The sequence below is a fragment of the Streptomyces sp. NPDC041784 genome (assembly GCF_055591025.1).
The window spans coordinates 114543-171480 of record NZ_JBVJAB010000012.1 but is presented as its reverse complement, the minus strand read 5'-3'; the positions used below and the strand labels follow the sequence as shown (position 1 = coordinate 171480).

Below are 56938 nucleotides of genomic sequence, written 5' to 3'. Positions count from 1 at the left end.
GCCGCGCGGGAACGTCCGCGGCGGCGTTGGCATGGACCGTCCCGCAGCCGCCTTCGTGGCCCGTGTTGAGTGCCGCCAGCAGGTCCACGACCTCGCGCCCGCGCACCTCGCCCACGACCAGCCGGTCTGGCCGCATCCGCAGGGCCTGCCGCACCAGGTCCTCGAGCGTGACGAGCCCGGCGCCCTCCTGGTTGGCCGGTCTGGTCTCCAGGCGGACCACGTGCGGGTGATCCGGCCGCAGTTCCGCCGAGTCCTCCGCGAGCACGATCCGCTCTCCCGGCCCGACCAGCCCGAGCAGCGCGCTCAGCAGAGTGGTCTTGCCGCTGCCGGTGCCGCCGCTGATCAGGAAGGACAGCCGCGCCCGCAGCAGAGCCCGCAGGATGCGGTCCCCGCCGGGCGGGACCGTGCCCGCGGCCAGCAGTTCGTCGAGGGTGAACGCGCGCGGCCGTACCACCCGCAGCGACAGGCAGGTACAGCCGACGGAGACCGGCGGCAGCACCGCGTGCAGCCGGGTCCCGTCGGGCAGCCGGGCGTCGGCCCACGGCCGAGCGTCGTCCAGGCGCCGCCCGGCCACCGCGGCCAGCCGCTGCGCGAGCCGTCGTACGGCCGCCGCGTCCGGGAAGGCGACGGCGGTCAGCTCCAGGCCGCCGCCCCGGTCGACCCAGACCCGGTCCGGGGCCGAGACCAGTACGTCGGTCACCGACGGGTCGGCGAGCAGCGGCTCCAGGGGGCCGCTGCCGATCAGTTCGCGGCGCAGTTGCTCCGCCGCGCCGAGGACCTCGGCGTCCCCGAGGACACGGCCCTGTTCGCGCAGGGCCTGCGCCACGCGCGCGGGCGTGGGTTCGGCTCCGCTGTCGGCGAGCCACTGCCGTACGCCGTCCAGCAGTTGCCGTTCGAGGCCGGGTGCCGTACTCATGCGCCGCCCGCCTCGGTCAGGGCCCGCTCCCAGAATGCGTTGCAGAAGCGGGCGAGCGGCCCGCGCGCGGTGGCGCCCGGTGGCGCCTTGCCGCCGTCCGGCCGGAGCAGCCCCGACTCGACGGGCACCTCGCCGGCCAGGGGCAGTCCGAGCAGCCTGGCCACCTCACGGTCGTCCAGTCCGGGGGCGTACGGGCCGCGTACGGCCACCCTGAGATCGCGCAGGACCATCCCGGCGGCGGAGGCCACCCGTCCGGCGGCCGCGACGGCGCGCAGTTCGGCGGGGACCACGAGGATCCCGAGGTCGAGCTGGGCCAGGGCCTCGGCGACCCCGTCGTCGACCCGGCGGGGCAGGTCGACGACGACCGTGCCGCCCCGGCGCCGGGCCGCGGCGAGCACCGCGCGGACGGCCTGGGCCGGGATGGCGACGCAGTCGCCCCGGTCCCAGCTGAGCACGCGCAGGGAGTGCAGCTCGGGCAGCGACTCCTCCAGGGCCCCGCCGCCGACCCGTCCGCGCGAGGCGGCGAACGCGGGCCAGCGCAGCCCTTCGGCGGTCTCTCCGCCGAGGAGTACGTCGAGTCCGCCGCCCAGCGGATCGGCGTCCACGAGGAGGGTGCGCAGGCCCTCGCGCGCGGAGGTGACGGCGAGGGCGCACGCGAGCGTGGAGGCTCCGGCGCCGCCGCGGCCGCCGATGACGCCGACGGTGAGCGCCGGCCGGCCGACGCCCTCGGCGACGTCGGCGATCCGGTCGACCAGCCACTGTTCGCCGTCGGGCAGCATCAGCACGTGGTCGGCGCCGATCTCGACGGCGCGCCGCCAGACGCCGGAGTCGTCCTGGTCGCGTCCGACGAGGACCACTCCTCGTCTGCGGGCGGCCCCGCGCACCCGGTGTGCGGCGTCGTCGCCGACCAGGACGAGCGGCGCGGACTCCCAGCGGCCCCGGCGCTCCGGCACCGAGTGGTGCACCTCGGGTGTGGCGCCCGCCGCGGCGCACAGGCGCAGCAGGTCGTCGAGGAGCGCCGCGTCCTCGGTGACGATCAACGGCTTGCCCTGCCGGCCTCCGGCGGTGGGCGGCGGGTCGTGTGTGACGGCTCCGGCCACGGCTTCCATCCCCCTTCGCTGCGGATCGCGCGGCCTCTGCGGCCCCGCGATTCCCAAACGTGTGGAGAACCGGGCAACCGGTCTCCATATGAACGGCCGGGCAGAAACCGGCCGTACGCGTCGGGCAAACGGAACCGGCCATGAACTCGGCCCGAGCGGACGCGTCGGAATCACGGTGCAACGAAGCCGGAAATCGTGTGGATCTTGGTGGAAAACTGTGGACAGGCAGGTGCTTGTGAATATCGCCGTCACCCATACCGGTGACGGCGACGCCACCCCTGTGCGACTTCCGCAGAGCAGTCCGACGGCTACGGAAGAGCAGCCCGACGGCTACGGAAGAGCAGCCTGACGGCTACGTACAGTGATGAGGCCTGGGCATGCAAAAGAGGCGGCCGCAGCCGCCTCGGCACGGCACCAGGGCCGTGTACAGAAGGGGAAAACGCATCCGGACATGCGACGACCCCCGCCGGGGGGGAGAGCGGGGGTCGTCTCCACGGCCGACTCGGGGGGGGAGGAGCCGGACCGCGTTAGCACGGTCGCGAACGATCCGTGACTTCCATGGTGTACCCGAGAGCCCTCTCAGGCAAACCCACGCGCCCACCTTACGCCGAATGGGCTGCCCCTATGCTCATGGTTGTGGAAAACCACTCCTTGCCCCGCACAGCGGCCTTCTTTGACCTGGACAAGACGGTCATTGCGAAGTCGAGCACGCTCACCTTCAGCAAGTCCTTCTACCAAGGCGGGCTGATCAACCGCAGGGCGGCCTTGCGGACCGCGTACGCCCAGTTCGTCTTCCTCGTCGGCGGTATGGACCACGACCAGATGGAGCGGACCCGCGAGTACCTGTCCCGGATGGTGCGCGGCTGGAACGTTCAACAGGTGAAGGAGATCGTGGCCGAGACCCTTCACGACCTGATCGACCCCCTCATCTACGACGAGGCGGCCTCGCTGATCGAGGAGCACCACACCGCCGGCCGTGACGTCGTCATCGTGTCGACGTCGGGCGCCGAGGTGGTCGAGCCGATCGGCGAACTGCTCGGCGCGGACCGCGTGGTGGCCACCCGCATGGTCGTGGGCGAGGACGGCTGCTTCACCGGCGAGGTCGAGTACTACGCGTACGGCCCCACCAAGGCGGAGGCGATCAAGCAGCTGGCCGAGTCCGAGGGGTACGACCTCTCGCGCTGTTACGCGTACAGCGACTCGGTGACGGATCTGCCGATGCTCCAGGAAGTGGGTCATCCGCACGCCGTGAACCCGGACCGGGCGCTGCGACGAGAGGCCGTCACGCGCGGGTGGCCGATTCTCGACTTCCATCGGCCGGTGCGGCTCAAGCAGCGGATCCCGTCGTTCTCCGTGCCGCCCCGCCCGGCGCTCGTCGCGGCGGCCGCCATAGGGGCCGCGGCCGCCACCGCGGGCCTCGTCTGGTACGCCAGCAGGCGCCGTACGGCGACCGCCTGAGCACACAGAGCCAGACCTGCGGGCAGGCACGTCCCGCGCGAGCCCGTTTAGCTCCTGTTTGAGAGTAAAAGTAAAGAACTGGTGCCAGGACTTCCGCTTGACCAGGGCCAGGAGTACAAAGGAATCAACGGCCCGCGAGACCAAGGACATCCGAGAGGATCACCTTAACAACGCATTTGGCCCCACGGACCGCGCATGACCACTGGGCACCCACGCGACGTCGACCCGTCGATTACGGGCCAGCCGCACCAGGTGACGGGCAAAGTCCCCGGCCTGATGGGCAATATCTCGAGGACGCTTGGTAACCGGGTGAGCATGCCAGCGGCGGTACGAGGACTCGTACCGCCGCAACCCATGTGAGGCCCCGCGCGGGGCCTCATTTCTTTACGCCCCACCCTTTACAGCGCACCCTTTACGGGTCACTTTTCACGGCTCGCCATTCACGGCTCACCTGTCACGGCTCACCCTTTACGGCTCACCCTCACGCCGCCCCGCGCTGGAGCGCCTCGCACACCGCCGTCGACTCGCGGGCGCCCAGCTCGACCGCCCGGCCGCAGTGGGCGATCCAGGCCGCCATGCCGTCCGGGGTCCCGGAGACATAGCCCTCCAGGGCCGCCAGGTAGGCCGCGCGGCCCAGCTCGGCGTGGCCCACCTCGGCCGGGCAGACCGACTTGGGGTCGAGGCCGCTGCCGATCAGGACGATGCGCTCGGCCGCCCGCGCGACCAGGCCGTTGTGGGAGACGAAGGGGCGCAGGGCGAGCAGCTCGCCGTGCACGACGGCGGCCGTCACCAGCGCGGGCGCCGAGCCGCCCGCGATGATCAGCTGGGACAGCCCCTCCAGACGGCCGGCCAGCTCGGTGGCACCGGGCAGCGGCAGCTCGATCAGCGGCTCGTCGACCGTCTCACCGGCCTGCCGGGGCCGCCCGACCTCGTCCCCGCTGGTCGCCGCGGCCACCAGGTGCAGCCGTGCCAGGACGCGCAGCGGCGACTGACGCCAGATGGACAGCAGCTGGCCCGCCTCGGCGGTCAGCCGCAGGGCCGCGCCCACGACGCGTGCCTCGTCGTCGACGCCGAAGTCGCTGCGTCGGCGCACCTCCTCCAGGGCCCAGTCCGCACCGGACAGCGCGGCCGAGCCCCGGGAGCCGCGCAGGGCCGCCTCGGAGGTGATCTCGTTGCTGCGGCGCCGCATGACCCGGTGCCCGTAGACCCGGTCCACGGCCTTGCGCACGGACTCCACGGACTCGGCCACACCGGGCAGCGAGCCCAGGGCCGCAAGCGGATCGGCGGACGCGCCTGTCGTACTCATGAGTACGACATTACGCAACGAGGGCGCGCACCCCTCGAAGGAGTGGTCTTCTTCACGCACGGCTGCCACGTACAGCCACCTGGACACTACGCTTGGTGAACATGAAAATTGCTTTCGTTGGGAAGGGCGGCAGCGGGAAGACCACTCTGTCCTCCCTGTTCATCCGCCATCTCGCCGCCGTCGGCGCACCGGTGATCGCGATCGACGCGGACATCAACCAGCACCTCGGGCCCGCCCTCGGACTCGACGAGGCGGAGGCCGCGGAGCTGCCCGCGATGGGCGAACGGCTCCCGCTGATCAAGGACTACCTCCGCGGCTCCAACCCGCGCATCGCCTCCGTCGAGACGATGATCAAGACGACCCCGCCCGGCGAGGGCTCCCGGCTGCTGCGGGTCCGCGAGAACAATCCGGTGTACGACTCCTGCGCCCGACCGGTGGAACTCGACGGCGGCGCCGTCCGTTTGATGGTCACGGGCCCCTTCACGGACGCCGACCTGGGGGTCGCCTGCTACCACTCCAAGACGGGAGCGGTGGAACTGTGCCTGAACCACCTGGTGGACGGCCGTGACGAGTACGTCGTGGTCGACATGACGGCCGGTTCGGACTCCTTCGCCTCCGGCATGTTCACCCGCTTCGACGTCACGTACCTCGTCGCCGAACCGACCCGGAAGGGGGTCTCCGTCTATCGCCAGTACAAGGAGTACGCCCACGACTTCGGCGTCGAGCTGAAGGTCGTCGGCAACAAGGTGCAGGGCCAGGACGACATCGACTTCCTCCGCGCCGAGGTCGGGGACGACCTGCTCGTGACGGTGGGGCATTCGAACTGGGTGCGCGCCATGGAGAAGGGCCGGCCGCCCCGGTTCACGATCCTGGAGGACACCAACCGCGACGCCCTGCGCCTGTTGCAGGCGACCGTCGACACGGCGTACGAGCGGCGCGACTGGGAGCGCTACACGCGCCAGATGGTGCACTTCCACCTGAAGAACGCGCAGTCCTGGGGCAACGAGCGGACCGGGGCCGACCTGGCGGCGCAGGTCGACCCCCGTTTCGTCCTCGGCGAGAGCGTCGCGGCCGCCGTCTGACACCCGCGCGCGGGGCCGCCGTCCAGCGGCCGTCGCGCGGTTACCGGCCGGCCGCCGGTGCCCCGGGGACGCCCTTCGGGGCGGGGGCCGGGGGGCCGGACAGGAAGGACTCCCAGCCCTGCTTCGGGGCCTCGCCGACGCCCAGCGTCCGCAGCCTGGCCAGCGTCCGCGGGTCCTGGGTGTCGAGCCAGTCGGCCAGCTGCCGGAAGGACACACAGCGCACATCGGGCTTGTTGCAGACGGCCTCGACGACGTCCTCGACGGCACGCATGTACGTGCCGCCGTTCCAGGACTCGAAGTGGTTGCCGATGATCAGCGGGGCGCGGTTGCCGTCGTAGGCCCGGCTGAAGCCCTTGAGCAGGCCGTCACGCATCTCGGCGCCCCAGCGGTCGTACTTGCCGGGGTCGCCCTGGGTGGTGGTGCCGGACTGGTTGACCATGAAGTTGTAGTCCATGGTGAGCTGCTCGTAGGAGTGGCCGGGGAAGGGCACGAGCTGCATCGACAGGTCCCACAGGCCCTGGTTCTTGCGCGGCCAGACCTGGTTGTTGACGCCGCTGGTGTCGTAGCGGAAGCCCAGTTCGCCGGCGGCCCGCATGAAGTTCTTCTGGCCCTCCAGACACGGGGTGCGGGCGCCGACGAGTTCCTGGTCGTAGTCGAAGGGCAGCGGGGCCGCCTGCGTCATCCCGGTGTTGGTCTTCCAGGTCTTCACGAACTGTTTGGCCTGGGCGATCTCGTCCTTCCACTCGTCGACCGACCACTCGCCGACGCCGCCGTTCTTGCCGCAGAAGTGGCCGTTGAAGTGGGTGCCGATCTCGTTGCCCTCCAGCCACGCGAGGCGCAGCTGCTTCACGGTGTCGGCGATGCCCTGCTCGTCGTTGAAGCCGATGTCGGAGCGGCCCGGTGAGTGCTGCGGCGGCTTGTAGAGGTCGGCCTTCTCCTCGGGCAGCAGGTACACGCCGCTGAGGAAGTACGTCATCGTGGCGTTGTTGGCCTTGGAGACCTGGCGGAAGTGGGAGAACAGCTGCTGACTGTCCTCACCTGCGCCGTCCCAGGAGAAGACCACGAACTGCGGGGGCTTCTGACCGGGCTTCAGCCGTTCGGGCCGGAGCAGGTGCGGCTGGGCCCCGGTGTACGCGGTGGAGCCGTCGCCGATCAGCCGGACCGTGCTCTTGGGCGCCTGGGCCGGCGGGCCCTGGGCGCCTTCCTTAGAAGCGTGGGAAGCACCGGTTCCCGTAGCGCAACCGGCGAGCGACGCGGTGAAGGCCGCGGCGACGGCGGTCGCGGCGATCCTCTGGGTGGCGGCCATCTTCCGCCCACCTTCTTCCTTCTCTCGGCCAACGCCGGCGAGGGCGTTCTCTGACGGCGCCGCCGGGGCGAGCCGGCAGCGCCGTCAAGGTCGCACGGGGCCGAGAAGGAATTAGTACGACAAGCCGATGAAATGCCCACTTCACACTTCTGAGTGATCCGTTACCCCATTTGCCGCAAAAATCCATGCTTGCCCTTTACTCTGCATTACGATCTGTTTACTGAGCGTTGATTTTTCATCCCGCCGCTGTACGCCGTGACCCACGGCCGCGACCGCCCCCGTGCCCCATGGGGGACCACCTGTTCCGCGACCGCGCCGCCCGGAGGAGACGGGAACATGCCAGCCTGCGTCCCCACCCGCACATCCCACGCCACGCACACCCAGCGCATCCACCGCCCCCACAGCCCGCCCCCGGACCCGCCCCGCCGCTTCCGCATCGCGGGCGCCGATGTGTCCGCCTCGATCGCGGTCTTCCTGATCGCACTCCCGCTCTCCCTCGGTATCGCCCTGGCCACCGGCGCGCCGCTCCAGGCCGGACTCGTCGCAGCCGCCGTGGGCGGGATCGTCGTCGGCTGGATCGGCGGCTGCCCGCTCCAGGTCAGCGGCCCCGCCGCCGGGCTCACGGTCGTCACCGCCGACCTCATCCAGCGCTACGGCTGGCGGACGACCTGCGCCATCACCGTCCTCGCCGGCCTCGCCCAACTCGGCCTCGGCTGTCTGCGCGTGGCGCGCACCGCGCTCGCGGTCAGCCCCGCCATCGTGCACGGCATGCTCGCCGGCATCGGCGTCACCATCGCCGTCGCCCAGCTGCACATTGTCCTCGGCGGCACCCCGCAGAGTTCCGTCCTCGACAACCTCCGCGCCCTGCCCGCCCAGCTGGCGGGTCTGCACCCCGCCGCGGTGGCCGTGAGCGCGCTGACCCTGACCCTGCTGCTGCTCTGGCCACGCATCCCGGGCCGGGTGGGCCGACTGCTGCGCACGGTGCCCGCCGCCCTGGTCGCCGTCGCCGGGGCCACCGCCGGCGCGGCGCTCGCCGGTCTCACCCTGCCCAAGGTCGACCTGCCCTCCTGGCGCAGTCACGCCCTGGCCGGACTGCCCGAGGGCCCGGCGCTCGGGCTCGTCGCGGCCGTCCTCACCATCACGCTGGTGTGCAGTGTGCAGTCACTGCTCGGCGCGGTCGCCGTCGACAAGCTCATCGCCTCCCGCCCCGGCCTGCTCTCGGCCCGCCCCGGCCGCTCCACCCGGGTCGGACGCTCCGACCTGGACCGCGAACTGCTCGGGCAGGGCGCCGCCAACATCGCCTCCGGCGTGCTCGGCGGACTGCCCGTCGCGGGGGTGGCCGTACGAAGTTCGGCGAATGTCCACGCGGGTGCCGTGAGCCGGAACTCCACGATGCTGCACGGCGTTCTCGTAGTAGCCGCCGCACTGCTGATGGTCCCGATCCTGGAGCTGATCCCGCTCGCCTCGCTCGCCGCCCTGGTGATGGCCGTCGGCATCCAGATGGTGTCCCTGCACCACATCCGCACGGTGACCCGCCACCGAGAGGCGCTGGTGTACGCCGTCACCACCCTCGGCGTGGTGTTCCTCGGCGTCCTGGAGGGCGTGACGCTGGGGATCGCCGTGGCCGTCACCGTCGCCCTGCACCGCCTCACCCGCACCCGCATCACCCACGACGAACAAGAAGGAGTCCATTACGTACGCGTACGAGGCCAGTTGACGTTCCTCGCGGTACCCCGGCTCAGCCGGGCCCTGCACCACGTCCCCCAAGGCAGCCATGTCGTGGTCGAGCTGGACGGCTCCTTCATGGACCACGCTGCGTACGAGGCCCTCCAGGACTGGCAGAAGTCGCACACCGCACAGGACGGCATCGCCGAACTGACCGGCCGCCGCGTCGACACCGGGGTCCACACCGGAGCCGACGAGGGGACCGACGGCGAGACGGGCGCCGACACCAGCACCGGTACGGCCACCGGCGCCCACGCTCCGGCAGGTGAGTCGTCCGTTCCCTGGCACACCGGCTCCGCCCGGGCCGAGTGCCGCTGCCGTCCGTGGACGCCGTGGCGCAACCACCGCTGCGAGGTGCCCCACCCGGCGCCGCCGTCCGCCGCCGGGCCGACCGGGTCGGCGGGTTCGACCGGCCCTGCCGGCTCGACCGGCCCAACCGGCCCAACGAACTCAGCAAGGAGGACGGCACCCACCGCACCCGACACCCCCGGCACCCCGGGCGTCCGTGAACCAGGCGGTCGCCAACTGATGCGCGGTATCACCGCGTTCCAGCGCAACACCGCCCCGTTGGTCCGTGGGGAGCTGGCGCGGTTGGCCAGGGAGGGGCAGCGGCCGACCCAGCTGTTCCTGACCTGCGCCGACTCGCGGCTGGTCACCTCGATGATCACCTCCAGTGGTCCGGGCGACCTGTTCGTGGTGCGCAACGTGGGCAACCTCGTGCCGCCGCCCGGCGAGGAGAGCGGAGACGACTCGGTGGCCGCGGCGATCGAGTACGCGGTGGACGTGCTGCACGTGCGCTCCATCACGGTGTGCGGGCACTCCGGGTGCGGGGCCATGCAGGCGCTGCTCAACTCCGAGCCCGGCGGTGCCCAGACCCCGCTGAAGCGGTGGCTGCGGCTGGGGCTGCCGAGTCTGGAGCGGATGGCCGACGACGGCCGCCCCTGGCCCCGGCTGGCCGGGCGGGCACCCGCGGACGCGGTCGAGCAGCTCTGCCTGACCAATGTGGTCCAGCAGTTGGAGCATCTGCGGGCCCATGAGTCGGTGGCCCGTGCTGTGCGGGGCGGGGCACTGGAGCTGCACGGGCTGTACTTCCACGTGGGCGAGGCACAGGCCTACCTGCTCACCGAGAACGGCGCGGGCGCGCTGTTCGACCACGTCGGGGCGGCGGACCTGACGGTGTGACCCGGGTGCCCCCGACCTCGTCACGGCTCAGACAGGACAAGGAGTGTGAAAGGCGTTACACCGGCTGAACTTCGCCCGATCGCCGTCCGTGGGTACGGATGACCCGGTCATCCTGGTCACCCCCAGCCGCCCAGCCGCCCAGCCGCCAGCCACACCAACAGGTCTAAACCAATTTTCGGACCGCCCTTGTCATCGGCCCCCTGGGTCTGATGAGCTGTGGCCTGGGACACAACGGACACCCTTCGAAAGGGAGATGTCGTGAGCAACGAGAGCCTGGCCAACCTGCTCAAGGAAGAGCGCAGGTTCGCGCCGCCCGCCGACCTGGCCGCACACGCCAACGTCACGGCGGAGGCGTACGAACAGGCCAAGGCTGACAGGCTCGGCTTCTGGGCCGAGCAGGCCCGCCGGCTGACCTGGGCCAAGGAGCCGACGGAGACGCTGGACTGGTCGAACCCGCCGTTCGCCAAGTGGTTCAAGGACGGCGAGCTGAACGTCGCGTACAACTGCGTCGACCGCCACGTGGAGGCCGGGCACGGCGACCGGGTCGCGATCCACTTCGAGGGCGAACCCGGCGACAGCCGCGCCCTCACCTACGCCGAGCTGAAGGACGAGGTGTCGAAGGCCGCCAACGCGCTGCTGGAGCTGGGCGTCGAGAAGGGTGACCGGGTCGCCGTCTACATGCCGATGATCCCGGAGACGGCGATCGCGATGCTGGCGTGCGCCCGGATCGGCGCCGCGCACTCGGTCGTCTTCGGCGGTTTCTCGGCGGACGCGCTGGCCACGCGCATCCAGGACGCCGACGCCAAGGTCGTCATCACCTCGGACGGCGGGTACCGGCGCGGCAAGCCGTCCGCGCTGAAGCCGGCCGTCGACGAGGCGATCACCAAGGTCGACAACGTCGAGCACGTGCTCGTGGTCCGCCGTACCGGCCAGGACGTGGCCTGGGACGACAGCCGTGACGTGTGGTGGCACGAGATCGTCGAGCGGCAGTCCGCCGAGCACGCTCCGGAGCCCTTCGACGCCGAGCAGCCGCTGTTCATCCTCTACACGTCCGGGACGACGGGGAAGCCGAAGGGCATCCTGCACACCTCGGGCGGCTACCTCACGCAGGCCGCGTACACCCACCACGCCGTCTTCGACCTCAAGCCGGAGACGGACGTGTACTGGTGCACGGCCGACGTCGGCTGGGTCACCGGCCACTCGTACATCGTCTACGGGCCGCTCGCGAACGGCGCCACGCAGGTCATGTACGAGGGCACGCCGGACACCCCGCACCAGGGCCGGTTCTGGGAGATCGTGCAGAAGTACGGGGTGACGATCCTGTACACGGCGCCGACCGCGATCCGCACGTTCATGAAGTGGGGCGACGACATTCCCGCGAAGTTCGACCTGTCCTCCCTTCGTGTCCTCGGCTCGGTCGGCGAGCCGATCAACCCCGAGGCCTGGATCTGGTACCGCAAGCACATCGGTGGCGACCGGACGCCGATCGTGGACACCTGGTGGCAGACCGAGACGGGCGCGATGATGATCTCGCCGCTGCCCGGCGTCACCGCGACCAAGCCCGGTTCCGCGCAGACCCCGCTACCGGGCATCTCCGCGACCGTCGTCGACGACGAGGCGAACGAGGTGCCCGACGGCGGCGGTGGCTACCTGGTCCTCACCGAGCCGTGGCCGTCGATGCTGCGCACCATCTGGCGCGACGACCAGCGGTTCCTCGACACGTACTGGTCACGGTTCGAGGGCAGGTACTTCGCGGGCGACGGCGCGAAGAAGGACGACGACGGTGACATCTGGCTCCTCGGGCGCGTGGACGACGTGATGCTCGTGTCGGGTCACAACATCTCCACCACCGAGGTCGAGTCGGCGCTCGTGTCGCACCCGTCGGTCGCCGAGGCGGCCGTGGTCGGCGCGGCGGACGAGACCACCGGTCAGGCGATCGTCGCCTTCGTGATCCTGCGCGGCACGGCGAACGCGGACGACGAGAACCTCGTGGGCGATCTGCGCAACCATGTCGGCGCGACGCTCGGCCCGATCGCCAAGCCGAAGCGGATCCTGCCGGTCGCCGAGCTGCCGAAGACCCGCTCCGGCAAGATCATGCGCCGGCTGCTGCGGGACGTCGCGGAGAACCGCCAGCTCGGTGACGTCACCACGCTGACCGACTCCACGGTCATGGACCTCATCCAGGCGAAGCTCCCGGCGGCGCCCAGCGAGGACTAGCCACGACCAGTCCTGACCAGTCGGGGCCAGTCAGGGCCAGCGAGGCATAGCGGGGACCGGCAGGGACCTGCGAGGCCGGTGAGGACCGAGGACGTTCCCGGGGGGCACCCGGCGGCAGGCGGAAGCCGCGCCGGGTGCCCTTTTCACGCCTAGCGTGGGAAGCACCGGATCCGCCCCGACCACACCTTAGGTAAACTAAACAAAAACAGCCTCTGCCTCAGGTGCGCCGGGAAGTCTGGTCGGCATGCGTTCAGCCCTGCCCACCGACCGGAGGTCTCCCCCGTGACCGCGCCCCGCAACTCCGCTCCCCGCAAGGTCCTCGCACGGCTGTCGCTGCCCGAGCGGACGTTCGTCGCGGACGCGCTGCGCACCGAGACCGTCGGCGGCGTGCTGCTGCTCTTCGCCGCCGTCACAGCCCTGATCTGGGTGAACGTCCCCGCACTGCACGACAGCTACGAGACCGTCAGCCACTACCACCTCGGCCCCGAGGCCCTCGGTCTGCACCTCTCCGTCGAGCACTGGGCGGCGGACGGCCTCCTCGCCGTCTTCTTCTTCGTCGCCGGCATCGAGCTGAAGCGCGAGCTGGTCGCCGGTGACCTCAAGGACCCCAAGGCCGCCGTGCTCCCCGTGGTGGCCGCGCTGTGCGGGATGGCCGTACCGGCTCTCGTGTACGCGCTCACCAACGTCACCGGCGGGGGCTCGCTCGAGGGCTGGGCGGTGCCCACCGCCACCGACATCGCCTTCGCGCTCGCCGTGCTCGCCGTCATCGGGACGTCCCTGCCGAGCGCCCTGCGCGCCTTCCTGCTCACCCTCGCGGTCGTCGACGACCTGTTCGCGATCCTGATCATCGCGGTGTTCTTCACGGACCGGATCGACTTCGCGGCCCTGGGCGGCGCGCTGGCCGGTCTGATCGTCTTCTGGCTGCTGCTGCGCAAGGGCGTACGCGGCTGGTACGTGTACGTGCCGCTCGCGCTCGTGATCTGGGCGCTGATGTACAACAGCGGCGTCCACGCGACGATCGCCGGTGTCGCCATGGGCCTGATGCTGCGCTGCACCACCCGCGAGGGCGAGGAACACTCCCCGGGCGAGCACATCGAACACCTCGTACGGCCGCTGTCCGCGGGCCTCGCGGTGCCGCTGTTCGCCCTGTTCAGCGCCGGGGTGGCGATCTCCGGCGGGGCGCTCGCGGACGTGTTCCGGCAGCCGGAGACGCTCGGGGTGGTGCTGGGGCTCGTCGTCGGCAAGACGATCGGCATCTTCGGCGGGACCTGGCTGACCGCGCGCTTCACCCGCGCCTCGCTCAGCGAGGACCTCGCCTGGGCGGACGTCTTCGCCGTCGCCTCCCTCGCCGGCATCGGTTTCACGGTCTCCCTGCTCATCGGGGAACTGGCCTTCGAGGGCGACGCCGCCCTGACGGACGAGGTCAAGGCGGCCGTCCTGCTGGGCTCGCTGATCGCGGCGACCCTGGCGACCGTCCTGCTGAAGCTGCGCAACGCCCGCTACCGCCGGATCTACGAGGCCGAGGAGCGCGACGAGGACCTCGACGGCATCCCGGACATCTACGAGCAGGACGACCCGGCCTACCACCTTCGGATGGCCGAGATCCACGACCACAAGGCCGCCGAGCACCGCCGCCGGGCCGAGGAGCTCGCCCGGGAGAGGGCCGAGGAGCGTACCGGGCAGAAGTCCGGGTAGACGCCCGGGGCCCGCGTCGCGCGCGGGCTCCACGAGGGCCCTCGAAGCCCCCTGGGCACACCACATGGCGGCCGAAGTCGTGGGCGGGGCAGGCGAGGACGGCTACCGTCCGGCATGATCTGACGGGACGGTACAAAAGAAGCCAGAAGCAGCACAGCAGCAAGAAACACACAGCATCAGATGAGGGAGATCGCGATGAGCGCACCCGACGGCAGCCCGGTCGGCGCCGAACGCAGCATCGGCCAGTTGTTCGCCACGGCGACGACCGAGTTGTCGGCCCTGGTGCACGACGAGATCGCGCTGGCGAAGGCCCAGCTGAAGCAGGACGTCAAGCGCGGCGCGACGAGCGGCGGCGCGTTCTCGGCGGCCGGCGCGGTGCTGGTGTTCTCCCTGCCGATGTTGAACTTCGCCCTGGCGTACGGCATTCGGACCTGGAGCGACTGGAACCTCGCGATCTGCTTCCTGCTGTCCTTCGCGGCGAACGTGCTCATCGCGCTCGTCCTGGCGCTGGTCGGCGTGGCCTTCGCGAAGAAGGCCAAGAAGAGCCAGGGCCCGCAGAAGGTGGCCGCGTCGATGAAGGAGACGGCGGGCGTCCTGCAGAACGCCAAACCGCACCCGCGGCGCGAGCTGCCGCAGGACCGGGCGCCGCAGGCCATCGAGGCTGTGGCACGCTCGTCGTCATGACGGACCCCGGCACTCCTTCGGCGCAGCCCGCCTCGCTCGTCCGGCCTGACGGCCCCTGGACGCATCGCGAGGTCGCGGCCAACGGCGCCCGCTTCCACATCGCGGAGGCCGGTGACGGGCCGCTGGTCATGCTCGTCCACGGCTTCCCGCAGTTCTGGTGGACCTGGCGGCACCAGCTGACCGCGCTGGCCGAGGCGGGCTTCCGGGCCGTCGCGATGGACCTGCGGGGCGTGGGCGGCAGCGACCGTACGCCCCGGGGCTACGACCCGGCCAACCTCGCCCTCGACATCACCGGCGTGATCCGCTCCCTGGGCGAGCCTGACGCGGCGCTGGTCGGTCACGACCTGGGCGGCTATCTGGCGTGGACGGCGGCCGTGATGCGCCCCAAGCTGGTGCGCCGGCTCGCCGTCGCCTCGATGCCGCATCCCCGGCGCTGGCGCTCGGCGATGCTGGCCGACGTCCGCCAGACGACCGCGAGTTCCCACATCTGGGGGTTCCAGCGGCCGTGGGTGCCGGAGCGGCAGCTGACCGCCGACGACGGGGAACTGGTGGGCCGGCTGATCCGGGAGTGGTCCGGCCCGCTGCTGCCGGACGACGAGGCGGTGCGGACGTATCAGCGCGCGATGTGCATCCCGTCCACGGCGCACTGCTCCGTGGAGCCGTACCGGTGGCTGGTGCGTTCGCTGGCCCGGCCGGACGGCGTCCAGTTCTACCGGCGTATGAAGCGGCCGGTGCGGGTGCCGACGCTGCATCTGCACGGTTCCCTCGATCCGGTGATGCGTACCCGCAGCGCGGCCGGCTCCGGGAAGTACGTGGAGGCGCCCTACCGCTGGCGGCTGTTCGACGGGTTGGGGCACTTCCCGCACGAGGAGGATCCGGTCGCTTTCAGCACCGAACTGATCAATTGGCTGAAGGACCCCGAACCCGATCGGTGACCGATCTATCGCGCCCGGTATCCGGAACCGGAACGACTGTCCTACGAACGGCCACTTGCCCGGCGCATAGGCCAATTGGCGGCCCCGAGGGCGGTTATCGACCTTGGGGCAGGGGCAGACGTCGGGGTATGGGCTGGACGCACGACTACAGTGACGCACCTCGCAACCGCCGCTCGGCCAACGGCCTGAGCCCCCATCAACGAGGCGCGGACCCGCAGCTGCCGGGCTCCGACCTCCGCGTGGGCATTCCGCGCATCCTGCGTCGCCGGGCCCGCTGGGTCTCGGTGCGCCTGCGTCACCCGCGAGGCTGAACCCCGCGCAGGGCACGTCCGGCCGGCCGAGGACATCACCGAGAACCCCGCAGGGCCCCGCCTGAAGGGCCAGGGCTCCGCTGGAGGGCCAGGGTCCCGCTAGAGGGCGCAGCTGTCCTAGAGGGCGCAGCTGTCGCTGTCCACCTGCTGGCCCGCGGTACGCCCTTGGGCGATGTCCTGCCGGATCTCGTCCGCGGTGAGCGCATAGCCGGTCTCGGCGTCGTCGAGGGACTTCGCGAAGACCACGCCGTACACCTCGCCGTCGGGCGTGAGCAGCGGGCCGCCGGAGTTGCCCTGACGGACGGTGGCGTACAGCGAGTACACATCACGGCGCACGGTGCCGCGGTGGTAGATGTCCGGGCCGTTGGCCGTGATGCGTCCGCGTACGCGCGCGGCACGGACGTCGTACGCCCCGTTCTCCGGGAAGCCGGCCACGATCGCGCCGTCGCCGCTCGAGGCGTCGCCGCTGGTGAACCGCAGCGCGGGCGCGTCGAGTTCCGGTACGTCCAGGACCGCGATGTCGCGCTTCCAGTCGTACAGCACGACCGTGGCGTCGTACTTGCGGCCCTCGCCGCCTATCTGGACGGTGGGTTCGTCGACGCCGCCCACGACGTGCGCGTTGGTCATGACGCGGCGCTCGGCGAAGACGAAGCCGGTGCCCTCCAGGACCTTGCCGCAGCTCTCCGCGGTGCCCATCACCTTGACGATGGAGCGCTGCGCGCGGGTGGCCACGGCGCTGCCGGCGAGCGCCGGGTCGGGCGGCTGCACGTCGGTGATCGGCTCGTTGGCGAACGGGCTGAAGACCTGCGGGAAGCCGTTCTGCGCGAGGACGGAGGAGAAGTCGGCGAACCAGGTGTCGGCCTGGGTGGGCAGCGCCTGGGACACCCCCTGGAGGACCTTGGAGCTGCGGACCTCCTTGCCGAGCGTCGGCAGGGTGGTGCCGGCCAGGGCCGAGCCGATCAGCCAGGCCACCAGCAGCATCGCGACGACGTTGACCAGCGCGCCGCCGGTCGCGTCCAGGGCGCGGGCCGGGGACCAGGTGATGTACCGGCGCAGTTTGTTGCCGAGGTGGGTGGTGAAGGCCTGGCCGATGGAGGCACAGACGATCACGATCACGACCGCGACGACCGCGGCCGTAGTGCTCACCTCGGAGTTGTCGGTGAGCCAGTCCCAGATCACGGGCAGCAGGTAGACGGCGACGAGGCCACCGCCCAGGAAGCCGATCACCGACAGGATGCCGACGACGAAGCCCTGGCGGTAGCCGACGACCGCGAACCAGACGGCCGCGACCAGCAACAGGATGTCCAGCACGTTCACCGCTTCGCGCCTCGCCTCATCAATGAGCGGTCACTACAGGTCGGCCGGGGGTCTGGGGGCTGTCCCCCAAGTCGACACAGCACGGTGGACACCCTGTCATGACCTCCAGTCCAGCGGGACCTGCTTCTCGCGGTCCCAAGGGCGCTCCCAGCCCGCGTAGTGCAGCAGCCGGTCGATGATCCCGGCCGTGAAGCCCCAGACAAGGGCCGATTCGACCAGAAATGCCGGGCCTCGGTGGCCGCTGGGGTGGACGGTCGTGGCGCGGTGCTCGGGGTTCGTGAGATCGGCCACGGGGACGGTGAAGACCCGCGCCGTCTCGTTCGGGTCGACGACGCCGACCGGGGTGGGCTCGCGCCACCAGCCCAGGACCGGGGTGACGACGAAGCCGCTGACCGGGATGTACAGCTTGGGCAGCACGCCGAAGAGCTGGACGCCGGACGGATCCAGGCCCGTCTCCTCCTCGGCCTCGCGCAGGGCGGCGCGCAGCGGGCCGTCGCCGTGCGGATCGCCGTCCTCCGGGTCGAGGGCGCCGCCGGGGAAGGAGGGCTGGCCCGCGTGCGACCGGAGGGAGCCGGCCCGCTCCATCAGCAGCAGCTCGGGGCCGCGCTCGCCCTCGCCGAACAGAACCAGGACGGCCGACTGCCGCCCCGCGCCGTCCTCGGGCGGCAGGAAGCGGCTGAGCTGGAGCGGTTCGACCGTCTCCACCGCGTGCACCACCGGGTCCAGCCAGGCGGGCAGGCCCTTCTTGCTGAGCGTCACCGGACCGCCCTGCGTACCGCTCGCGCGCGTCACCGTCGCACCACCCCCCGTTCCGCCCGGTCCAACGCGTGAGGACCGGCAGATCGTTCCGTCGGCCGTCCCCCGGTCGCCGCCTGCCTCATCCGGCCCCCGGTCGCCGACCGCCTCATCCGGCCCCCAGCGGCGGGGCCGGCCGGCCGCCCGCGTCGAGGTAGGACTGCGGCGGGTTCAGCCGCTGTCCGGGGAAGCCGCCCTTCTCGTACTTCAGGAGCTTCTTCGCCTTCTCGGGGTCCGTCTCGCCCTCGCCGTACGCGGGGCAGAGCGGGGCGATGGGGCAGGCGCCGCAGGCGGGCTTGCGGGCGTGGCACATCCGGCGGCCGTGGAAGATCACGTGGTGGGAGAGCATCGTCCACTCGCTCTTGGGGAAGAGCGCGCCGACGGCGGCCTCGATCTTGTCCGGCTCGGTCTCCTCGGTCCACCGCCAGCGCCGTACGAGGCGCTGGAAGTGGGTGTCCACGGTGATCCCGGGCCGGCCGAACGCGTTCCCCAGCACCACGAAGGCCGTCTTGCGGCCGACGCCGGGCAGCTTGACCAGGTCCTCCAGCCGACCGGGGACCTCGCCGCCGAACTGCTCCACGAGGGCCTTGGAGAGCCCTATCACCGACTTGGTCTTGGCGCGGAAGAAGCCGGTGGGGCGGAGGATCTCCTCGACCTCCTCCGGGTCGGCGGCGGCCAGGTCCTCGGGGGTGGGGTACTTGGCGAACAGGCCGGGGGTCGTCTGGTTGACCCGGAGGTCGGTGGTCTGGGCGGACAGGACCGTGGCGACCACCAGCTGGAAGGGGTTCTCGAAGTCCAGCTCGGGGTGGGCGTAGGGGTAGACCTCGGCCAGCTCGCGGTTGATCCGGCGGGCGCGGCGGACCAGGGCGGTGCGGGACTCGGGCTTCCTGGCGGCAGCCGGCTTCCTGGCGGCAGCCGGCTTCCCGGCAGGAGTCTCTTTTGTCACCTTTGCCGCTTTCTTGGCCGCTTTCCTGACGTCGCCGGGACCCTGTTCGCCCTCGGCGGAATCGCGACGTACAACCACCCGCCCAGCCCCCTTGGCCTGTGCTCTCACCGGCGATTTGGACACCCGGCCAGCCTAAAGCCAGGCACTGACATCCGCCCCGGACCCAGAAGATCAGCCCCCAATTGGACCCCTGCCGCTTACCGCGGGACATGTGTACGGCATCCTTGTGACAGATCACACTGTTTGGACCGTCCGGCAAAATGGGGAACACGGTCCCCTGGTACCAAGGGGGAGCAAGATCCCCTGAGCAGGTCGACAAGGAGAGAACTCGTGGACGACGTTCTGCGGCGCAACCCGCTCTTCGCGGCTCTCGACGACGAGCAGGCCGCTGAGCTGCGCGCCTCCATGAGTGAGGTGACGCTCGCCCGTGGCGACTCCCTGTTCCACGAGGGCGACCCTGGCGACCGGCTCTACGTCGTCACCGAGGGCAAGGTCAAGCTCCACCGCACGTCCCCGGACGGCCGCGAGAACATGCTGGCCGTGGTCGGCCCCGGCGAACTGATCGGCGAGCTGTCGCTGTTCGACCCGGGTCCGCGTACGGCGACGGCGACCGCGCTGACCGAGGTCAAGCTGCTCGGCCTCGGCCACGGCGACCTCCAGCCCTGGCTGAACGCCCGCCCCGAGGTGGCCGCGGCCCTGCTGCGCGCCGTCGCCCGGCGGCTGCGCAAGACCAACGACGCCATGTCGGACCTGGTCTTCTCGGACGTCCCCGGCCGCGTGGCACGCGCGCTGCTGGACCTCTCCCGCCGCTTCGGCGTGCAGTCCGAGGAGGGCATCCACGTCGTCCACGACCTGACGCAGGAGGAGCTGGCCCAGCTGGTCGGCGCCTCGCGCGAGACGGTCAACAAGGCGCTCGCCGACTTCGCCGGGCGCGGCTGGCTCCGCCTGGAGGCGCGGGCCGTGATCCTGCTGGACGTGGAGCGGCTGGCGAAGCGTTCGCGCTGACGCCCGGCCCTCCTGGCCTACGGCGCTCAAGGGGCTCGTCTCGTGAGGCGGGCCCCTGTCCGCGTGACCGCACCCGGGGCTGTTCCTGCCGGGCCGGCTTCGCTCAAAAATGATCCGCCGGACGGCTCGCCCCCGGGCACAGTTGCCCTATGGCTGAAACGGTTCCCCCCAGAGGTCTCGACGCCCAGGGCTACATCGCCCGCGAAGGCTCCCTCGCGCGCGTGCCGGACGCTTTCCGTCCCGTCGTCGCAGGAGCCCGGGACCGGATCCTGGACCTCTTCGGGGCGCGGCTGCACAGCGCGTACCTCTACGGGTCGATTCCGCGCGGCACCGCGCGCGTGGGCCGCAGCGACCTGGACCTTCTGGTCGCCCTCCACGAGGAGCCGACCGAGACGGACCGGGCAGGCGGCCGCGCCCTGGTCGAGGCCCTCGACCAGGAGTTCCCGCAGATCGACGGCGGCGGGACGCTGCTGCACAGCCGCGCACAGGCGCTGAGCGACCTGGAGACGCACGACATGGGGTTCTTCGTCGCGTGCCTGTGCACCCCGCTCCTCGGGGACGACCTCGCCGCGTACCTGCCCCGCTACCGCCCCGACTCCCTCCTCGCCCGCGAGACCAACGGCGACCTCGCCCTGTTCCTGCCCCGCTGGCGTGAGCGCGTCGCCGGTGCCGCCGACTCGGAGGAGGCCAGGCGACCCCTCGTCCGGTTCATGTCCCGCCACCTCGTGCGCACCGCGTTCACCCTGGTCATGCCCCGCTGGAACGGCTGGAGCAGCGACCTGCACGAGATGGCGGAGGCGTTCGGCGGGTACTACCCGGAGCGGGCGGAGCAGGTACGGGCGGCGGCCGCCCTCGGCTACGAGCCGACGGGCGACCGCGCCGTCCTCGCGTCCCACCTCGACGACCTCGGGCCGTGGCTGGCCGAAGAGTACGCGCGCGTGCACGGCATCAAGGCCCCGCGCCCCGGCCAGGAGCTGCCCTAGATCAGCCCGTGCTCCTGGAGGTACTCCATCTGCGCGCGGACCGACAGCTCCGCCGCCGGCCACAGGGAGCGGTCGACGTCGGCGTACACGTGCGTGACGACCTCGGCCGGGGTGCCCAAGCCGTTCTCCACGGCCGTCTCGACCTGGGCGAGACGGTGGGCGCGGTGGGCGAGATAGAACTCCACGGCGCCCTGCGCGTCCTCCAGGACGGGTCCGTGGCCCGGGAGGACCGTGTGGACGCCGTCGTCGACCGTGAGGGACCTCAGACGCCGCAGGGAGTCCAGATAGTCGCCGAGACGGCCGTCGGGGTGCGCCACGACCGTCGTGCCGCGGCCCAGGATCGTGTCGCCGGTGAGGACGGCACCGTCAGCCGGGAGGTGGAAGCACAGCGAGTCGGCGGTGTGGCCGGGCGTCGGCACCACCCGCAGCTCCAGTCCGCCCTCGGTGACCACGTCCCCGGCGGCCAGCCCCTCGTCGCCCAGCCGCAGCGCGGGGTCCAGGGCGCGCACGCGTGTGCCGGTCAGCTCGGCGAAGCGGACGGCGCCCTCGGCGTGGTCGGGGTGGCCGTGGGTGAGCAAGGTCAGGGCGACGCGCCGGCCGGCCCGCTCGGCGGTGTCGACGACCGCGCGGAGGTGGGTCTCGTCCAGCGGACCCGGGTCGATGACGACCGCCAGCTCGGAGTCGGGCTCGGCGACGATCCAGGTGTTGGTGCCGTCCAGGGTCATCGCGGAGGCGTTGGGCGCGAGGACGTTCACGGCCCGCGCGGTGGCAGGTCCGGAGAGGACCCCTCCGCGCGGCTGGCCCGGAAGGGTGCTTGCGTCCGTCATGCGGGGCCTCCACCGGCGGCGATCGGGATGTGCTTGGTGAACTCGCCGTGGCCCGGCCAGGACAGCACGATCTCGCCCTCGGCCAGCCTCGCCCTGGCCAGGACGGGCGTGAGGTCACGGCCGGGCGCCGCGGCCAGCGCGTCCGCCGCCGAGCCGTACGGCACCAGCTGGCGGAGCGTCGCGATGGTGGGCGGCATCATCGTCAGCTCGCCCTTGTCGTACCGTGCGGCGGCCTCGCCGGGGCGGATCCACACCGTGCGGTCGGCCTCCGTGGAGGCGTTGCGGGTGCGCTGGCCCTCGGGGAGCGCGGCCACGAAGAACCAGGTGTCGTAGCGGCGGGACTCGAACTCCGGGGTGATCCAGCGCGTCCACGCGCCGAGCAGGTCGGAGCGCAGGACCAGGCCGCGGCGGTCGAGGAACTCCGCGAAGGACAGGTCACGGGCAGCCACGGCGGCACGGTCCGCCTCCCAGTCGTCGCCGGTCGTGTCCCCGACCACCGAGTCGGGCGTCGGCCCCGCGAGCAGGACGCCGGCCTCCTCGTACGTCTCGCGTACGGCCGCGCAGACGATCGCCTGGGCGGCCGCCCCGTCGACGCCGAGCCGCTCGGCCCACCACGCGCGCGTGGGGCCCGCCCAGCGCACCTGGCGGTCGTCGTCGCGCGGGTCGACGCCGCCGCCCGGATAGGCGTACGCGCCTCCGGCGAAGGCCATGGAGGCGCGTCTGCGCAGCATGTGCACGACGGGGGTGCCGCCGTCCCTCGGGTCCTTCAGGAGCATGACGGTGGCCGCGCGTTTCGGGGTGACCGGGGTGAGGGTGCCCTCCGCGAGCGCGCGGATGCGTTCCGGCCAGTCCTGCGGAAACCACTGCCCATTCGCCATGGGCGCGAGGCTATCCCCTGGGGGGCGAATGTTCGAGAGGTGCCCGAGGTCAGAGCGCCCCCGCGACCGCTACGGGACCAGCTCCACCTGGATCTCGACCTCCACCGGCGCGTCCAGCGGCAGCACCGCGACACCTACCGCGCTGCGCGCGTGCACGCCCTTGTCGCCGAGGACCTCGCCGAGCAGCTCGCTCGCGCCGTTCAGGACGGCGGGCTGGCCGGTGAAGTCCGAGGCCGACGCCACGAACCCGACGACCTTCACCACGCGCGCGATGCGGTCCAGATCACCGGCGACCGACTTCACGGCGGCCAGGGCGTTCAGGGCGCAGGTGCGGGCCAGCTCCTTGGCCTCCTCGGAGGTGACCTCCGCGCCGACCTTGCCGGTGACCGGCAGCTTGCCGTCCACCATGGGCAGCTGGCCGGCCGTGAACACGTACGGCCCGGACTGCACGGCGGGCTGGTAGGCCGCGAGCGGCGGCACCACGGCGGGCAGGGTCAGGCCCAGCTCGGCAAGCCTGGCCTCGACGGCGCTCACGCCTTCTTCCGCTTCAGGTAGGCCACGAGCTGCTCGGGGTTGTTCGGCCCGGGCACGACCTGGACGAGCTCCCAGCCGTCCTCGCCCCAGGTGTCCAGAATCTGCTTCGTGGCATGGACGAGCAGCGGCACGGTTGCGTATTCCCACTTGGTCATGGGGCCGACTGTATCCGTTGCGGCGGGCTGCGCAGGTCCCGGCCGAGCGGCCGGTCGTGACCCGTCGCGCACGTGCCGTACGGCCGACGACCGCCCGATCACCCACAAGCCATGTGGCCGATAGTCGCCCCCGTTGTCCACAGCCTGTCGATTGCCTCGGGCACGGACTGGTTACGCTCGAAGACGTGAGCAGGCTCCAGGTCGTCAGCGGAAAGGGCGGGACCGGAAAGACGACGGTCGCCGCGGCCCTCGCGCTTGCCCTCGCCACGGCGGGGAAGCGGACGCTTCTCGTCGAGGTGGAGGGCCGGCAGGGCATCGCGCAGCTCTTCGAGACAGAAGCGTTGCCGTACGAAGAACGCAAGATCGCCGTCGCGCCGGGCGGGGGTGACGTGTACGCCCTCGCCATCGACCCCGAACTGGCCCTTCTGGACTACCTCCAGATGTTCTACAAGCTGGGGAGCGCCGGACGGGCCCTGAAGAAGCTCGGCGCCATCGACTTCGCCACCACCGTCGCGCCCGGCCTGAGGGACGTCCTCCTCACCGGCAAGGCGTGCGAGGCGGTGCGCAGGAAGGACAAGCGCGGCCGGTTCGTGTACGACTACGTCGTCATGGACGCGCCGCCCACGGGCCGCGTCACGCGCTTCCTGAACGTGAACGACGAGGTGGCCGGGCTCGCCCGGATCGGCCCGATACACAATCAGGCGCAGGCCGTGATGCGGGTGCTGAAGTCGGCGGAGACCGCCGTCCACCTGGTGACGCTGCTGGAGGAGATGCCGGTCCAGGAGACCGCCGACGGCATCGCCGAGCTGCGCGCGGCCAAGCTGCCGGTGGGCCGGGTCATCGTGAACATGGTCCGGCCCGAGGTGCTGGACGCCGACGAGCTGGAACTCGTACGGGCCGTCGGACGTTCCTCTGTCGCGCGGTCGCTGTCCGCCGCGGGGCTCGGCGGGGCGCGGCGCGGCGGGCACGCCGAGCGGCTGGTGGATCCGCTGCTCCGGCAGGCCGACGAGTACGCCGAACGGCACGCGCTGGAGCGGGAGCAGCGCGCGGTCCTGGCCGGGCTGGACCTGCCGCTGCACGAACTGCCGCTGCACGCCGAGGGCATGGACCTCGCGGGACTGTACGAACTCGCCACCGAACTGCGGAAGCAGGGGATCGCATGAGCCGCGACCAAGCGCAGGGCCAGACACCGCACCGGCTCTCCCCCGCGCGCGTGCTCGACATCGATCCGCTGCTCGACGACCCGGCGACCCGCATCATGGTGTGCTGCGGCTCGGGCGGCGTCGGCAAGACGACGACGGCGGCGGCGCTGGGCCTCAGGGCGGCCGAGCGGGGCCGCAAGGTGGTGGTCCTCACCATCGACCCGGCGCGCCGGCTCGCCCAGTCCATGGGCATCGACTCGCTGGACAACACCCCGCGCCGGGTGAAGGGCATCGACGACTTCGCGCACGGCGAACTGCACGCGATGATGCTCGACATGAAGCGCACGTTCGACGAGATCGTCGAGGCGCACGCGGACCCCGAGCGGGCGGCCGCGATCCTCTCGAACCCCTTCTACCAGTCGCTCTCCGCGGGCTTCGCCGGCACGCAGGAGTACATGGCGATGGAGAAGCTGGGCCAGCTGCGGGCCAGGGACGAGTGGGACCTGATCGTGGTGGACACCCCGCCGTCCCGCTCGGCGCTGGACTTCCTGGACGCGCCGAAGCGGCTGGGCTCGTTCCTGGACGGCAAGCTGATCCGGGTGCTGCTCGCGCCCGCCAAGGTCGGCGGCCGCGCGGGGATGAAGTTCCTGAACGTCGGGATGTCGATGATGACGGGCGCGCTCGGCAAGCTGCTGGGCGGGCAGCTGCTGAAGGACGTCCAGACGTTCGTGGCGGCGATGGACTCGATGTTCGGCGGGTTCCGCACGCGCGCGGACGCCACGTACAAGCTGCTCCAGGCGCCGGGGACGGCGTTCCTGGTGGTGGCGGCTCCCGAGCGGGACGCGCTGCGGGAGGCCGCGTACTTCGTGGAGCGGCTGGCCGCCGAGGACATGCCGCTGGCCGGCCTGGTGCTCAACCGGGTCCATGGCAGCGGCGCCGCCCAGCTGTCGGCCGAGCGGGCGCTCGCCGCAGCGGAAAATCTTGAAGAGCCCCGCATTGTGGATCAGGACGGCGGGAAAGCTGGACTTCGTAACTCTCCCGACACGTACGGCAGTTCAGAATCTCCCGCATCGCAGCCCGCGTCCCACTCCTCACCCCAGCCCGCACCCCGTCCCGCGTCCGATCAGGGGCCCGACTCCCCCGGCACCGATCGGCTCACCGCGGGCCTGCTGAGGCTGCACGCCGAGCGGATGCATCTGCTCTCCCGCGAGCAGCGCACGCGCGACCGCTTCACGGCGCTGCACCCCGAGGTGGCGGTGACCGAAGTGGCCGCGCTGCCCGGCGATGTGCACGACCTCGCGGGGCTGCGGGACATCGGCGACCGGCTCGCGACCAACCGGCCGGAATTGCCGGAGGTCGCCGAGGGGTGAAATCCGGGGCGCCTGTACTTGCGTCTGAGCAGTGCTGACGCCTGTGCCGGTGCTTGCGCCTGTGCCGTGCCTGCGCGGTGCGGCGGCGCCTGTGCCTGCCGGCATGGCTTGACCGGGCTTGGCGGCGCGGCTGCCAGCTCCAGGGCGCGCCAACGCGTCTATGCGCCGTGCGCCCACGCACCCACGCACCCACGCACCCAGCTTCGACTCCACCCGGAGTCGATCGCACCCAGCATCGATCGCACCCGGCCTCGACCGCACCCACCGTCGATGGCGTGCCGAAGACCCGCCCACACCCTGCCGCCCATGCGCCAAGGGAGCCGAGCCGAATCCCCCTCAGCTCACCGCCGCATAGTTCTCGTACACGCTGTCGTCGTCGAGCGAGACGATGCCCGCTCCGCGCTCGTACTCCGAGCGCGCCGTCTCGAGGAGCCGGCGCCACGAAGTCACGGTGGGACGCCTGCGCAGCAGGGCGCGGCGTTCGCGCTCCGTCATGCCTCCCCACACGCCGAACTCGACGCGATTGTCGAGCGCGTCGGCCAGGCATTCGGTGCGTACCGGACATCCGGTGCACACCGCCTTGGCCCTGTTCTGCGCTGCTCCCTGAACGAACAGTTCATCCGGATCGGTAGTGCGGCAGGCGGCCTGCGCACTCCAGTCGGTTACCCAGCCCATACCGGCGCCGTCCTCTCCCGAATCGAGGCTCCCCCACGGCGGCAGCGGCATATTCACCGCCGCCAGTTGAGGACGTTACGGAAGGTGGGCACAGCGCAACACCCCCTTCGGGCCCAATCTTGAATGGCCCGAACGGACTATGGGTAAGCGGCAGATCACCCGGGGGAGTGAGCCCGCGACATACGTGACCATCCCCACAATCGGGACAGTTCCATTGAGTCACAACGGACGCCAAGTGACACACAAGGCGGATTCGGACACGCCCCCACCCAAAAAGTCGGGGAACCTCCGGAACGATTCGGGGTCGCCGGACGTATTGATACGTAGCCCTGCTGCTGTGACAGTTGAGAGCAGCTTAGGCCAAGGCATATACGCGTGTCCGGCGAATGAGAACGTAGGCTGCCCTCATGCCAAAGAAGCGCTCGGGCGGTGGCCTGTCCGCCACGCAGCAGGCCGCCAAGTTCCTCGGTGTCAGCGTGCTCTCCGGAGCTGTCCTGGCGGGCATCGCACTGCCCGCCGTCGGCGCGCTGGGCTTGGCCGCCAAGGGGTCGGTGGAGTCGTTCGACGAGCTCCCGGCCAACCTCAAGACGCCGCCGCTGAGCCAGCGCACCACGATCCTGGACGCCAAGGGCTCGCAGATCGCCACGGTCTACTCCCGTGACCGCACGGTCGTCGACCTCAAGAACATCTCGCCGTACCTGCAGAAGGCGATCGTCGCGATCGAGGACTCCCGGTTCTACGAGCACGGCGCGGTCGACCTCAAGGGCGTCCTGCGCGCGCTGAACAAGAACGCGCAGAGCGGCGGGGTCTCCCAGGGCGCCTCGACGCTCACCCAGCAGTACGTGAAGAACGTCTTCGTGGAGGAGGCCGGCGACGACCCGACGAAGGTCGCGCAGGCCACCCAGCAGACCATCGGCCGCAAGATCCGCGAACTGAAGTACGCGATCCAGGTCGAGGAGGAGCTGGGCAAGAAGAAGATCCTCGAGAACTACCTGAACATCACGTTCTTCGGCCAGCAGGCCTATGGCGTCGAGGCGGCCTCCCAGCGCTACTTCTCCAAGCACGCCAAGGACCTCACCCTGCCCGAGGCGGCCCTGCTGGCCGGCATCGTGCAGTCGCCCAGCCGCTACGACCCGGTCAACGACGAGGCCGAGGCGACCAAGCGCCGCAACACCGTGCTCCAGCGGATGGCCGAGGTCGGCGACATCTCGGCGGCCGAGTCCGCGAAGGCGCAGAAGGCCCCGCTCGGTCTGAAGGTCACCCAGCCGAAGAACGGCTGCATCACCGCCGTCCAGGGCGCCAGCTTCTTCTGCAAGTACGTCGAGCGGGTCTTCCTCAGCGACCCGGTCTTCGGCAAGACGAAGGAGGAGCGGGCCAAGGTCTGGAACCAGGGCGGTCTGACCATCCAGACCACCCTCGACCCCCAGTCCCAGCAGTCCGTCCAGGACTCGCTCAAGGACCACGTCTACAAGTCGGACAAGGTCGCCGCCGCCGCCACGCTCGTCGAGCCCGGCACCGGCAAGATCCTCGGGATGGGCCAGTCGAAGCCGTACGGCTACGGCAAGAACGAGACCGAGTACAACTACTCGGTCAACGCGGCCATGGGCGGCTCGAACTACGGCTTCCCGACCGGTTCGACGTTCAAGCCGTTCGTCGCCGCGGCCGCGCTGGAGGAGGGCCGCCCGGCCAACCAGACCTACTCCGCGCCGTACGAGATGCCGTACCCGGAAACGGTCCAGACCTGCAGCGGCAAGTCCTGGGTGAACGACGGCGACTACAAGCTGGAGAACGAGAGCGAGTCCGAGCGCGGGCCTTACGCGCTGCGGAAGGCCATGGAGATGTCGGTCAACACCTACTTCGTGCAGATGCTGGCGGACATCGGCATGTGCCCCGTGGTGAAGATGACCGACGCGCTGGGTGTGGTCCAGGGCAACGGCGACAAGGTCCCCGAGGTCCCGTCGTCCATGACCCTCGGCTCGACGGGCCTCTCGCCCCTCACCATGGCCAGCGCCTACGCGGCCTTCGCCAGCCGCGGTATGTACTGCACCCCGGTCGCCATCGAGTCGATCACCCAGACCGTCGGCGGCACGAAGAAGTCGCTGGAGGTCCCGAAGTCGACCTGCTCCCGTGCGATGAGCGAGAAGACCGCGGACACCATCAACACGCTGCTGAGCGGTGTGGTCGACTCCGGTACGGGCCAGCAGGCCGGTCTGTCGGGCCGCGCGAACGCCGGTAAGACGGGTACGACGGACGAGCGCAAGAACGCCTGGTTCGTCGGCTACACCCCGAACCTCTCGGGTGCCGTCTGGGTCGGCAGCGCCAGCCAGAAGGTGAAGATGACCGGCATCACCATCGGCGGCGTCTACCACGGCCAGGTCTACGGCGGTGACACCCCCGGCCCGATCTGGCGCGACGCGATGACCGGCGCGCTCTCCGGCAAGGACGACCCGGAATTCAACCTCGTCACCATCCCGGGCAACGACAAGGGCCGCGACGAGGACGACAACGGCAACGGCAACGGCAACGGCGGTGACAACGGCGACGACGGCTTCATCGGCGGCCTGCTCACCAACGGCACGACCAACGGTGGCTCCACCGGCGGCTCCACCCCGACCCCCAGCTTCACCCTCCCCGAAGGACTGTTCCAGGGCACGAGCAACGGGAACGGCAGCGGGGGGCGCCGCGGCTGAGCGGTGACCGACAAGAAACGGCCCCTGCTTCTTGTACGGAGAGGCAGGGGCCGCTTTCGGTCTTGGTCCCGTGGGCGGGTCAGCCCGCGAGGAGCTTCTTCACCACCGCGGCGACGCGGCCGCCCTCGGCCTGGCCGGCCACCTTCGGGTTCACGATCTTCATGACGGCACCCATGGCCCGCGGACCCTCGGCACCGGCCGCCTTGGCCTCCTCGACGGCCTGGGCGACGATGTCGTTCAGCTCCTCGTCGCTGAGCTGCTTGGGCAGGTACGCGGCGAGCAGCTCGCCCTCGGCCTTCTCCCGCTCGGCGCTCTCGGCCCGACCACCCTGCGCGAAGGCGTCCGCCGCCTCCCGGCGCTTCTTCGCCTCCTTGGTGATCACCTTGAGGACCTCGTCGTCGGAGAGCTCGCGCTTCTCCTTGCCCGCGACCTCCTCCTTGGTGATCGCGGTGAGCGTCAGCCGGAGCGTCGAGGAGCGGAGCTCGTCGCGCTCCTTGATCGCCGCGTTGAGGTCTTCCTTGAGCTTCGACTTGAGCGTGGTCATGGGTTGATTGTCGCAGGTATGGGCGGCGCGGCGCCCGTTCATTTAAAGGGCGCTGGGGGAACGGCACTTAAGGGACCGTGGGGGAAGCGGTGCCGGCGGAGTCTGACACGATGGGCGTATGCGCGCGCGATACGGAGTACCTCTGTCCATCGCGGCGGCTGGCGCCGCCGGTCTGGCCTACGCGGCGGGTTTCGAAGCCCGCTCCTTCCGCCTCCGACGGGTGACGATCCCCGTCCTGCCCGCCGGTATGCGCCCCCTGCGCGTGTTGCAGGTCTCCGACATCCACATGGTCGGCGGACAGCGCAAGAAGCAGCGGTGGCTGCGCTCGCTGGCCGGGCTGCGCCCCGACTTCGTGATCAACACGGGCGACAACCTCTCCGACCCGGAGGGCGTCCCGGAGACCCTGGACGCGCTCGGCCCCCTGATGGAGTTCCCGGGCGCGTACGTCTTCGGCTCGAACGACTACTACGGCCCGAAGCTGCGCAACCCCGCCCGCTACCTGCTGGAGAAGGCCCAGGGCCGCCACGGCCTGAACGGCAACGCGCCCGCGGTCAACGTCGTCCACAACCCGTGGGAGGACCTGCGGGACGGCTTCGACGCGGCCGGCTGGCTGAACCTCACGAACACCCGGGGCGTGCTGAAGGTCGACGGCGTGTCGGTGGAGCTGACGGGCCTGGACGACCCGCACATCAAGCGGGACCGGTACGCGCGCGTGGCGGGCGGCCCGTCGGCCTCCGCCGACTTCTCGATGGGCGTGGTGCACGCCCCGTACCTGCGCGTCCTCGACGCGTACACGGCAGACGACTACCCCTTGATCCTGGCCGGCCACACCCACGGCGGCCAGCTCTGCATCCCCTTCTACGGCGCCCTGGTCACCAACTGCGACCTGGACGCGGACCGTGTGAAGGGTCTGTCGACGCACACGGCGGAGGGTCGTACGGCGTACCTGCACGTGTCGGCCGGGTGCGGGACGAACCGGTACACGCCGGTGCGGTTCGCCTGCCCGCCGGAGGTCACGTTGTTGACGTTGGTGGGCCGGGAGTAGGTTCACCCGTCCCCCATACGGCCCACCCGCATCGCCCCTTTTGTCGTATTTCTCTAGCGTGAGGGGCATGACCGCGCCGATACCCAGGGACATCCCGGACCTGCCCGCGATACCGCGGACCCACCGGCTGCTGCCCTCCTTCGTCCCCGCCGCTGCGGTGGTGCCCCCCGTACGCCGCCCGCTGGCCGCCATCCTCCGCGTACTCCTCGCCGGCACGGCGGCCGCGGGCGTGGCGTTCGAACTGCGGCTCGGCAGCGCGCCGCGGGTGCTGAGCCACTTCGCGATCCAGGCCGACCTCTTGCTGGCCGCAGTCATGCTCCTGTCGGCCCGCCGCGCCTGGACAGCCCGCCGACCCCTCCCCGCGGCCCTGACCGGCGCCGCGCTGCTCTACGTCACGATCAGCGGCCTGGTGTACCACCTGCTCCTGACGGACGCGGCAACCCCGTTCTCCCTGACCGGTACGGCGACGGCGACGCCCTCGGACTGGCAGACGATCGCCAACCAGCTCATCCACACGGTGACACCGGTGGCGGCGGTACTGGAGTGGCTGCTGTTGACACCTCCCGGCCGGCTGCGACTGCGCCAGGCGGCGACATGGATGGCGTACCCCTCGGCCTACCTGGTGTTCTTCCTCACCCGGGCCGAGCTGATCCGGCCGGGCACGCCCAGCCGCTACCTCTACCCGTTCCTCGACGCCGAGATCCACGGCTACAAGCACGTCCTGGCCAACGCCCTCCTCCTCGGCCTCTCCGTCTACGCCCTCGCCGTCCTCCTCGTGGCCCTCGACCACACCCGCCCCGACCCGATCCACCACCGCGCCAAAACCGGATTTCGTCTCCAGCCACCAGTGGGCTAAAGTAAACGACGTCGCCGCGACAAGCAGGACCAGCAGCGACATCGGGGTGTAGCGCAGCTTGGCAGCGCGCTTCGTTCGGGACGAAGAGGTCGTGGGTTCAAATCCCGCCACCCCGACACAGGTCAGAGGCCACATACGGATTTCCGTATGTGGCCTCTGTCGTGCTCGGGGGGCCAAACAGGGGGCCAAAGGAAGTTGATCAGGCCACCGCGCCGCCCTCTGCCTGCTCCTCCGCCCCCTCCCCTTCCTGATCATCGGCGAAGATGTCGTCCATGGCTTCGGCACCCTTCGTGATCACGGGTCGAAGCTGCTTCCGGTAGACCGCCTCGGTGGTCGCCTGGCTGCTGTGTCCGACCAGCAGGGCGATCGTCTCCAGCGGGATGCCGTGGTCGGAGAGCAGGGACACGAAGCTGTGTCGCAGCTCCCGCGGCGTCCACTCCGGATTCAGGCCGGCCTTCCTCACGATGGCCTTGAAGTCGCGCCGAACGTTGGCCGCGTCGAGCGGCTCGCCGGTCCTGGTCGTGAAGACGCGACCGGTCCGGCTCCACTCCATCCCCCTCGATGCCCGCTCCTGCTGCTGCCACCGCGCGTGCTCTTCGAGGACGTCGACCACTTGCTTCGGCAGAGCGATCGTGCGGCGACTCTTCTTCGTCTTCGTCTCGCCGTGCTTCCGCACCGAGCGCCACACCGCGACGTGCGGCGGGATGCCGTCCTTCGTCTCCAGGAACACGTGGTCCCACGTGAGGGGACGTGCCTCCTCCGTGCGTACGCCGCTCAGGAGCGACAGCACCAGGTACGAGCACAGCCGCGAGCCGCGCGCGGCGGCGAGCACGGCTTTGGCCTGCTCCAGGTTCAGTGCCTTACTCGGCCGGCCGGGGCGCCCCTCCGGCGCGGTGACGAGCAGGGCCACGTTTCGTGCCGCCTTGTCCCTGCGCTGAGCATGCGCGATGGAACGGCGCAGGATCGCGAGCAGGTCACGCAGGCTTCGCGTGGCAAGCACTTCGGCCCTGTCGTCCAACCAGTCGTCAACGTCGTCCGCGCTGAGATCCTTCAGCTTGGCCTTGCCGAGCAGTGGAATCAGGTGCTTGTTCGCCATGCTGCGGTCTTTGCTCAGGGTCTGCTCGTCGCGCCCCTTCAGGCCACGCTCCAACCAGTCGGTCACAGCGTCGGCCACGGTGTAGTTCACCGGTGACTTGACGCCGGTCTGCACCTCCTTCTTCAAGTCCCGGATCTTCTGCCGCACTTCGGTCTTGGTCTTGCCGTAGACCTTCGGCCGGCGCCGCTTGCCGTTCGGGGCGTAGCCCAGGGAAACGGCCCCGACGAACCGGTTCTTGGCCTGGTCCCAATAGATGGTGTCTTCACCGTGACCGGCCCTGGTGACGCGCTTGGGGGTCTCGCTCATGCTGCGTTGTGCCTCCAAAGATGCAGGGCTGCGCCCTGGTGGACGCGGCCCTGTGCAACGGGGTGTTGGGGAATCAGGCGGTGGCTTCTGCCTCGCGCTTGAGGAGTTCGACGTACTGCGCGATGTACTCCGGCGGCACGAGTCGGCGCCGGCCGATGCGCACGGTCTGAAGTCGTCCGAGGCGTATCTCCTCGTAGACCGTCGAGCGTCCGATGCGCAGAGCCTTGGCCGCTTCTTCGGGCCGGTAGAGGAGCTGTTCGGCAGGTACAGCAGCGGTTCTCATGCGGCGGTGCCTCCTCGGCAGGGGTCCGGGGCTGCGGCCCCCTTCCTGTCAGGTCCGCTACTTCCGCTACCTCCGCTACCGCCCTGGTCAAGGCCATGATCCGGGTAGCGGATGGGGGCAGCGGTGGCGGATGGAGCTGCTACCGGCCCCGGAGTCGTGGCCGGAGCAGGTAGCGGACAGGGCGTCGCGGTAGCGGATGCGGAGTACCGATCCGCTACCCCTTCTAGGGCTCTGACCTGCTCGGTAGCGCCGGTAGCGGAAGTAGCGGACTTTCCGCGGGGGGCGGGCAGTAGCGCTGCCACGCGTCGTGCAGATCGGTCGCGTAGTAGCCCTTCATGACGCTTCCGCCGGTCTTGATATTGCGGGCCGCAATCGGGGTGTTGCCCGCGGTCATGTACTCCCGAAGCATCCGCGACAGCCCGCGCGCGTCGAGCGGCTTGCCGCTCATGTCCGCCCATGGCCCTCTTCGAGGCTGTGCAGCCTGTCGAGGATGGCGACGGTGGGTAGACGGTCGATGCCGTTGAACACGTAGTCGCGCAGGTCTGTGAGCAGGCGGATGCCGATGCTGCTCTTGTCGCTGGTCTTGGCCGCGTTCACCAGCTCGATGCAGGCGGCACGCGCTCGCTGCGGCCACGTGCCGCCCGCGGCGTCCGCGATGGCGAGCAGGGGCTCCCACACATCCGCGGGCCGGTCGCTGATGCCCTCCGGGAGTTCCGGGAACACCCCGTCGACCTGGTCACGAACGGACTGCGCCCAGCTGGCCAGCCGCTCGCGCAGCGCGTGTCCCTCCTTCTCGTGGATGCGCTGCCGGAACGGCTCCACCTGCTCGTTCGGGGCACGGCGCCGCATGCGGACGATGACCGAGCGCGTGAGGATCGTGTCCGGCAGCGAGCCGAGCCCGGCGACCGCGACGGCGCAGAACGACGCGAACTCCTGTACCTGCTGGTTGGAGCCGTCGCCCACGCAGCGCCACATGACGCCGGAGCGGCGGTGCCCGGCGTTGAGGAAGCCTCGGAGCTGTTCGTTCTCTCGAGGTGGCCTTGGACAAGGGACGGCGGTTGCTCGAAGGGATGCAGTACCCCGAGAACCTCGACAATCATTTTGTGGTTGACCCGGCCAAGTTCGACTTCTACGCAATGGACTGCTATCGCCTCGTCGGCGAAGACAAACTTGCACGCACGCTTGCCGACGAAGTGCTGAGGGCGGGAACGGATTTCGATGGCACTGAGCGCTCGCCGATGCGGAACGCGGAAGCGCGCGTCACCCTCGGAGTTACGGCGGCGCGAGCGGGCGACTTGGAGCAGGCACTCATCATGGGAGAGCGGGCCCTCGAAGGGGACCGACAGTCCGTGCCGTCCCTGATCATGACCAGCCGTGAACTTGCTGCTGAAATGAAGCGCCGGCATGCCGCAGAACCCGCGGCACGGGACTACCTGGCCCGACTGCATGCGCTCGGGCAGGAAAGCCAGGTTTCTTGCCTCAATAGAGCGCAGTCGTGCTGTCACGAGCCAGTCTTCCCACCCTTGATGGTCCCTCGCAGGCAGTCTTGCAGCATGCCAGACAACATCGCCCGAATGATCGCAGGGGCCAGCGCAGCGTTTACCGCGTGCAACATGGCCATTTCCTACGCCAACTACCGCAGAGTTGGACCCCGATTGAAGGTGAAATCCGACTTCGATATCGTGACGGAGATTCTGCCAGATGGAGACACACGTGGTTTTTACTACTTGAAGATCCGGGTTCGCAACAACGGACAAGCGCCGGTGAACCTCAGAGGGGTCATGGTGCAGTTCCGAAATGATCTCTATCAACGTCTCAGCAAGCATGGCCTCTCGAGCAAAAGAACGTCGTGGGGACATGCTTGGCATCCACGACTCCCTGAAGGATCTGCCATGGAGGTCGGTCCCTTCGGTGGAATCCAGTGGCACGTGAAGCTGACTGATAAGAGCTTGCGGATCCTTGAGAAGGGCGGAAGACACCTGCGCGTAGGCGTGGAGCTATCGTCCGGAGTGATCGCTTACGGCCGCTGGCATCGCAAGCCAGGCTGGCTCCCTCCCGGCCTCAGCACGGAGGCAGAGAGCGGCCAACTGTCGTTCGATGACATGGACCCTTAGGTAGCCGTAGGAGGCCAGCAGCAGAAGGCTGAGCAGCACAGAAGCGAGCTAGCGTAGAGAAGTCAGGGGGCCAAACAGGGGGCCAAATGAGGCAGCCGCACCGAGACGGTCCCGGACGGCGATGGACAGCACCGGAACCGAACGAGCAGGTCCGTGACCCCGCAGTGAGGTGACGAGGGCGCCTGATCGCGTTCGGGACGAAGAGGTCGTGGGTTCAAATCCCGCCACCCCGACAGCTGGATAGCAGTTCAGAGGACCCTTACCGATTCGGTAAGGGTCCTCTGGCGTTGCTGTGTGTCTACTGTAAGTGCGTGACCGTCGATTTCTGAGTGACTGCTGCGTGACTACGGCCGCTGTGGATCAGTGCGGATCTGTGCCGAAGATGCCGTCCACGACCACGGCACCAGTCTGGATCACGGGCCGGATCTGCTTCCGGTAGACCTCCTCGGCCACGGCCGTACCGGAGTGCCCGACGAGCCGCGAGATCTCTTGCAGCGGGAAGCTGTGCGGGAGCTCCCGCGGCGTCCACTCGTCGGCGTCGATCCGTCGACATCCTTGAGCGCCTGGCGGAAGGTGCGGCGAGCCGACGCCGGCCCTGATCTTCGAGTTGCTGCCGGAGCGCATCCCACACTTCCGGCTTGCCCGACCAGCGCGAGCGGATCTACGTCGCTGAGCAGGTGATGGAAGAGCGACCGAGAAGGCCGGCGTCACGGAATGCTAGGGCTTGATGTTCTGGTTCAGGTGGAACAGGTTTCCTGCGTCGTACTTCCGCTTGACCTCGACGAGGCGGTCGTAGTTGCTCTTGTAGTTGGCCCTGATCCGGTTCTGGTCGTCGTCGGCCATGAAGTTGACGTATCCGCCTTCCTCCGAGTGCGGGGCGGTCGCTTCGTAGTAGTCGCGCACCCACGCGATGTTGGCCTCGTTGGCGGATGGGTCGGGCCACATACCGGCGATGACGGTGGCGAACGAGGCGTCCCGGTAGGCGAAGGCCGTTGCCTCCGGTGCGACTCGGTGGCAGGCACCGTTGATGGGGTAGATGTGTACCGTCGAGTTCACGGCCGGCAGACGGGGCCCGTGCTGCACGTGCGCTGCGATCGCGGCGTCGCTGAGGTCGGTCACGAAGTTGGCCTTCCAGTAATGCTGGAGGCCGGGCGGTACCAACGCGTCGAAGGCGCTGTTGAGCGCGGGGTAGGGCATGGGCCCGACGTGCTCGGCGACTACCGGCGCAAAGTCGTGGAAGGCCTGGAGGGCGCGCTGCCCCTCGTCCAGCGGCCCCGCCCAGCACGCCACGATCAGGACGAAGGGGTCGCCGTGCCGGTTCTCCGGGATGAACGGGAGCGGCGGGGCCAGCTGGAAGGCCGGGAAGCCGCCGAGTTCCTCTGGCGCATCGGCGATGTAGTCGCTGAAGGAACGCAGCACTGTGGCGGCGTCTTCCAGTTCGTAGAGAATCGGCCCGCCGTAGATGTCCTTGACGGAGCTGAGCCGGAACTCGAAGGAGGTCACCGCGCCGAAGTTGCCCCCGCCACCGCGAAGGGCCCAGAAGAGGTCGTCGTGCTCCTCCTCGCTCGCGACGAGCAGTTGGCCGTCCGCGGTCACCACATCGGCAGAGATCAGATTGTCGCAGCTCAGCCCAAGTCCGCGGGAGAGATAGCCGATGCCGCCGCCGAGGGTGAGCCCGCCGACACCCGTGGTCGAGATGATCCCCCCGGTCGTCGCCAGACCGAAGGCGTGCGTCGCCGCGTTGAAGTCACCCCAGGTCGCGCCGCCTTCGGCACGTGCCGTCTGTCGCGTGGGGTCGACCCGCACGCCACGCATCCCGGACAGATCGACCACGACGCCGTCGTCGCAGGTACCGAAGCCGGGCACGCTGTGCCCGCCACCACGCACCGCCAGGTCGATTTCGTTCTCCCGTGCGAAGTCGACCGCGGCCATGACGTCGCCCGCGTTGACGCAGCGCACGACGGCGGACGGCCTCCTGTCGATCATGGCGTTGTGGACCTTGCGCGCCTCGTCATAGGCATCGTCGTCAGGGGTGGCGACCGCCCCGCGGACACGTTCACGCAACTGCTCGATCGAGAGCTTGCCCATAGCAATCGCTCCTCGCGCCTGTACCCCGTCGGCTGGGCCAGGAAGGCGCGACGCTACAGAGGCGGGCCTCTGGACTCTCTGTGGGATGTCACACCCCGCCACGCGCCCCGCCACTGAGCCCGGTCCTCTTTACGCTACGCCGATGGCGCGAGGCCTCAACTCGAGATCCGTGAAGCCCTGACTCCGTCAGTCAAGGGTCTCGGCCGCCTCGGAGTCGTTGGTCGGCTCGGACTCGCCGATGTCGTTGTTGGTCGCGGCCCAGCCGGCCAGCGGGTTCAGGGCATCTCGCGATCGGGACGCGCTAGAAGCCCAGGGGGCAGACCTTCAGGCCGGCCGAGCGGGCTTTGGTGATTGCCTCTGTGGCATAGCGGCTCGATTCGTCCAGGTAGTGATTCGCCCGGTCTTCATTGCCCATTGAGCCCCAATACACGGCTGTTTCCCATTCCTTCGCAGCGGAATCGGCCGTGAAGTAGGCGTCGTTCATGGCACCCTGCAGCTGCGAGGGCACCTCGACCGCTCCCCAGTCCTTGAGTGCTGCGCGTATTATTTCGCCCCGCCGTTTCAGGTATGCGGTGTACGCCTGTGAGTCCTCGCCGCTCGGCTCCGGACCCAGGGCATCCAGATCTGGCCGGTGCCTCGCACAGGCGCGATCGGCCTTGTCCGTGTAGCTGCTGCCGGTGGTCTCGTCCCCGACCCACGAGACCACTCCCCAAGCGATGGGGATCGCTGCCAGGACTACTCCGGCCACAGCGATAATCGCCGCTCTATTGGTCCGCGAATCGTCGCTCAATGTCACTCACCCTGTCCGTGTGCCGGCGCGAGTGAACCTAAGACCGGCTGGAACACCGCACCAGATGTCCGGCGTGCGGAATTGGCGCACGCGGGAGCAGAAGGCGCGAGGAAGTGCGCCGTTACCTCAGGTAATCTGCCGCTCGGGCAGGCGGTGTCACGGTGTCGCCGTTTCGGGTTCGTCCGTGGCGGACGGGTGTATGTATCTGCCCTCGTTGAAGGGGGTGAACCAGGATCTGAACGATGTGTCGGGGGTCGATGCGTCGTAGAGCCACTCGTGGTCCAGGTCGCCGTAGAGGGTGTCGGCGAAGGCGGACAGGGCGGCGGAGACCTGGTCGTCGAGGAGGTCGTGGAGTTCCAGGGTCGTCGTCGCCTCGTTCAGGAGGAATCTCAGGGCGAGTTCCTCGGCGACGCAGCTGAGGCGCTGGAAGCTTCCGTCGGTGAAGCGGGTGGTCAGGGCGATCACGGTCACCAGGAAGCGGCGGGCGAAGCGGGCGTCGTACTGGAGCGCGTAGCGGTCCGGAAGGCGTTCCAGGTGCCACAGGGGTCCCTCGCATTCCGCGACCGTGGCGTCCTCCTGGGTCAGGACCTGCACGTCCTCGAAGAGTTCGTCCACCAGGACGTCGGTCGCGTAGACCAGCGCGCCCGCGGCGAGCCGGGCACTTTCCCGGGAGACGGCGAACACCTCGTCGCCGCCCTCCCTCTCCTCGAACTCGAACTCGAACTCGTCGTCGACCTCGTCCTCGTCCTCGTCCTCGACCTCGACCTCGACCTCGTCGTCCACGACGCCGAACACGGCCAGGGGGAAGGAGCGCAGTTCCTCGGCCAGCCCCAGCATCCGGCTTCGTACGGCCGAGGTCTTGTCGTCGGCGTCGTGGCCCGCGTCGGTGCCCTCGACGGTCGGGCTCTGGGTGTGGCGGGCCTTGCGGGCGGCGGGGTCGTCAGGCGGCGCGTCGGGACCGTCGGCCGCCTCGAGGCTCTTCCTGGCCAGGTCCTGGTGGAGTTCGACCTCGCACCGGTCGATCGTCCAGTCCGCCAACACCTCGGTGCGCTCCAGCAGTTCGTCCACGAGCACGCCCACCGAGTCCTCGGCGAACTCCAGGGCCGGAGCCTCCACGACGACCTTGAGCAGGGCGCCGCCCGGGTGGACGGCCACGATGGTGTCGAGAACATCGACTTGCACGCCGTCGGGCCCCTCGACGGCCCGGACGGAGTCGAATCCGTCCTCGAGGAGTGCCACGGCGCCGGCGCGCTGGAGCGGGTCCATCTCCGGAGTGCCCTCCGGGATGCAGATGTCAACGGTCACTACGTACGTCACGCGTCCGAGCCTTACAGGAGTAACCGCCCCGCGCGAGAGAACGAACCCGTCCGCACAGTGAATTCGGACTCTCCGCCGTACGTGGTGTGGCGGTACATCGACCGACACACCCCGGGCTCGTGATCGCCTGGCTGAGAAGCCCATGGTCGCCTTGGTCGCCTTGGTCGCCTAGGTTGCCTTCTCCACGGTGGTGACGAGTGGGGACGGTGGTCAGTACGCTCATGGCGCTCGCGGCGCCGCTCCCCCGGGACCTGCCCGCCCCATCCACACCCCAAGGACAGGACCCCGTGTTCGGACTGAGCGAAGTCGCCGTCATCCTCGTCGTCGTCATAGCCGTGCTCGCCGCCAGGAAGCTTCCGGGTCTGGCCCGTTCGGCGGGCACGTCGGCCCGCATTCTCAAGGCCGAGGCCCGCGCGGAGCAGGAGGACGGCACGCGGCCCCGGGTCGTCGTGGGCGAGACCGTGCCGCCGGGCGACACCGGCGAACACCCCGGCGGACACCCCTCCGCCCAGGCCCCCGGCCGCACGGCGTCCTAGCGCCTGCCAGCCCTACAGCCCTACAGCCCGGCAGCCCGGCAGCCCGGCAGCCCGGCAGCAGCTCCCCCGGGCCCGGCGGCGTCACAGATGGACGCGGTGGGAAAGTGCCGCTTCCCGGCGGTCGTTGCAGCGGGTGGGCGGGGCCTCGGGGAGGAGCGGCCAGTCGTGGTGGGCCTGGAGGGCGGCGCTCATCAGGGTCATGAGGAGGGCGATGTCCGCCTCGCACTCCATGCGGACGGTCACCCAGTGCGAGCCGGGCACCAGCCGGATCGCGGTGGAGTGTCGTAGGTCGTGCTCGAAGCGGCGGATCGCCCCGGTCGTGAGGTGCAGGTCGACGCTCCGTTCGGAGTGGAAATGCGCGATCTCGGCTCTGGTCGAGCGCAGGGCCCGGCCAATGCCGCAGCTGGGCTGGGCCTCCGCGAGGTCCGGCCAGCTCGCCAGTCGATTCAGGGCATGCCAGGCCGCCGTCATGGCACCATCATGAGGCGCTCACCCCCCAGCCACCAGAGTTTGAGGGAGACTTAACCGGCCCGTAGCGCGAGAACGGCCGGATCCGGGTGAGCCTGCGCGGCCGGGGCATCCGCCGTGGAGCCCGGCCGCGCGGGGTGGGTCAGCGTGCCGTGACTGCCGGTGTCGTGGCCGAGCCGTTCGTCCAGGCGGTGCGGCGGGCCGTCACCTTCACGGTGACCTTCTGTCCCTTGTCGGCCTTGACCAGCACGTACGTGGACCTGGTGGCCCCGCTGATCACCTTGCCGTTCCGCTTCCACTGGTACGTGTACGAGGTCGCGGCCGGGGTCCAGGTGCCGTGGTTGGCCGTCAGCTTGCCGCCGACCTTGGCGGTGCCGCTGATCGTGGGGGCCTTGGTGGCCTTCAGCGCGGGGCCGACGGCGACCGTGGCGGCGGCGGAGGTGGAGACCACCGAGCCGGCCGCGTTGGTGACGGTGGCCCGGCAGGACACCTTGTGGGCGTAGTCGGCGGCGGTCAGCGTACGGGTCCTGGCCGTCGCGCCCGTGATGGCCTTGCCGTCGCGCAGCCAGGACCACGCCGTGGTGGCGCGGTAGCCGGTCGAGGCGGCGGAGCAGGTGACAGTGGACCCCGTCCGCACGCTCCCGCCGATCGTCGCCTTCGTGGTGATGACCGGCTTGGCCAGCAGCGTCTGCGACTGGCCCCACAGCTGGGAGGTGTAGGCGCCGCCGCCCGCGTAGACCGCCTTGCGCCACACGACCGTGGCCCGCCCGTCGGGCCCCGCGGCCACCTCGCCGGCGAGGGCGTCGGTGTTGGGGACGGCGGGAACGGGCGTGCTGTTCAGCGCGGTCGCGGCACTCCAGGTGCCGTTCGCCCGCACCGCCCACTGAAGGTGGTTGTCGTCGCCGTTGTCGATGCTCGGCACCTGCGGCCACACGACCTGGACCGTGCCGTCGCCGCCGATCGCGGCCGACACCTGCCAGTTCACATAGCCCGTGGACAGCGTCTTCGGCGCGGACCAGGCGCCGGTCGCCGCGGTGCGGGTGGCGGTCTGCACGATCGGGGTGCCCGTGGCGGCGCTCCAGCCGGTCCACACGTAGGTGACATCGCCGTTGGGCGCGGTCAGCGGGCCACTGTCGTCGCTGGGGCGGACGGCGGCCGCCGCGGTCTGCGCGGAACCCCACGTCCCCGAAGGGGTTGTCCTGGTCACGGACTTGAGGTCGCCGGTGCCGGTGCCGGCGTCGGTGACGTCGAGCCAGAGCACGGTGGTGGCGTCGTGCGCGTTCATCGTCACCCGCACGTCGCCGACCGAGGCGTCGGTGCCCGGCAGCACGGCCGCGCCGCTCCAGTCGCCGGCCGCGGTGCGGGTGGTGGTGGTGAGGGCGTGCTCGCCGGAGAACCAGTCGTAGGCGTCCCAGGCGACGGTGGCCGCGCCGTCGGGGGCCACGGCGAGCGAGAGGTCGCCGACCATGCCGCTGGTGACGCCGCCCAGGGGCTTGGGCGCGGACCAGGCGGCGGCGCCGGGGGCGAGGGTCGCGCTCACCACGTCGAACTGCAGGGCCTGGTCGCCCTGTGTCCATACGGCGGTGAGGGTGCCGTCGGCCGCGCCGGCCAGCTGGGGCGCGGACATGTTCAGGCCGGTGTGGGTGGCGAGCGTGGCGGGCGCCGACCAGGTGCCGGCGGTCGGGTCCCAGGTGGCGGCGAGGGCGGACAGCGAGCCGTCCGTGCCGTTGCCGGCCACCCAGGTCACCACGGCCCGCCCGTCGGCCGTCACGGCCAGCCGGGCCTCGGCGGTCTTGCCGACGCCGGTGAGCAGGGTGTGCGGGGCGCTCCAGGTGTCGCCGCCCGCGGGCTTCACGGCGGCCCGGACCTCCCAGGTGGACTCCCCGGCCGCCTTGTCGCGCCACAGCGCGAACGCGGTGCCGTCGGCGGCCGCCCGTACGTCGATGAGGCTCTGCTGCCCGTCGGCGCCGGTCAGCGCGGCGGTGGTGCTCCAGGGGCCGGCCGCGGCGGTGTATCCGGCGGCGGTCGCGGGCAGTGCGGGCAGCAGGGTCAGCGCGGTCACGGTCGCGGTCACCGCCGCCGCGGCGGCGGCCCCTCGTCCCCGTATGTTCAGTGCCACAACGACTCCCACTCCCCCGGAGGATGATCGCCGATCAAGGTGCCGGCGAGAGGGACAGTACCGGGCGGCCGCGCGTGCGGGCAGGTCAGGGGGCCATGGGATGGTCAAGGGGACCAGGGGACGGTCAAGGACGGCCCGGCCGGTACGTCAGTTGTTCCACGACTCGTCGTAGGGGTCCCGGGGCGCCGGTACCGGCTCGGCGGCGGTCACCTTCAGGAAGGGGATCGGCCCGTCGTTGACGGGGTCCACGAGCCGGCGCGGCGTGTAGGTGCCGGTGACGGTCAGCCAGGTGTCCGGCTGGAGGACCGGCGGGATGTGGCCGGTCAGGGCGACCTTGACCGGCTGGGCGTCCGCGGCACAGCAGTTGAGGGCCATCCGGATCAGATACGGGGTGCCGTCATGGTCCAGGGCCACGAAGCCGGTGACCTGGACCTCGCGGCCGGCGAGGGTGCGGCCGTGGTCGTAGACCGCGCGGCCGGCGTAGTCGACGAGGCTGAGGCGCAGCGGGCCGGTGGCGGGGAGGGCCGGGTAGGCGAGGGGCTCCTGGAGGGCCGTACCGGTGCGGGTCGCGCTGTAGGAGCCGAGGGCGGGCGGGGCGACCAGGATCAGGGCGAGCAGCGGGAGGACGAGAAGCCAGGAGATCCGGGGTTCGCGGTGCGGGTGACCGGCGGCCGGCTGCTCCCGCTGGCCCTGCCGGTCCCCGTGCGCCCCCTGCTGCTCTCCCTCCCCCTGCGCCCCTTTCCCCTGCCGCTCCTCCTCCCCCTCCTCCAGAGCACCCTGCGCCCCCTGACCCTGCCGCATCCGCTGCTCCCCCGGCCCCTGCCGCGCCCCGCGGCGTTCGTACCAGGCCGTCGCCAGCGCCGTGAGGATCAGGATCGCGCCGGACGCCAGCAGCAGCGGGCGCAGGCCCGCCTTGACGTACCGGAGGTAGAGGTCGGTGGTGCCGGCGTGCAGCAGGGCCGCGCCGAGCAGGAAGAGGACGGCGGCCTGGGACTGTCGGTTCACAGCAGGACCGCTCCTGTCAGCACGGCCGACGCGACGGCCAGGACGAAGGTCATGGGCGCGAAGCGCACGGCGAAGGCGCGGCCGAAGGTGCCCGCCTGCATCGCGAAGAGCTTGAGGTCGATCATCGGGCCCACCACCAGGAACGCGAGCCGGGCCGTCAGGGAGAACTGGGTCAGGGACGCGGCGACGAACGCGTCCGCCTCCGAACAGATGGAGAGGACCACCGCGAGCACCGCCAGGGCCAGCACCGCGATCACCGGGTTGTCGGCGGCCGTGCGCAGCCAGCTCTCCGGCGCGACCGCCTTCAGCGTCGCCGCCGCCATCGCGCCCACCACCAGGAAGCCGCCCGCGTGCATCACGTCGTGGCGGACCGCGTCCCAGAACGCGGCGCCCTTGGTCTGCCCCTCGTGGTGCGTGTGCGCCGGGGGCCGCATCCAGTCCGTACGGCCCACCCGCTGCCACAGCCAGCCCATCGCGCAGGCGACGAGGAGGCTGGCGACGAACCGGGCGACGACCATCTCCGGGTCACGCGGGAAGGCCACGGCCGTCGCCGTCAGCACGATCGGGTTGATGGCGGGGGCGGAGAGGAGGAAGGCGAGGGCCGCGGCGGGGGTGACACCCCGGCGGACCAGCGCGCCGGCCACCGGGACCGACGCGCACTCGCAGCCGGGCAGCACCGCGCCCGCGACCCCGGCCACCGGGACGGCGAGCGCCGGACGGGACGGCAGCGCGCGGGCGAAGAACGACGGCGGGACGTAGACCGCGATCGCCGCCGACAGCAGCACGCCCAGCACCAGGAACGGCAGGGCCTGGATCACGACCGCCACGAACACGGTCGTCCAGCTCTGCATCACCGGGGCGGACAGCGCCCCGCGGATGGGGCCCTGGAGCAGGACGAGGAGCAGCAGGAGCAGGGTGAGGGCGAGGGGGGAGGTCAGCCGGCCGGGCTGGTCCGCCGAGGGCTCCCGGCGCGTGCCCTCCTGGTGCGGGGCCTCCTCGTGCGGGGCCTCCTTGGTGATGGCCACGGTATCGGGCACCTCCGCCTGTTTCTCGCCTTCCCTCCCCGTTCATACGGGAGTTCCGCTCCCCATTCATACGGGAGTTCCGCTCCGCACGTTCACCGCCCCCGTGGAACCTCCCGCCCCGGTGAGGCAGTCTTCTCCCTCGTGGGAAGTCATACGGGGAGCGTTCCGCATCAGGGCCGGACGCCGGGCGGCGCCGGCGCGCACATGGTGGTGTGCGGCGACGACGGCCTCGCGCACCGGCTCGCCGCCGAACTGCGGGGAGTCTACGAGGAACAGGTCACCCTCGTCGTGCCACCGGCCGATCGCGCGGTGCGGCCGCCGGTCGTCGGGCGGGCCCGCGCGGTGTCGGCGGCGCTCCTCGACCGGGTGGTGAGTGCGGCCGTCAGCCGGGCGGCCGGAAACGGCACCGCCCCGGGCAGCGGTGAACCCGCGGGCGGGGAACGGACGCTGGAGGCCGTCGAGCCCACCGAGGCCGTGCTCGCCGAGGCGGGTGTGCAGCGGGCCGCCGCGCTGGCGCTCGTGTACGACGACGACGAGACCAACATCCGCGCCGCCCTCACCGCCCGCCGCCTCAACCCCCGGCTGCGGCTCGTGCTCCGGCTCTACAACCGGCGGCTCGGGCAGCACATCGAGGAACTCCTCGACCAGGCGGCCGCGTTGGCCTACGGCGGCGCCGCGGGGGACGGGTCCGGTGGCGGGTCCGCGGACGCCTCGACGACCGTGCTGTCCGACGCCGACACCGCCGCGCCCGCGCTGGCCGCTGCCGCCGTCGCCGGGACCACCAGGGTCGTGCAGACGGACGGGCTGATGCTGCGGGCCGTCGAACGTCCCGCGCCCGACCCCGGGGAGAGCGCCGGACCGGGCGGCCTCGCCACGCTCGCGCTGCTCTCCGCGAACGGCAACGACCCCGCTTTCGCGGACGGTTCCGAGAGCAGCGGCGACCAGGGGCCGCTGCTGCTGCCCGACGCGGCGGCGGTGCGGGCGGCGGCCGGGCGGCGCGGGTCCGTCGTCCTGGAGCAGGTGTCGTACTCGGCCGGGCCCGCGCTGCCCGCCGGGCGCGGGGTGGGGGTGGTGGCGCCGTTCGCCTCGCTGTTCTCACGGCGGCTGCGGTGGTCGCTGGCCGGGCTGGTGGGGTGTGTGCTCGCGCTGGCGGTGGCGTTGTGGGTGGTGACGGGCATCCATCCGCTGGGGGCGCTGTATCTGACGCTGCTGGACCTGTTCGCCGTCAACGACCCGGCGGTCGGGAAGTCCACCGAACGGCAGGTGCTGCAACTCCTCACCGGGCTCATGGGGTTGCTGCTGTTGCCGGTGCTGATGGCGGCGGTGCTGGAGGCGCTGGGGACGTTCCGCGGGGCGGGTGCGGTGCGGCGGCCGCCCCGGGGGCTCGGCGGCCATGTCGTCCTGCTCGGGCTGGGGAAGATCGGCACCCGGGTGCTGACCCGGCTGCGGGAGCTGAACATCCCCGTGGTGTGCGTCGAGGCCGGGCCCGAGGCGCGAGGGGTCGCGGTGGCGCGGCGGCTGCGGGTGCCGGTGGTGCTGGGGGACGTCACGCAGGAGGGGGTGCTGGAGGCGGCGAAGATCCATCGCGCGCACGCGCTGCTCGCCGTGACCAGCTCCGACACCACGAACCTCGAGGCCGCGCTGTACGCCCGTACGCTCCGGCCCGATCTGCGGGTGGTCCTGCGGCTGTACGACGACGACTTCGCGACGGCGGTGTACCGGACGCTGCGGGCCGCGCATCCGCATGCGCTGACCCGGAGCCGGAGCGTGTCGCATCTGTCGGCGCCCTCGTTCGCCGGGGCGATGATGGGGCGGCAGATCCTGGGGGCGATCCCGGTGGAGCGGCGGGTGCTGCTGTTCGCGGCGCTGCTGGTCGGGGAGCATGCGCAGCTGGCGGGGCGGACGGTCGGGGAGGCGTTTCGGGCCGGGCACTGGCGGGTGGTGGCGCTGGACACCGGGCTGGACGCCGGGGAGGAAGGGCGGCGCGGGTCGGGGCTGGTGTGGGAGTTGCCGGACACGTATGTACTGCGGGATGCCGACCGGGTGGTGCTGGCGGCGACCCGGCGGGGGTTGGCGGAGTTGCTGGGGCGGCGGGCGCGGGGGGTCGCCGGGTAGATGACCGGCGTGGAGGTGGGGGGTGGGGTGCGGGAGGTGGGTTGCGAGGGGGGCGGGGTGGGTGGGTTCGCCCGCCCGCGCGTGCGGGGTGCCGTCGGCCGACCCACCACCCCTGAGTGCCCACACCCAAGACCCCCTGAGGCCCACACCCACCACCCCTGAGTGGTCCTACGCGGGCGCCCCCAGATGCCTTTCCGCGAAGTCCAGTTCCAGTCTCACCTGCTTGATGCGTTCGTCCACGACCAGGGAGCCGTGGCCCGCGTCGTAGCGGTAGACCTCGTGGGTGGCCCCCCTCATCTCCAGGCGTTTGACGTAGTTGTCGATCTGGCGGATGGGGCAGCGGGGGTCGTTGACTCCGGCCGAGATGTAGACCGGGGCGGTGACCTCGTCGACGTAGGTGAGGGGCGAGGAGGCCTCGAAGCGGTCGGGGACCTCCTCGGGGGTGCCGCCCAGCAGGGTGCGGTCCATCGCCTTCAGGGCCTCCATCTCGTCGTGGTAGGCCGTGACGTAGTCGGCGACGGGGACCGCCGCGATGCCCAGGGCCCACGCCCCGGGCTGGGTGCCCAGGCCGAGGAGGGTGAGGTAGCCGCCCCAGGAGCCGCCGGTGAGGATCAGCCGGGCGGGGTCGGCGAGGCCGGAGGCCACCGCCCACTGCCGCACCGCCTCGATGTCCTCCAGCTCGATCAGGCCCACCCGGACCTTCAGCGCGTCCGTCCAGGCCCGGCCGTACCCCGTGGAGCCCCGGTAGTTCACGCGGACCACCGCGTAGCCGTGGTCGACCCAGGCGGCCGGAGCGGCCGCGAACGCGTCGCTGTCGTGCCAGGTCGGGCCGCCGTGGATGTCGAAGACGGTGGGGAGGGGGCCGGTGGCCCCGACCGGCTTCTGGACGAGGGCGTGGATCCGGCCGCCGGGGCCGTCCACCCACACGTCCTCCACCGGGACCGAGCCGGGGGACTTCATCCCGGGCGGGTCGAGGACCGGGCCGCCCGTGGTGGAGCGGACGGCCGGCGGCTCGGCGGCGGAGGACCACAGGTACTCCACGCTGCCGTCGGGCCGGGCCGTCGCGCCGGACACCGTGCCCGCCGGGGTCGCCACCTTCTCCAGGCCGCCGCCGGCGAAGTCGTAGCGGAACAGCTCGCTGCGGGCCTCGAAGCCGTGCTCGATCAGCAGGCCCGAGCCGTCCGGGTACCACTCCGCGCTCACATCGCCCGGCAGGTCCAGTGCCAGGTCGGTCTGGGCGCCGGTGGCCACGTCCCACACCAGGGGCTCCCAGCGGCCCCGGCGCTGGTGGCCGATGAGCAGCCGGGTGTCGCCGTCGACGGGCGCGAAGCCCAGGACCTCCAGGCCCAGCTCCCGCGTGCCGCCCTCGGTGTCGTCCAGCTCGGCGACGGTGGTGCCGTCGGGGCGCAGGACGCGCAGCGCGGAGTGCATCGCGTCGCCGTGCTCGGTGTGTTCGACGGCGATCAGCGTGCCGTCGTGGGAGAGGTCGCCCACGCCCGCCGACTCACGGTGGCGGTACAGCTCGAAGGGGGGCTCCCCGACGCGCGCGACGTGGATCGTCGTGCCGTCCTCGTCGGTGGAGCGGCCCACCACCGCCGTCCGGCCGTCGCGGCCGAGGGCCAGGCCCGCCGGGTAGGAGGGGTCCAGGCCGGGCGTGGCCAGGTCGTCCTCGCCGCCTTCGAAGGGCTGGCGGCGCCAGACGCCGAACTCGTCGCCGTCCTTGTCGTCGAACCACCAGATCCACGCGCCGTCCGGCGAGAGCACGCCGTCCGTCGTACCGTTCGCCCGGTTCGTCACCTGGCGCTGCTCCCCGGTGGAGCGATCCCAGGCATACAGCTCATACGTCCCCGTCGCGTTGGACACGAACAGGGAACGGTCGGGCGCGTCCTGCGCCCAGTCGGGCAGGGACACCCGGGGCGCCCGGAAGCGCTTCTCCCAGGCCGGCATCTCCTCGGTCCGCTCCGGCGCGGCGGACCCGTTGCTCTCAGTCATGGCCCCATACTGCCCGCCCGCGCCGACAATGGAGCATCCTCGCCCCCAGCCTGTGGACGACTTCGCACCAAGCTCTCACCCCGCCAGCCGCTTCCACGGAGCCGCCCCGTACCGTGGGGGGCGTGTACCGGTTTCTGCTGACGCCCCGCTGGTGGGGGATCAACGTCTTCGTGCTGCTGGCCATCCCCTTCTGTGTGCTCATGGGGTCCTGGCAGCTGAGCCGGTTCGAGTCGCGTGTCGACGACTCCCGCGCCGCGAAGGCGCAGGCCGAGTCCGCGCGTACGGAGGCGGCCCGTCCGCTCGCCGAGATGCTCCCGGTGGACAAGGCGACCGCGGGCAGGCAGGTCACCGCCACCGGCCGGTACGGCGAGCAGCTTCTGGTGCCCGACCGCGAGCTGGACGGAAAGAGCGGCTACTACGTGCTGGCGCTGCTGCGGACCGACGGCGGCGAGGTGCTGCCCGTCGTGCGCGGCTGGCTGCCGGGCAGCCCCGACCGGGCGAAGGTCCCGGCCGCGCCCTCCGGCGAGGTCACCGTGACCGGCGCCCTCCAGGCGTCCGAGCAGCCCGGTGACAACGGTGTGAGCGCCCGCGGCGGCCTGCCGGCCGGCCAGACCGCTGCGATCAGCGCCGCGTCCCTGGTCAACCTGGTGCCGTACGACGTCTACGACGCCTGGGTGACCCTGGCCACCGCCGACCGTGGGATGACGACCGTGCCGGCGGGCACGACGCCCGGCACGGGGCTCGACCTGAAGGCGTTCCAGAACCTGGGCTACGCCGGCGAATGGTTCGTCTTCGCCGGGTTCGTGGTGTTCATGTGGTTCCGGCTGCTGCGCCGCGAGGTGGAGTTCGCCCGGGACGCGGCCCTCGGGATCGTCCCCGAGGAGGCCGCCGGGCCGGCGGTGACCGTGGTTCAGGACGAGGCCAGCACGCCCGTCCGGTAGACCGTCCCCGCGCAGGCGTCGGACACCGTCGCCGAGACCGCCGTGGTGCCGTCCTCGGCCGTGTAGGTCACGACGACGCTGCCGTCGACCGTGCCGTCCTCGGTGAGCAGTTGGGTGGTGGCGCCGGAGCTGGTGTCGCCGGTGGTGCCCACCGGCTCGCTCGGCGAGGGCGAGGGGGAGGACGCGCCGCCGGTGCTGCCCCCGGTGGTGCCGCCCGTGGTCGGGCAGGTCTCGGAGGGCACCCAGGCGAACTTCACGTCGTACGCGGAGCCCGGCGCCAGGACGTGCTGGGTGACGTAGAGGGAGGGGTCGGGCAAGCCGGCCGCCGCGTCCCCCGAGACGTGTTCCACCACGGTGATCTTCGTGGCGTCGGCCGCGCCCTGGGCGGTGGGCGTCACGGAGACGGCGCCGCCGACGGTGCAGCCGGTGGTGGAGACGTTGGCGACGCGGAAGGTGCCGTAGACGATGCCGGCCGCGTCGGGGACGGCGACGTCGGCGCTGGTGGAGCCGAGCTGGGACGCCGTGCACACCGGGGCGGACGCGGCCGAGCTGGAGGTGTGGTCGGTGCCGCTGCTGGCGCCGGTGCCGTCCGTGCCCTTGGTCTGCCCGGTCTCGGTGGCGTCGCCCTTGGTCTGCTCACCGGTCTTGCCGGAGGAGTCGCCGACCTTGCCCGAGGAGCCGCCGTCCGGGCCCTTGCCCTGACTCGCGCCCCCCTGCGCCTGGGAGGCCTGGCCGGCGATGGAAGGGTTGGCGGCGGAGCCGCTCGCGTTCGAGACGTGGAGCAGGGCGGGGACGGCGGTGCCGACGAAGAGCGCCGCGGCCGCCATGCCGACGGCGGCCTGCCGCTTGCGGGCGCGGCGGGCGGGGACGGCGCGGCGGAGCTGGTCCAGCGTTCCGTCGCGCGGTTCCATCTCCTGGACCGCCTGGTGCAGCATCCGGCGCAGTGCCAGCTCGTCCGAGTCGAGCCCGTCGGGACCCTGGTCGTCGAGGTGGTGGTTCACGGTTGAGTTCCCAGCGTGCGATTGCTTCGGCTCTTGGGTGGGCGGCGACGTCGGCTCGTGCCACGCGTACGGCTCGTGGCGCTCGTGGGAGTCGCGTCCCTCGGCTTCGTCGCTCACGCCGGCGCCTCCATCGCGATGCGCAGGGCCGCGATGCCGCGCGAGCCGTACGCCTTGACCGAGCCGAGGGATATGCCGAGGGTCTCGGCGACCTGGGCCTCGGTCATGTCCGCGAAGTAGCGCAGCACGAGGACCTCGCGCTGGCGGCGCTGGAGGCCCTTCATCGCCTTGATCAGCGAGTCGCGCTCCAGCAGGTCGTAGGCGCCCTCCTCCGCGCTGGCCATGTCCGGCATCGGCTTGGACAGCAGCTTCAGTCCGAGGATGCGGCGGCGCAGGGCGGAGCGGGAGAGGTTGACGACGGTCTGGCGCAGATAGGCGAGGGTCTTCTCCGGGTCACGGACGCGCTTGCGCGCGGAGTGGACGCGGATGAAGGCCTCCTGGACGACGTCCTCGCAGGAGGCGGTGTCGTCGAGGAGGAGGGCGGCGAGGCCGAGAAGCGAGCGGTAGTGGGCCCGGTAGGTCTCGGTGAGGTGGTCGACGGTGGTGCCGGCGGCCGCGGTTTCCTCGGCGCCGTCACGCTGACTGGGTATGCGGGCGGGCCGCGCTGCGGGCATGGGCGCGATCACCGGCATGCCGCCGGGCGCCCCGGGCACGCGGGGCCGGAGGGCGACGCGGGGCGGCCGTAGAGCCGTGCCGCGGGTCGCCGCGGGGAAGTCGAGTACCTCTGCCACGCCAGTTGGACACGCTTCCCCCCGTGAGGGTTGTACGCGTCTGCCGTCACTTTCGCGCCAGACCGCGAAACCGGCACCGTTCTCATCCGTCCCGCTCTTCCCCTATATCGCATATGGACGGGCGTCCCCACGCCCGGATCACGGCGTCCCCATGCGCTGTGATCGTTCACACCCCTGCGCCACCTGAAGGGTGACCGCAAAGACGCTCCCCGCCCTGCGCACGGTTGCGAAGAGCGGGGAGAAAAATCTTCGAACGCCAAAGGTGTCCGATACAAGTGATCAGGACCGTCGACCGGCTCACATCTCTGTCCGTAGATCCTACAAACGCCTCATGCTCTGGCCAGCGGTTTTCTCACCCGGAACGTTACCCCCGCTCCGCCGCCACCAGCTCGGCGATCTGCGTGGCGTTGAGAGCGGCTCCCTTGCGCAGGTTGTCCCCGCACACGAACAGTTCGAGGGCCGTGGGGTCGTCCAGCGCCCGGCGCACCCGGCCCACCCAGGTGGGGTCGGTGCCCACCACGTCCGCGGGCGTGGGGAACTCGCCCGCCTCCGGGTTGTCGAAGAGGACGACCCCGGGGGCGGTGGCGAGGATCTCGCGGGCCCCGTCGACGGTGACCTCGTCCTGGAAGCGGGCGTGGACGGTGAGCGAGTGCGTGGTGACGACCGGGACCCGTACGCAGGTCACGGCCACCGGAAGCTTCGCCAGCCCGAGGATCTTGCGGGACTCGTCCCGCACCTTCATCTCCTCCGACGACCAGCCGCCCTCCCGCAGCGATCCGGCCCAGGGGACGACGTTCAGCGCGACCGGCTCCGGGAACGGCCCGGTGTTCTCCCCGATCGCCCGCCGTACGTCACCGGGGTGGGTGCCCAGCTCGGTCCCGGCGACCAGCGAGATCTGCTGCCGCAGCGTCTCCACACCGGCCCGCCCGGCCCCGCTGACCGCCTGGTACGACGACACCACCAGCTCGCGCAGCCCGTACGCGGCGTGCAGCGCGCCCAGGGCGACGATCATCGACAGGGTCGTGCAGTTGGGGTTGGCGACGATCCCGCGCGGCCGGGCGTGCACCGCGTGCGGGTTGACCTCGGGGACGACCAGCGGCACGTCCGGGTCCATCCGGAAGGCCCCGGAGTTGTCCACCACGACGGCGCCCCGGGCGGCGGCGACGGGAGCCCACCGCTCGGCGATCTCGTCCGGTACGTCGAACAGCGCGATGTCGACCCCGTCGAAGACCCCCTCCGACAGGGCCAGCACCTCGACCTCCTCGCCGCGCACGGCCAGCTTGCGGCCGGCCGAGCGCGGCGAGGCGACGAGACGGATCTCGCCCCAGATGTCCGCCCGCTGGGACAGGATCCGGAGCATGACGGTGCCGACGGCCCCGGTCGCTCCCACGACCGCGAGCGTCGGTCGGGACGTCATCGCCCGGTGCCCCCGTAGACGACGGCCTCGTCGCTGTCGGAGTCGAGCCCGAAGGCGGTGTGCACGGCGCGCACGGCCTCGTTGACGTCGTCGGCGCGGGTGACGACCGAGATACGGATCTCGGAGGTCGAGATCAGCTCGATGTTCACACCCGCGTCGGAGAGGGCCGTGAAGAAGTCGGCCGTGACGCCCGGGTTGGTCTTCATCCCGGCGCCGACCAGCGAGATCTTCCCGATCTGGTCGTCGTAGCGCAGCGAGTCGAAGCCGATGCCGGACTTGTTCTTCTCCAGGGCGTCGATGGCCTTGCGGCCCTCGGCCTTGGGAAGGGTGAAGGAGATGTCCGTCAGTCCGGTCGACGCGGCCGACACGTTCTGCACGATCATGTCGATGTTGATCTCGGCGTCCGAGATCGTCCGGAAGATCGCGGCGGCCTCGCCCGGCTTGTCCGGCACGCCGACGACCGTGATCTTGGCCTCGGAGGTGTCGTGCGCGACACCGGAGATGATGGCCTGCTCCACCTTCTGGTCCCCAATCGGCTCACTGCTGACCCATGTGCCCTGAAGCCCGCTGAAGCTGGACCGGACGTGGATCGGGATGTTGTAACGGCGGGCGTACTCCACACAGCGGTGGAGCAGCACCTTGGAACCGGAGGCCGCCAGCTCCAGCATGTCCTCGAAGGCGATCCAGTCGATCTTCTTCGCCTTCTTCACCACCCGCGGGTCGGCGGTGAACACGCCGTCGACGTCGGTGTAGATCTCACAGACCTCGGCGTCGAGCGCGGCGGCGAGGGCGACGGCGGTGGTGTCCGAACCACCGCGGCCCAGGGTCGTGATGTCCTTCTTGTCCTGGCTGACACCCTGGAAGCCGGCGACGATGGCGATGTTGCCCTTGTCCAGCGACTCCCGGATGCGGCCCGGCGTGACATCGATGATCCGGGCTTTGTTGTGGACCGAGTCGGTGATGACGCCTGCCTGGCTGCCGGTGAAGCTCTGGGCCTCGTGGCCCAGGTTTTTGATCGCCATGGCCAGCAGCGCCATGGAGATCCGCTCTCCGGCGGTCAGCAGCATGTCGAACTCACGCCCGGCCGGCATCGGGGATACCTGCTCGGCGAGATCGATCAGCTCGTCCGTCGTGTCGCCCATCGCGGAAACGACGACGACCACCTGGTGGCCGTTCTTCTTCGCTTCCACGATTCGCTTGGCGACGCGCTTGATGCCCTCGGCATCGGCTACGGAGGAGCCTCCGTACTTCTGCACGACAAGGCCCACGTGCGCTCCTCGCTCAGTTTGTCTCTTTCCGCGCCTACGCCGTTGTACCGCGGTCGGCTCAGTCTAACGAGCGCCCGCATTCCACCCCCCGAGTACCGCATCGTGAGATGTGCCGGACGCCCGCTCGGGGACTGCCTGCCCACTGAAGCGGAAGTGATAGCTGTGAATTAAGTTTCAAGCACTATCGTGCGCTGGTGCACGTACTCCTGGTTGAAGACGACGAACCGGTCGCCGAGTCGCTCGGGCGCGGACTGAGGCGCTACGGCTTCGAGGTCGACCGGGTCGCCACGGGCGCCGCCGCCCTGGCCCACCCCGTCCCCTACGACGTCGTGCTCCTGGACCTCGGCCTGCCCGACACCGACGGGCTCGACGTCTGCAGGGCGCTGCGCGAGCGCGGTGACGTACCGATCATCGTGATCAGCGCGCGCAGCGACGAGACGGACCGGGTGGTCGGCCTGGAGCTGGGCGCGGACGACTACGTCTCCAAGCCGTTCGGGGTGCGGGAGGTCATCGCGCGGATACGGGCCGTGCTGCGGCGCGCCCAGCCGCGCACCGCCACCGAGAGCGGCGCCGACCGGTACGGCACCCGGCTCACCATCGACCGCAAGGCGGCCCGCGTCCATGTGGACGACGAGGAGATCGCCCTCGCGCCGAAGGAGTACGACCTGCTGGCCTTCCTCACCGAGGAGCCGGGCGCGCTGATGTCGCGCGAGCAGATCATGGAGGCGGTCTGGGACGCGAACTGGTTCGGCCCGACGAAGACGCTGGACGTACATGTGGCGGCGCTGCGGCGGAAGTTCGCCGGGGTCGTCACCATCGAGGCGGTGCGGGGGGTCGGCTTCCGGCTGGAGATCACGCCCGGCACGGACAGCACGGACAGCACGGACAGTACGGACGGCACGGACGGCACGGACGGCACCGCGTCGTGATCCAGCAACTCATCCGCAGCTATGTGCTGCTGGTCGCCGTCGCCATCGGTCTGTTCACCGTGCCGGTGGCCTTCACGCTCACCGCCCAGCTGCGCGACGACACCGAGCTGTCGGTGCGGCGCGAGGCGACCACCATGGCGCTGCTGCTGGGCAACGGCGACGCCGCGTCCTGCCAGGCGCTGGAGGAGATGGCCAAGGCGTACGCCCGGGAGACCAAGGACGAGGTCCAGGCCGCGGCGACGCGGAGGTGCGCCCCGGACCTGCCCCGCCCCGCACGGGACGCCGCCCTCGCCGAGGCCCTGGAGCGGGGGGACCCCTCCACCGACTGGGGCTCGGACTTCATCTGGGGCCGCGACCTGGTGATCACCGTCCCCGCGAAGGACGACGGCCAGGCGGTCGGCGCCGTGCGGATCGTGTACTCCACCTCCGGGCTCACCCACAGGCTGTGGACGATCTGGGGCTTCAGGGCGGGCCTCGCGGTGGCGGTGCTCGGCGTCGCGGCCCTGATCGGCGCGGTCGTCGCCCGCCGCCTGACCCGTCCGCTGCGCCAGCTCAACGACATGGCGACCAAGTTCAGCGACGGCGATCTGACGGCCCGTTCCCCCGAGACGGGCCCCCCGGAGACCCAGACCCTGGCACGCACCCTCAACCAGGCCGGTGAGCGCCTCGACACGCTGATCGCCTCGCAGCGCATCTTCGTGGCGGACGCCTCGCACCAGCTCAGGACCCCGCTGACCGCGCTGCGGCTGTCCCTGGACAACATCGCGGACGGTGTCGACGACGAGTTCGTCCGGGAGGACGTGGAGCAGGCGACGGCCGAGGTGGTCCGGATGAGCCGGCTGGTCAGCGGGCTGCTGGTGCTGGCCAGGGCCGAGGCGAAGGTCACGGCGGCGGAGCCGCTGCCGCTGACGGACATCGTGACGGAACGCCTGTCGGTGTGGAGACCGGCCGCCGACGAGCGCGGAGTCACCATCGCGCTCAGGGGGAGTGCCGACGACCGGCCGTCGGTGCTGGCCAGCCCCGGTCATCTGGACCAGGTGCTGGACAACGTGCTCTCGAACGCCCTGGAGGTCTCACCGGACGGCGGGACGATCACCGTCCGGGTGGAGTCCCGGGCCGACAAGGTGGTGTTGTCGGTCCTCGACGAGGGACCGGGCATGTCGGACGCGGAGAAGCCCCGCGCCTTCGACCGCTTCTGGCGCGGCCAGGGCCTCACCGGGCGGTCGGGTTCCGGGCTCGGCCTGGCTGTCGTCAAGCAGCTGGTGACGGACGACGGCGGGACGGTGGCCCTGGCGGACGCTCCCGGGGGCGGCCTGTGCGTGCGCATCACGCTCCGGGCGGCGCCCCGTACCGGCTGATCAGCCCTCGGGCATCGCCGACGAGTGGTGGTTGACGATCTTCCACGTGCCGTCGCGCTTCTCGTACTCGTACGTGTAGCGGGCCTCGACGACACGCTTCTCGCCGGTCTCCGGGTCGGTGAGGGTGAACGCGTAGACACCGGTGTCGATGGCCGAGTCGCTGTCCAGGACGTCGACGATCGTCCGGATCTTCTTCCCGACCGGCTTGTTCTCCAGGAAGTGCTCGAAGTAGTCGACGATGCCGGCGCGGTCGGTGCGGATCTTGTTGGAGACGGTGGGCAGCAGGACCGCGTCCTTGGCGTA

Annotated in this window: 49 protein-coding genes, 1 tRNA gene and 2 pseudogenes (2 of these 52 only partly in view); 22 read left to right on the top strand and 30 right to left on the bottom strand. The window is 70.9% G+C overall.

Annotated elements, in window-relative coordinates:
* A protein-coding gene (locus ACZ6D7_RS25925; protein WP_469495234.1) for a TadA family conjugal transfer-associated ATPase crosses the window boundary here: on the bottom strand, nt 1-916 show its 5' portion. The gene continues 302 nt to the left of window position 1, outside the view; 916 of the gene's 1218 nt are visible here — the first part of the coding sequence; its start codon is at nt 914-916; the stop codon falls past the left edge of the window.
* Nucleotides 913-2025: a septum site-determining protein Ssd gene (gene ssd / locus ACZ6D7_RS25920; RefSeq protein ID WP_469495231.1), complete on the bottom strand. Its 1113-nt coding sequence runs from the start codon at nt 2023-2025 to the stop codon at nt 913-915. The genes ACZ6D7_RS25925 and ssd overlap by 4 nt, the downstream gene beginning before the upstream one ends.
* Before the next feature lie 615 nt (nt 2026-2640).
* Between ssd and ACZ6D7_RS25915 the strand changes: the two genes are divergently transcribed.
* Nucleotides 2641-3474 carry an HAD family hydrolase gene (locus ACZ6D7_RS25915; protein ID WP_469495227.1) on the top strand — a complete coding sequence of 278 codons (834 nt, stop codon included), beginning with the start codon at nt 2641-2643 and terminating at the stop codon, nt 3472-3474.
* A 481-nt stretch (nt 3475-3955) separates the two neighbouring features.
* Here the strand turns inward: ACZ6D7_RS25915 and ACZ6D7_RS25910 are convergent, their stop codons facing one another.
* The gene (locus ACZ6D7_RS25910) at nt 3956-4780 is read right to left on the bottom strand and encodes a Fic family protein (RefSeq protein ID WP_469495224.1); all 825 of its coding nucleotides are present in this window, start codon (nt 4778-4780) and stop codon (nt 3956-3958) included.
* Nucleotides 4781-4881: 101 nt separating this feature from the next.
* On the opposite strand from ACZ6D7_RS25910, the gene ACZ6D7_RS25905 reads away from it, so the two are divergent.
* The gene (locus ACZ6D7_RS25905; protein ID WP_469495220.1) at nt 4882-5862 is read left to right on the top strand and encodes an ATP-binding protein; all 981 of its coding nucleotides are present in this window, start codon (nt 4882-4884) and stop codon (nt 5860-5862) included.
* Between the two features lie 40 nt (nt 5863-5902).
* Here the strand turns inward: ACZ6D7_RS25905 and ACZ6D7_RS25900 are convergent, their stop codons facing one another.
* Entirely contained in the window at nt 5903-7168 is a 1266-nt protein-coding gene (locus tag ACZ6D7_RS25900) for a polysaccharide deacetylase family protein (RefSeq protein WP_469495218.1), read from the bottom strand.
* Between the two features lie 336 nt (nt 7169-7504).
* Between ACZ6D7_RS25900 and ACZ6D7_RS25895 the strand changes: the two genes are divergently transcribed.
* The 6 genes from ACZ6D7_RS25895 to ACZ6D7_RS25870 all read left to right on the top strand — a co-directional run bounded on the left by ACZ6D7_RS25895 (nt 7505) and on the right by ACZ6D7_RS25870 (nt 15917).
* Complete coding sequence (locus ACZ6D7_RS25895; RefSeq protein ID WP_469495215.1) at nt 7505-10075, top strand: SulP family inorganic anion transporter; 2571 nt, start codon at nt 7505-7507, stop codon at nt 10073-10075.
* A 258-nt stretch (nt 10076-10333) separates the two neighbouring features.
* Nucleotides 10334-12292: an acetate--CoA ligase gene (gene acs, locus ACZ6D7_RS25890; protein WP_469495212.1), complete on the top strand. Its 1959-nt coding sequence runs from the start codon at nt 10334-10336 to the stop codon at nt 12290-12292.
* Between the two features lie 282 nt (nt 12293-12574).
* Nucleotides 12575-13987: a Na+/H+ antiporter NhaA gene (gene nhaA, locus ACZ6D7_RS25885; protein ID WP_469495209.1), complete on the top strand. Its 1413-nt coding sequence runs from the start codon at nt 12575-12577 to the stop codon at nt 13985-13987.
* 195 nt (nt 13988-14182) lie between these two features.
* Nucleotides 14183-14671, top strand: coding sequence for a phage holin family protein (locus tag ACZ6D7_RS25880; protein WP_469495207.1), 489 nt, complete (start codon nt 14183-14185; stop codon nt 14669-14671).
* A complete protein-coding gene (locus ACZ6D7_RS25875) occupies nt 14668-15606 on the top strand; it encodes an alpha/beta fold hydrolase (protein ID WP_469495204.1) in 939 nt (312 codons plus the stop codon). Before ACZ6D7_RS25880 ends, ACZ6D7_RS25875 begins: the two co-directional genes overlap by 4 nt.
* Before the next feature lie 128 nt (nt 15607-15734).
* On the top strand, nt 15735-15917 hold the full coding sequence (locus tag ACZ6D7_RS25870; RefSeq protein ID WP_078615678.1) for a hypothetical protein: 183 nt from the start codon (nt 15735-15737) through the stop codon (nt 15915-15917).
* 117 nt (nt 15918-16034) lie between these two features.
* Here ACZ6D7_RS25870 and ACZ6D7_RS25865 read toward each other — a convergent pair whose 3' ends face one another.
* The 3 genes from ACZ6D7_RS25865 to nth all read right to left on the bottom strand — a co-directional run bounded on the left by ACZ6D7_RS25865 (nt 16035) and on the right by nth (nt 19053).
* On the bottom strand, nt 16035-17234 hold the full coding sequence (locus ACZ6D7_RS25865; RefSeq protein WP_469495195.1) for a MarP family serine protease: 1200 nt from the start codon (nt 17232-17234) through the stop codon (nt 16035-16037).
* Between the two features lie 96 nt (nt 17235-17330).
* Nucleotides 17331-18026: an NUDIX hydrolase gene (locus tag ACZ6D7_RS25860; protein WP_469495187.1), complete on the bottom strand. Its 696-nt coding sequence runs from the start codon at nt 18024-18026 to the stop codon at nt 17331-17333.
* A gap of 112 nt (nt 18027-18138) precedes the next feature.
* Nucleotides 18139-19053 (bottom strand): endonuclease III, encoded by a 915-nt coding sequence (gene nth / locus ACZ6D7_RS25855; RefSeq protein ID WP_469495181.1) that lies wholly within the window; start codon nt 19051-19053, stop codon nt 18139-18141.
* A 252-nt stretch (nt 19054-19305) separates the two neighbouring features.
* Here nth and ACZ6D7_RS25850 point away from each other — a divergent pair, with 252 nt between their 5' ends.
* Both ACZ6D7_RS25850 and ACZ6D7_RS25845 read left to right on the top strand, forming a co-directional pair.
* Nucleotides 19306-19980 carry a Crp/Fnr family transcriptional regulator gene (locus ACZ6D7_RS25850; RefSeq protein WP_030795913.1) on the top strand — a complete coding sequence of 225 codons (675 nt, stop codon included), beginning with the start codon at nt 19306-19308 and terminating at the stop codon, nt 19978-19980.
* A 149-nt stretch (nt 19981-20129) separates the two neighbouring features.
* Nucleotides 20130-20963: a nucleotidyltransferase domain-containing protein gene (locus tag ACZ6D7_RS25845; RefSeq protein WP_469495170.1), complete on the top strand. Its 834-nt coding sequence runs from the start codon at nt 20130-20132 to the stop codon at nt 20961-20963.
* Here the strand turns inward: ACZ6D7_RS25845 and ACZ6D7_RS25840 are convergent.
* The 4 genes from ACZ6D7_RS25840 to ACZ6D7_RS25825 all read right to left on the bottom strand — a co-directional run bounded on the left by ACZ6D7_RS25840 (nt 20960) and on the right by ACZ6D7_RS25825 (nt 23357).
* Nucleotides 20960-21790, bottom strand: coding sequence for an MBL fold metallo-hydrolase (locus ACZ6D7_RS25840; RefSeq protein WP_469495164.1), 831 nt, complete (start codon nt 21788-21790; stop codon nt 20960-20962). The two genes, ACZ6D7_RS25845 and ACZ6D7_RS25840, sit on opposite strands and share 4 nt — an antisense overlap.
* Nucleotides 21787-22668, bottom strand: coding sequence for an NUDIX hydrolase (locus tag ACZ6D7_RS25835; RefSeq protein WP_469495159.1), 882 nt, complete (start codon nt 22666-22668; stop codon nt 21787-21789). The genes ACZ6D7_RS25840 and ACZ6D7_RS25835 overlap by 4 nt, the downstream gene beginning before the upstream one ends.
* Nucleotides 22669-22737: 69 nt before the next feature.
* The gene (locus ACZ6D7_RS25830) at nt 22738-23202 is read right to left on the bottom strand and encodes a RidA family protein (protein WP_469495156.1); all 465 of its coding nucleotides are present in this window, start codon (nt 23200-23202) and stop codon (nt 22738-22740) included.
* The gene (locus ACZ6D7_RS25825; RefSeq protein WP_469495155.1) at nt 23199-23357 is read right to left on the bottom strand and encodes a DUF4177 domain-containing protein; all 159 of its coding nucleotides are present in this window, start codon (nt 23355-23357) and stop codon (nt 23199-23201) included. The genes ACZ6D7_RS25830 and ACZ6D7_RS25825 overlap by 4 nt, the downstream gene beginning before the upstream one ends.
* Nucleotides 23358-23542: 185 nt before the next feature.
* Here ACZ6D7_RS25825 and bagA point away from each other — a divergent pair, with 185 nt between their 5' ends.
* Together bagA and bagB are read left to right on the top strand one after the other, a co-directional pair.
* Complete coding sequence (bagA, locus tag ACZ6D7_RS25820) at nt 23543-24520, top strand: ATPase BagA (protein ID WP_469495154.1); 978 nt, start codon at nt 23543-23545, stop codon at nt 24518-24520.
* Nucleotides 24517-25869: an ATPase BagB gene (bagB, locus tag ACZ6D7_RS25815; RefSeq protein ID WP_469495152.1), complete on the top strand. Its 1353-nt coding sequence runs from the start codon at nt 24517-24519 to the stop codon at nt 25867-25869. Before bagA ends, bagB begins: the two co-directional genes overlap by 4 nt.
* Nucleotides 25870-26205: 336 nt before the next feature.
* Here bagB and wblA read toward each other — a convergent pair whose 3' ends face one another.
* Nucleotides 26206-26544 carry a transcriptional regulator WblA gene (gene wblA, locus ACZ6D7_RS25810; protein ID WP_469495512.1) on the bottom strand — a complete coding sequence of 113 codons (339 nt, stop codon included), beginning with the start codon at nt 26542-26544 and terminating at the stop codon, nt 26206-26208.
* Between the two features lie 407 nt (nt 26545-26951).
* Between wblA and ACZ6D7_RS25805 the strand changes: the two genes are divergently transcribed.
* Entirely contained in the window at nt 26952-29234 is a 2283-nt protein-coding gene (locus ACZ6D7_RS25805) for a transglycosylase domain-containing protein (RefSeq protein WP_469495149.1), read from the top strand.
* Between the two features lie 79 nt (nt 29235-29313).
* On the opposite strand, the gene ACZ6D7_RS25800 is transcribed toward ACZ6D7_RS25805, so the two are convergent.
* Nucleotides 29314-29778: a GatB/YqeY domain-containing protein gene (locus tag ACZ6D7_RS25800; RefSeq protein WP_469495147.1), complete on the bottom strand. Its 465-nt coding sequence runs from the start codon at nt 29776-29778 to the stop codon at nt 29314-29316.
* 118 nt (nt 29779-29896) lie between these two features.
* Between ACZ6D7_RS25800 and ACZ6D7_RS25795 the strand changes: the two genes are divergently transcribed.
* From ACZ6D7_RS25795 to ACZ6D7_RS25785, 3 genes are all read left to right on the top strand, one after another.
* Nucleotides 29897-30823 carry a metallophosphoesterase gene (locus tag ACZ6D7_RS25795; RefSeq protein ID WP_469495145.1) on the top strand — a complete coding sequence of 309 codons (927 nt, stop codon included), beginning with the start codon at nt 29897-29899 and terminating at the stop codon, nt 30821-30823.
* A 67-nt stretch (nt 30824-30890) separates the two neighbouring features.
* Nucleotides 30891-31679 carry a Pr6Pr family membrane protein gene (locus ACZ6D7_RS25790; RefSeq protein ID WP_469495142.1) on the top strand — a complete coding sequence of 263 codons (789 nt, stop codon included), beginning with the start codon at nt 30891-30893 and terminating at the stop codon, nt 31677-31679.
* 42 nt (nt 31680-31721) lie between these two features.
* Nucleotides 31722-31795 (top strand) — tRNA-Pro (locus tag ACZ6D7_RS25785).
* Nucleotides 31796-31878: 83 nt separating this feature from the next.
* Here ACZ6D7_RS25785 and ACZ6D7_RS25780 read toward each other — a convergent pair.
* The 3 genes and pseudogenes from ACZ6D7_RS25780 to ACZ6D7_RS25770 form a co-directional block, all read right to left on the bottom strand.
* Nucleotides 31879-33081 (bottom strand): tyrosine-type recombinase/integrase, encoded by a 1203-nt coding sequence (locus tag ACZ6D7_RS25780; RefSeq protein WP_469495139.1) that lies wholly within the window; start codon nt 33079-33081, stop codon nt 31879-31881.
* A gap of 73 nt (nt 33082-33154) precedes the next feature.
* Nucleotides 33155-33364 carry a helix-turn-helix domain-containing protein gene (locus ACZ6D7_RS25775; RefSeq protein ID WP_469495136.1) on the bottom strand — a complete coding sequence of 70 codons (210 nt, stop codon included), beginning with the start codon at nt 33362-33364 and terminating at the stop codon, nt 33155-33157.
* 223 nt (nt 33365-33587) lie between these two features.
* Nucleotides 33588-34393 (bottom strand): annotated as a pseudogene (locus tag ACZ6D7_RS25770) (DUF3631 domain-containing protein); the annotation flags it as partial.
* Between the two features lie 5 nt (nt 34394-34398).
* Between ACZ6D7_RS25770 and ACZ6D7_RS25765 the strand changes: the two are divergent.
* On the top strand, nt 34399-35478 hold the full coding sequence (locus tag ACZ6D7_RS25765; protein ID WP_469495544.1) for a tetratricopeptide repeat protein: 1080 nt from the start codon (nt 34399-34401) through the stop codon (nt 35476-35478).
* A 360-nt stretch (nt 35479-35838) separates the two neighbouring features.
* On the opposite strand, the pseudogene ACZ6D7_RS25760 reads toward ACZ6D7_RS25765, so the two are convergent.
* From ACZ6D7_RS25760 to ACZ6D7_RS25745, 4 genes and pseudogenes are all read right to left on the bottom strand, one after another.
* Nucleotides 35839-36068 (bottom strand): annotated as a pseudogene (locus tag ACZ6D7_RS25760) (site-specific integrase); the annotation flags it as partial.
* A 127-nt stretch (nt 36069-36195) separates the two neighbouring features.
* Complete coding sequence (locus ACZ6D7_RS25755) at nt 36196-37566, bottom strand: FAD-binding oxidoreductase (protein ID WP_469495133.1); 1371 nt, start codon at nt 37564-37566, stop codon at nt 36196-36198.
* A 301-nt stretch (nt 37567-37867) separates the two neighbouring features.
* A complete protein-coding gene (locus tag ACZ6D7_RS25750; RefSeq protein ID WP_469495130.1) occupies nt 37868-38356 on the bottom strand; it encodes a hypothetical protein in 489 nt (162 codons plus the stop codon).
* 156 nt (nt 38357-38512) lie between these two features.
* On the bottom strand, nt 38513-39673 hold the full coding sequence (locus tag ACZ6D7_RS25745; protein WP_469495128.1) for a hypothetical protein: 1161 nt from the start codon (nt 39671-39673) through the stop codon (nt 38513-38515).
* A 287-nt stretch (nt 39674-39960) separates the two neighbouring features.
* Here ACZ6D7_RS25745 and ACZ6D7_RS25740 point away from each other — a divergent pair, with 287 nt between their 5' ends.
* The gene (locus ACZ6D7_RS25740; RefSeq protein ID WP_469495125.1) at nt 39961-40209 is read left to right on the top strand and encodes a twin-arginine translocase TatA/TatE family subunit; all 249 of its coding nucleotides are present in this window, start codon (nt 39961-39963) and stop codon (nt 40207-40209) included.
* Between the two features lie 81 nt (nt 40210-40290).
* Here ACZ6D7_RS25740 and ACZ6D7_RS25735 read toward each other — a convergent pair whose 3' ends face one another.
* The 4 genes from ACZ6D7_RS25735 to ACZ6D7_RS25720 form a co-directional block, all read right to left on the bottom strand.
* Complete coding sequence (locus ACZ6D7_RS25735) at nt 40291-40680, bottom strand: luciferase domain-containing protein (protein ID WP_469495123.1); 390 nt, start codon at nt 40678-40680, stop codon at nt 40291-40293.
* 139 nt (nt 40681-40819) lie between these two features.
* Nucleotides 40820-42796: a hypothetical protein gene (locus tag ACZ6D7_RS25730; protein WP_469495120.1), complete on the bottom strand. Its 1977-nt coding sequence runs from the start codon at nt 42794-42796 to the stop codon at nt 40820-40822.
* Nucleotides 42797-42943: 147 nt separating this feature from the next.
* Nucleotides 42944-43801 (bottom strand): TIGR03943 family putative permease subunit, encoded by an 858-nt coding sequence (locus tag ACZ6D7_RS25725; RefSeq protein ID WP_469495118.1) that lies wholly within the window; start codon nt 43799-43801, stop codon nt 42944-42946.
* On the bottom strand, nt 43798-44826 hold the full coding sequence (locus ACZ6D7_RS25720) for a permease (protein ID WP_469495114.1): 1029 nt from the start codon (nt 44824-44826) through the stop codon (nt 43798-43800). The genes ACZ6D7_RS25725 and ACZ6D7_RS25720 overlap by 4 nt, the downstream gene beginning before the upstream one ends.
* Before the next feature lie 204 nt (nt 44827-45030).
* On the opposite strand from ACZ6D7_RS25720, the gene ACZ6D7_RS25715 reads away from it, so the two are divergent.
* Nucleotides 45031-46941 carry an NAD-binding protein gene (locus ACZ6D7_RS25715; RefSeq protein WP_469495511.1) on the top strand — a complete coding sequence of 637 codons (1911 nt, stop codon included), beginning with the start codon at nt 45031-45033 and terminating at the stop codon, nt 46939-46941.
* Between the two features lie 168 nt (nt 46942-47109).
* Here ACZ6D7_RS25715 and ACZ6D7_RS25710 read toward each other — a convergent pair whose 3' ends face one another.
* Nucleotides 47110-48933, bottom strand: coding sequence for a S9 family peptidase (locus ACZ6D7_RS25710; protein ID WP_469495111.1), 1824 nt, complete (start codon nt 48931-48933; stop codon nt 47110-47112).
* Nucleotides 48934-49055: 122 nt separating this feature from the next.
* On the opposite strand from ACZ6D7_RS25710, the gene ACZ6D7_RS25705 reads away from it, so the two are divergent.
* Entirely contained in the window at nt 49056-49874 is an 819-nt protein-coding gene (locus tag ACZ6D7_RS25705; protein WP_469495108.1) for an SURF1 family protein, read from the top strand.
* Here ACZ6D7_RS25705 and ACZ6D7_RS25700 read toward each other — a convergent pair.
* The 4 genes from ACZ6D7_RS25700 to ACZ6D7_RS25685 form a co-directional block, all read right to left on the bottom strand.
* Nucleotides 49844-50875, bottom strand: coding sequence for a hypothetical protein (locus tag ACZ6D7_RS25700; protein ID WP_469495105.1), 1032 nt, complete (start codon nt 50873-50875; stop codon nt 49844-49846). The genes ACZ6D7_RS25705 and ACZ6D7_RS25700 overlap by 31 nt on opposite strands.
* A 113-nt stretch (nt 50876-50988) precedes the next feature.
* Entirely contained in the window at nt 50989-51663 is a 675-nt protein-coding gene (locus ACZ6D7_RS25695; RefSeq protein ID WP_469495102.1) for a SigE family RNA polymerase sigma factor, read from the bottom strand.
* Nucleotides 51664-52027: 364 nt separating this feature from the next.
* Entirely contained in the window at nt 52028-53080 is a 1053-nt protein-coding gene (locus tag ACZ6D7_RS25690; RefSeq protein WP_469495099.1) for an aspartate-semialdehyde dehydrogenase, read from the bottom strand.
* On the bottom strand, nt 53077-54348 hold the full coding sequence (locus ACZ6D7_RS25685; protein ID WP_469495096.1) for an aspartate kinase: 1272 nt from the start codon (nt 54346-54348) through the stop codon (nt 53077-53079). Before ACZ6D7_RS25685 ends, ACZ6D7_RS25690 begins: the two co-directional genes overlap by 4 nt.
* Before the next feature lie 194 nt (nt 54349-54542).
* On the opposite strand from ACZ6D7_RS25685, the gene ACZ6D7_RS25680 reads away from it, so the two are divergent.
* The gene (locus ACZ6D7_RS25680; RefSeq protein ID WP_469495093.1) at nt 54543-55277 is read left to right on the top strand and encodes a response regulator transcription factor; all 735 of its coding nucleotides are present in this window, start codon (nt 54543-54545) and stop codon (nt 55275-55277) included.
* A complete protein-coding gene (locus tag ACZ6D7_RS25675) occupies nt 55274-56635 on the top strand; it encodes a HAMP domain-containing sensor histidine kinase (RefSeq protein ID WP_469495090.1) in 1362 nt (453 codons plus the stop codon). The genes ACZ6D7_RS25680 and ACZ6D7_RS25675 overlap by 4 nt, the downstream gene beginning before the upstream one ends.
* On the opposite strand, the gene ACZ6D7_RS25670 is transcribed toward ACZ6D7_RS25675, so the two are convergent.
* Nucleotides 56636-56938: the 3' portion of an SgcJ/EcaC family oxidoreductase gene (locus tag ACZ6D7_RS25670; protein WP_469495087.1), read on the bottom strand. It continues 195 nt past the right edge of the window; the window shows 303 of its 498 coding nt (coding positions 196-498); its start codon lies beyond the right edge, outside the window; the stop codon is at nt 56636-56638.

Coding starts and splice junctions, on each gene's coding strand:
- ssd (WP_469495231.1), bottom strand. CDS start 2,025: ATGGAAGCCGTGGCCGGAGCCGTCACACACGACCCGCCGCCCACCGCC.
- ACZ6D7_RS25915 (WP_469495227.1), top strand. CDS start 2,641: ATGCTCATGGTTGTGGAAAACCACTCCTTGCCCCGCACAGCGGCCTTC.
- ACZ6D7_RS25910 (WP_469495224.1), bottom strand. CDS start 4,780: ATGAGTACGACAGGCGCGTCCGCCGATCCGCTTGCGGCCCTGGGCTCG.
- ACZ6D7_RS25905 (WP_469495220.1), top strand. CDS start 4,882: ATGAAAATTGCTTTCGTTGGGAAGGGCGGCAGCGGGAAGACCACTCTG.
- ACZ6D7_RS25900 (WP_469495218.1), bottom strand. CDS start 7,168: ATGGCCGCCACCCAGAGGATCGCCGCGACCGCCGTCGCCGCGGCCTTC.
- ACZ6D7_RS25895 (WP_469495215.1), top strand. CDS start 7,505: ATGCCAGCCTGCGTCCCCACCCGCACATCCCACGCCACGCACACCCAG.
- ACZ6D7_RS25880 (WP_469495207.1), top strand. CDS start 14,183: ATGAGCGCACCCGACGGCAGCCCGGTCGGCGCCGAACGCAGCATCGGC.
- ACZ6D7_RS25875 (WP_469495204.1), top strand. CDS start 14,668: ATGACGGACCCCGGCACTCCTTCGGCGCAGCCCGCCTCGCTCGTCCGG.
- ACZ6D7_RS25870 (WP_078615678.1), top strand. CDS start 15,735: ATGGGCTGGACGCACGACTACAGTGACGCACCTCGCAACCGCCGCTCG.
- ACZ6D7_RS25845 (WP_469495170.1), top strand. CDS start 20,130: ATGGCTGAAACGGTTCCCCCCAGAGGTCTCGACGCCCAGGGCTACATC.
- ACZ6D7_RS25840 (WP_469495164.1), bottom strand. CDS start 21,790: ATGACGGACGCAAGCACCCTTCCGGGCCAGCCGCGCGGAGGGGTCCTC.
- ACZ6D7_RS25835 (WP_469495159.1), bottom strand. CDS start 22,668: ATGGCGAATGGGCAGTGGTTTCCGCAGGACTGGCCGGAACGCATCCGC.
- ACZ6D7_RS25825 (WP_469495155.1), bottom strand. CDS start 23,357: ATGACCAAGTGGGAATACGCAACCGTGCCGCTGCTCGTCCATGCCACG.
- bagB (WP_469495152.1), top strand. CDS start 24,517: ATGAGCCGCGACCAAGCGCAGGGCCAGACACCGCACCGGCTCTCCCCC.
- wblA (WP_469495512.1), bottom strand. CDS start 26,544: ATGGGCTGGGTAACCGACTGGAGTGCGCAGGCCGCCTGCCGCACTACC.
- ACZ6D7_RS25805 (WP_469495149.1), top strand. CDS start 26,952: ATGCCAAAGAAGCGCTCGGGCGGTGGCCTGTCCGCCACGCAGCAGGCC.
- ACZ6D7_RS25800 (WP_469495147.1), bottom strand. CDS start 29,778: ATGACCACGCTCAAGTCGAAGCTCAAGGAAGACCTCAACGCGGCGATC.
- ACZ6D7_RS25795 (WP_469495145.1), top strand. CDS start 29,897: ATGCGCGCGCGATACGGAGTACCTCTGTCCATCGCGGCGGCTGGCGCC.
- ACZ6D7_RS25790 (WP_469495142.1), top strand. CDS start 30,891: ATGACCGCGCCGATACCCAGGGACATCCCGGACCTGCCCGCGATACCG.
- ACZ6D7_RS25780 (WP_469495139.1), bottom strand. CDS start 33,081: ATGAGCGAGACCCCCAAGCGCGTCACCAGGGCCGGTCACGGTGAAGAC.
- ACZ6D7_RS25775 (WP_469495136.1), bottom strand. CDS start 33,364: ATGAGAACCGCTGCTGTACCTGCCGAACAGCTCCTCTACCGGCCCGAA.
- ACZ6D7_RS25755 (WP_469495133.1), bottom strand. CDS start 37,566: ATGGGCAAGCTCTCGATCGAGCAGTTGCGTGAACGTGTCCGCGGGGCG.
- ACZ6D7_RS25735 (WP_469495123.1), bottom strand. CDS start 40,680: ATGACGGCGGCCTGGCATGCCCTGAATCGACTGGCGAGCTGGCCGGAC.
- ACZ6D7_RS25715 (WP_469495511.1), top strand. CDS start 45,031: ATGGTGGTGTGCGGCGACGACGGCCTCGCGCACCGGCTCGCCGCCGAA.
- ACZ6D7_RS25710 (WP_469495111.1), bottom strand. CDS start 48,933: ATGACTGAGAGCAACGGGTCCGCCGCGCCGGAGCGGACCGAGGAGATG.
- ACZ6D7_RS25690 (WP_469495099.1), bottom strand. CDS start 53,080: ATGACGTCCCGACCGACGCTCGCGGTCGTGGGAGCGACCGGGGCCGTC.